51 protein-coding genes, 6 pseudogenes and 1 riboswitch are annotated in these 54455 nt (G+C 69.2%); of the genes and pseudogenes, 25 read left to right on the forward strand and 32 right to left on the reverse strand.

The annotated features are described in order from the left end of the window. Both AC2VOR_RS02750 and AC2VOR_RS02755 read left to right on the forward strand, forming a co-directional pair. The coding region (locus tag AC2VOR_RS02750; RefSeq protein WP_486963168.1) for a VOC family protein at positions 1-282 on the forward strand (282 nt) is incomplete at its 5' end. Between the two features lie 161 nt (positions 283-443). Next, positions 444-1083, forward strand: a pseudogene (locus AC2VOR_RS02755) (PE family protein); the annotation flags it as partial. Between the two features lie 39 nt (positions 1084-1122). On the opposite strand, the gene AC2VOR_RS02760 reads toward AC2VOR_RS02755, so the two are convergent. Both AC2VOR_RS02760 and AC2VOR_RS02765 read right to left on the reverse strand, forming a co-directional pair. Beyond that, a complete protein-coding gene (locus tag AC2VOR_RS02760; protein ID WP_369737138.1) occupies positions 1123-2592 on the reverse strand; it encodes a DUF4185 domain-containing protein in 1470 nt (489 codons plus the stop codon). A gap of 400 nt (positions 2593-2992) precedes the next feature. Further along, complete coding sequence (locus tag AC2VOR_RS02765; RefSeq protein ID WP_369737137.1) at positions 2993-3172, reverse strand: hypothetical protein; 180 nt, start codon at positions 3170-3172, stop codon at positions 2993-2995. 379 nt (positions 3173-3551) lie between these two features. Here AC2VOR_RS02765 and AC2VOR_RS02770 point away from each other — a divergent pair. Then, positions 3552-4033: pseudogene (locus AC2VOR_RS02770) on the forward strand (VOC family protein). Positions 4034-4036: 3 nt separating this feature from the next. Here the strand turns inward: AC2VOR_RS02770 and AC2VOR_RS02775 are convergent. The 5 genes from AC2VOR_RS02775 to AC2VOR_RS02795 all read right to left on the reverse strand — a co-directional run bounded on the left by AC2VOR_RS02775 (position 4037) and on the right by AC2VOR_RS02795 (position 9242). After that, entirely contained in the window at positions 4037-4462 is a 426-nt protein-coding gene (locus tag AC2VOR_RS02775) for a hypothetical protein (RefSeq protein WP_369737136.1), read from the reverse strand. Positions 4463-4534: 72 nt separating this feature from the next. Then, a complete protein-coding gene (locus tag AC2VOR_RS02780; protein ID WP_369737135.1) occupies positions 4535-5020 on the reverse strand; it encodes a type II toxin-antitoxin system Rv0910 family toxin in 486 nt (161 codons plus the stop codon). 3 nt (positions 5021-5023) lie between these two features. Then, on the reverse strand, positions 5024-5206 hold the full coding sequence (locus tag AC2VOR_RS02785) for an antitoxin (RefSeq protein ID WP_369737134.1): 183 nt from the start codon (positions 5204-5206) through the stop codon (positions 5024-5026). 44 nt (positions 5207-5250) lie between these two features. Beyond that, on the reverse strand, positions 5251-7653 hold the full coding sequence (locus AC2VOR_RS02790; protein WP_486963169.1) for a cation-translocating P-type ATPase: 2403 nt from the start codon (positions 7651-7653) through the stop codon (positions 5251-5253). Further along, positions 7650-9242, reverse strand: coding sequence for a serine hydrolase (locus AC2VOR_RS02795; RefSeq protein WP_486963170.1), 1593 nt, complete (start codon positions 9240-9242; stop codon positions 7650-7652). The genes AC2VOR_RS02790 and AC2VOR_RS02795 overlap by 4 nt, the downstream gene beginning before the upstream one ends. 65 nt (positions 9243-9307) lie before the next feature. Between AC2VOR_RS02795 and AC2VOR_RS02800 the strand changes: the two genes are divergently transcribed. Further along, positions 9308-10408, forward strand: a complete 1101-nt coding sequence (locus tag AC2VOR_RS02800) for a glycosyltransferase family 4 protein (protein ID WP_486963171.1) — start codon at positions 9308-9310, stop codon at positions 10406-10408. Positions 10409-10410: 2 nt separating this feature from the next. On the opposite strand, the gene AC2VOR_RS02805 is transcribed toward AC2VOR_RS02800, so the two are convergent. Together AC2VOR_RS02805 and AC2VOR_RS02810 are read right to left on the reverse strand one after the other, a co-directional pair. Next, a complete protein-coding gene (locus tag AC2VOR_RS02805; RefSeq protein ID WP_486963172.1) occupies positions 10411-11529 on the reverse strand; it encodes an MBL fold metallo-hydrolase in 1119 nt (372 codons plus the stop codon). A 5-nt stretch (positions 11530-11534) separates the two neighbouring features. Beyond that, positions 11535-12266 (reverse strand): enoyl-CoA hydratase, encoded by a 732-nt coding sequence (locus AC2VOR_RS02810; protein ID WP_369737129.1) that lies wholly within the window; start codon positions 12264-12266, stop codon positions 11535-11537. A 27-nt stretch (positions 12267-12293) separates the two neighbouring features. Between AC2VOR_RS02810 and AC2VOR_RS02815 the strand changes: the two genes are divergently transcribed. Continuing rightward, positions 12294-13766 carry a carboxyl transferase domain-containing protein gene (locus AC2VOR_RS02815; RefSeq protein ID WP_369737128.1) on the forward strand — a complete coding sequence of 491 codons (1473 nt, stop codon included), beginning with the start codon at positions 12294-12296 and terminating at the stop codon, positions 13764-13766. A 16-nt stretch (positions 13767-13782) separates the two neighbouring features. Here the strand turns inward: AC2VOR_RS02815 and AC2VOR_RS02820 are convergent, their stop codons facing one another. Together AC2VOR_RS02820 and AC2VOR_RS02825 are read right to left on the reverse strand one after the other, a co-directional pair. After that, positions 13783-15924, reverse strand: a complete 2142-nt coding sequence (locus AC2VOR_RS02820; protein ID WP_486963173.1) for an amylo-alpha-1,6-glucosidase — start codon at positions 15922-15924, stop codon at positions 13783-13785. Next, positions 15921-17102, reverse strand: coding sequence for a glycosyltransferase family 4 protein (locus AC2VOR_RS02825; RefSeq protein ID WP_369737126.1), 1182 nt, complete (start codon positions 17100-17102; stop codon positions 15921-15923). The genes AC2VOR_RS02820 and AC2VOR_RS02825 overlap by 4 nt, the downstream gene beginning before the upstream one ends. A gap of 149 nt (positions 17103-17251) precedes the next feature. Here AC2VOR_RS02825 and AC2VOR_RS02830 point away from each other — a divergent pair, with 149 nt between their 5' ends. The 3 genes from AC2VOR_RS02830 (at position 17252) to AC2VOR_RS02840 (ending at position 20626) form a co-directional block, all read left to right on the forward strand. Beyond that, the gene (locus AC2VOR_RS02830) at positions 17252-18496 is read left to right on the forward strand and encodes an MFS transporter (RefSeq protein WP_369737125.1); all 1245 of its coding nucleotides are present in this window, start codon (positions 17252-17254) and stop codon (positions 18494-18496) included. 61 nt (positions 18497-18557) lie between these two features. Further along, positions 18558-19268 (forward strand): two-component system response regulator PrrA, encoded by a 711-nt coding sequence (prrA, locus tag AC2VOR_RS02835; RefSeq protein WP_369737124.1) that lies wholly within the window; start codon positions 18558-18560, stop codon positions 19266-19268. Positions 19269-19285: 17 nt separating this feature from the next. Further along, positions 19286-20626, forward strand: coding sequence for a HAMP domain-containing sensor histidine kinase (locus tag AC2VOR_RS02840; RefSeq protein WP_369741448.1), 1341 nt, complete (start codon positions 19286-19288; stop codon positions 20624-20626). A 42-nt stretch (positions 20627-20668) separates the two neighbouring features. Here the strand turns inward: AC2VOR_RS02840 and arfC are convergent, their stop codons facing one another. The 3 genes from arfC to arfA are packed head-to-tail and all read right to left on the reverse strand — an operon-like array spanning position 20669 to position 23123. Further along, complete coding sequence (gene arfC, locus AC2VOR_RS02845) at positions 20669-21958, reverse strand: channel accessory protein ArfC, sunset domain variant (RefSeq protein WP_369737123.1); 1290 nt, start codon at positions 21956-21958, stop codon at positions 20669-20671. Beyond that, entirely contained in the window at positions 21955-22107 is a 153-nt protein-coding gene (arfB, locus tag AC2VOR_RS02850) for a channel accessory protein ArfB (RefSeq protein WP_369737122.1), read from the reverse strand. The genes arfC and arfB overlap by 4 nt, the downstream gene beginning before the upstream one ends. A 26-nt stretch (positions 22108-22133) precedes the next feature. Next, positions 22134-23123 (reverse strand): channel-forming protein ArfA/OmpATb, encoded by a 990-nt coding sequence (arfA, locus tag AC2VOR_RS02855; RefSeq protein WP_486963174.1) that lies wholly within the window; start codon positions 23121-23123, stop codon positions 22134-22136. A 170-nt stretch (positions 23124-23293) separates the two neighbouring features. Here arfA and AC2VOR_RS02860 point away from each other — a divergent pair, with 170 nt between their 5' ends. Together AC2VOR_RS02860 and AC2VOR_RS02865 are read left to right on the forward strand one after the other, a co-directional pair. Further along, positions 23294-23557 (forward strand): DUF2630 family protein, encoded by a 264-nt coding sequence (locus tag AC2VOR_RS02860; protein WP_369737120.1) that lies wholly within the window; start codon positions 23294-23296, stop codon positions 23555-23557. Positions 23558-23624: 67 nt separating this feature from the next. Further along, positions 23625-23814 (forward strand): annotated as a pseudogene (locus AC2VOR_RS02865) (NAD(P)/FAD-dependent oxidoreductase); the annotation flags it as partial. A gap of 69 nt (positions 23815-23883) precedes the next feature. Here AC2VOR_RS02865 and AC2VOR_RS02870 read toward each other — a convergent pair. Beyond that, positions 23884-25179: a citrate synthase gene (locus tag AC2VOR_RS02870; protein WP_486963175.1), complete on the reverse strand. Its 1296-nt coding sequence runs from the start codon at positions 25177-25179 to the stop codon at positions 23884-23886. Positions 25180-25317: 138 nt separating this feature from the next. Further along, complete coding sequence (pdxH, locus tag AC2VOR_RS02875; RefSeq protein ID WP_486963176.1) at positions 25318-25977, reverse strand: pyridoxamine 5'-phosphate oxidase; 660 nt, start codon at positions 25975-25977, stop codon at positions 25318-25320. Between the two features lie 80 nt (positions 25978-26057). On the opposite strand from pdxH, the gene AC2VOR_RS02880 reads away from it, so the two are divergent. After that, a complete protein-coding gene (locus AC2VOR_RS02880) occupies positions 26058-27179 on the forward strand; it encodes a citrate synthase 2 (RefSeq protein WP_369737117.1) in 1122 nt (373 codons plus the stop codon). Between the two features lie 106 nt (positions 27180-27285). Here the strand turns inward: AC2VOR_RS02880 and AC2VOR_RS02885 are convergent, their stop codons facing one another. Beyond that, positions 27286-28983: an FAD-dependent oxidoreductase gene (locus AC2VOR_RS02885; protein ID WP_369737116.1), complete on the reverse strand. Its 1698-nt coding sequence runs from the start codon at positions 28981-28983 to the stop codon at positions 27286-27288. A gap of 17 nt (positions 28984-29000) precedes the next feature. Continuing rightward, positions 29001-30026: an AurF N-oxygenase family protein gene (locus AC2VOR_RS02890; RefSeq protein ID WP_369737115.1), complete on the reverse strand. Its 1026-nt coding sequence runs from the start codon at positions 30024-30026 to the stop codon at positions 29001-29003. A gap of 199 nt (positions 30027-30225) precedes the next feature. On the opposite strand from AC2VOR_RS02890, the gene serC reads away from it, so the two are divergent. Next, a complete protein-coding gene (gene serC, locus AC2VOR_RS02895; RefSeq protein WP_486963177.1) occupies positions 30226-31344 on the forward strand; it encodes a phosphoserine transaminase in 1119 nt (372 codons plus the stop codon). 120 nt (positions 31345-31464) lie between these two features. Next, positions 31465-32265, forward strand: a complete 801-nt coding sequence (sepH, locus tag AC2VOR_RS02900; protein WP_369737113.1) for a septation protein SepH — start codon at positions 31465-31467, stop codon at positions 32263-32265. Here sepH and AC2VOR_RS02905 read toward each other — a convergent pair. The 3 genes and pseudogenes from AC2VOR_RS02905 to AC2VOR_RS02915 form a co-directional block, all read right to left on the reverse strand. Continuing rightward, positions 32262-32537, reverse strand: coding sequence for a DUF2537 domain-containing protein (locus tag AC2VOR_RS02905; RefSeq protein WP_369737112.1), 276 nt, complete (start codon positions 32535-32537; stop codon positions 32262-32264). The genes sepH and AC2VOR_RS02905 overlap by 4 nt on opposite strands. Then, positions 32534-33357: pseudogene (locus AC2VOR_RS02910) on the reverse strand (TrmH family RNA methyltransferase). Before AC2VOR_RS02910 ends, AC2VOR_RS02905 begins: the two are co-directional and overlap by 4 nt. Then, positions 33354-33785 carry an Rv0880 family HTH-type transcriptional regulator gene (locus tag AC2VOR_RS02915; RefSeq protein ID WP_369737111.1) on the reverse strand — a complete coding sequence of 144 codons (432 nt, stop codon included), beginning with the start codon at positions 33783-33785 and terminating at the stop codon, positions 33354-33356. Before AC2VOR_RS02915 ends, AC2VOR_RS02910 begins: the two are co-directional and overlap by 4 nt. Positions 33786-33966: 181 nt before the next feature. Here AC2VOR_RS02915 and AC2VOR_RS02920 point away from each other — a divergent pair, with 181 nt between their 5' ends. Both AC2VOR_RS02920 and AC2VOR_RS02925 read left to right on the forward strand, forming a co-directional pair. Further along, entirely contained in the window at positions 33967-34242 is a 276-nt protein-coding gene (locus AC2VOR_RS02920; RefSeq protein ID WP_369737110.1) for a DUF2530 domain-containing protein, read from the forward strand. Positions 34243-34276: 34 nt separating this feature from the next. Then, positions 34277-34732 carry an SRPBCC family protein gene (locus AC2VOR_RS02925; protein ID WP_369737109.1) on the forward strand — a complete coding sequence of 152 codons (456 nt, stop codon included), beginning with the start codon at positions 34277-34279 and terminating at the stop codon, positions 34730-34732. Between the two features lie 200 nt (positions 34733-34932). Here the strand turns inward: AC2VOR_RS02925 and AC2VOR_RS02930 are convergent. After that, positions 34933-35712: pseudogene (locus tag AC2VOR_RS02930) on the reverse strand (DUF3027 domain-containing protein); the annotation flags it as partial. Positions 35713-35791: 79 nt separating this feature from the next. Between AC2VOR_RS02930 and AC2VOR_RS02935 the strand changes: the two are divergent. The 3 genes from AC2VOR_RS02935 (at position 35792) to AC2VOR_RS02945 (ending at position 39049) form a co-directional block, all read left to right on the forward strand. Continuing rightward, positions 35792-37507 carry an MFS transporter gene (locus tag AC2VOR_RS02935; RefSeq protein WP_486963178.1) on the forward strand — a complete coding sequence of 572 codons (1716 nt, stop codon included), beginning with the start codon at positions 35792-35794 and terminating at the stop codon, positions 37505-37507. Further along, positions 37504-38004 carry a DUF2771 domain-containing protein gene (locus AC2VOR_RS02940; protein ID WP_369737107.1) on the forward strand — a complete coding sequence of 167 codons (501 nt, stop codon included), beginning with the start codon at positions 37504-37506 and terminating at the stop codon, positions 38002-38004. Before AC2VOR_RS02935 ends, AC2VOR_RS02940 begins: the two co-directional genes overlap by 4 nt. Positions 38005-38134: 130 nt before the next feature. Next, positions 38135-39049, forward strand: a complete 915-nt coding sequence (locus tag AC2VOR_RS02945) for a universal stress protein (RefSeq protein WP_369737106.1) — start codon at positions 38135-38137, stop codon at positions 39047-39049. On the opposite strand, the gene AC2VOR_RS02950 is transcribed toward AC2VOR_RS02945, so the two are convergent. The 3 genes and pseudogenes from AC2VOR_RS02950 to AC2VOR_RS02960 form a co-directional block, all read right to left on the reverse strand. Then, entirely contained in the window at positions 39050-40057 is a 1008-nt protein-coding gene (locus tag AC2VOR_RS02950; RefSeq protein ID WP_369737105.1) for a glutathione S-transferase family protein, read from the reverse strand. A gap of 17 nt (positions 40058-40074) precedes the next feature. Beyond that, positions 40075-41510 (reverse strand): annotated as a pseudogene (locus AC2VOR_RS02955) (acyl-CoA dehydrogenase family protein); the annotation flags it as partial. Positions 41511-41606: 96 nt separating this feature from the next. Next, positions 41607-42014 (reverse strand): cold-shock protein, encoded by a 408-nt coding sequence (locus AC2VOR_RS02960; RefSeq protein WP_369737104.1) that lies wholly within the window; start codon positions 42012-42014, stop codon positions 41607-41609. Positions 42015-42177: 163 nt separating this feature from the next. Between AC2VOR_RS02960 and AC2VOR_RS02965 the strand changes: the two genes are divergently transcribed. The 4 genes from AC2VOR_RS02965 to AC2VOR_RS02980 all read left to right on the forward strand — a co-directional run bounded on the left by AC2VOR_RS02965 (position 42178) and on the right by AC2VOR_RS02980 (position 45247). Next, positions 42178-42582 (forward strand): YccF domain-containing protein, encoded by a 405-nt coding sequence (locus AC2VOR_RS02965; protein ID WP_369737103.1) that lies wholly within the window; start codon positions 42178-42180, stop codon positions 42580-42582. Next, positions 42579-43661 carry a GTP 3',8-cyclase MoaA gene (moaA, locus tag AC2VOR_RS02970; RefSeq protein ID WP_369737102.1) on the forward strand — a complete coding sequence of 361 codons (1083 nt, stop codon included), beginning with the start codon at positions 42579-42581 and terminating at the stop codon, positions 43659-43661. Before AC2VOR_RS02965 ends, moaA begins: the two co-directional genes overlap by 4 nt. A 4-nt stretch (positions 43662-43665) precedes the next feature. Then, positions 43666-43944: a MoaD/ThiS family protein gene (locus AC2VOR_RS02975; RefSeq protein WP_369741447.1), complete on the forward strand. Its 279-nt coding sequence runs from the start codon at positions 43666-43668 to the stop codon at positions 43942-43944. A 209-nt stretch (positions 43945-44153) separates the two neighbouring features. Continuing rightward, positions 44154-44369: riboswitch (cyclic di-AMP (ydaO/yuaA leader) on the forward strand. An 11-nt stretch (positions 44370-44380) separates the two neighbouring features. Then, positions 44381-45247, forward strand: coding sequence for a transglycosylase family protein (locus tag AC2VOR_RS02980; protein ID WP_369737101.1), 867 nt, complete (start codon positions 44381-44383; stop codon positions 45245-45247). Positions 45248-45344: 97 nt separating this feature from the next. On the opposite strand, the gene AC2VOR_RS02985 is transcribed toward AC2VOR_RS02980, so the two are convergent. From AC2VOR_RS02985 to AC2VOR_RS03000, 4 genes are read right to left on the reverse strand one after another with little or no spacing between them, the layout of a single operon-like run. Next, positions 45345-45770: a molybdenum cofactor biosynthesis protein MoaE gene (locus tag AC2VOR_RS02985; protein ID WP_369737100.1), complete on the reverse strand. Its 426-nt coding sequence runs from the start codon at positions 45768-45770 to the stop codon at positions 45345-45347. Continuing rightward, complete coding sequence (locus AC2VOR_RS02990) at positions 45767-46249, reverse strand: MogA/MoaB family molybdenum cofactor biosynthesis protein (RefSeq protein ID WP_369737099.1); 483 nt, start codon at positions 46247-46249, stop codon at positions 45767-45769. The genes AC2VOR_RS02985 and AC2VOR_RS02990 overlap by 4 nt, the downstream gene beginning before the upstream one ends. After that, a complete protein-coding gene (gene moaC, locus AC2VOR_RS02995) occupies positions 46246-46746 on the reverse strand; it encodes a cyclic pyranopterin monophosphate synthase MoaC (protein ID WP_369737098.1) in 501 nt (166 codons plus the stop codon). The genes AC2VOR_RS02990 and moaC overlap by 4 nt, the downstream gene beginning before the upstream one ends. A gap of 8 nt (positions 46747-46754) precedes the next feature. Further along, a complete protein-coding gene (locus AC2VOR_RS03000) occupies positions 46755-46955 on the reverse strand; it encodes a hypothetical protein (protein ID WP_369737097.1) in 201 nt (66 codons plus the stop codon). A gap of 142 nt (positions 46956-47097) precedes the next feature. Between AC2VOR_RS03000 and AC2VOR_RS03005 the strand changes: the two genes are divergently transcribed. Both AC2VOR_RS03005 and AC2VOR_RS03010 read left to right on the forward strand, forming a co-directional pair. Further along, complete coding sequence (locus AC2VOR_RS03005; RefSeq protein ID WP_369737096.1) at positions 47098-49365, forward strand: helicase-associated domain-containing protein; 2268 nt, start codon at positions 47098-47100, stop codon at positions 49363-49365. Between the two features lie 37 nt (positions 49366-49402). Beyond that, positions 49403-51052 carry a DNA repair helicase XPB gene (locus AC2VOR_RS03010; protein WP_369737095.1) on the forward strand — a complete coding sequence of 550 codons (1650 nt, stop codon included), beginning with the start codon at positions 49403-49405 and terminating at the stop codon, positions 51050-51052. Positions 51053-51390: 338 nt separating this feature from the next. Here AC2VOR_RS03010 and AC2VOR_RS03015 read toward each other — a convergent pair whose 3' ends face one another. Together AC2VOR_RS03015 and AC2VOR_RS03020 are read right to left on the reverse strand one after the other, a co-directional pair. Further along, on the reverse strand, positions 51391-52536 hold the full coding sequence (locus AC2VOR_RS03015; RefSeq protein ID WP_486963179.1) for a thiolase family protein: 1146 nt from the start codon (positions 52534-52536) through the stop codon (positions 51391-51393). A 1-nt stretch (position 52537) separates the two neighbouring features. Further along, the gene (locus tag AC2VOR_RS03020; RefSeq protein WP_486963180.1) at positions 52538-52963 is read right to left on the reverse strand and encodes a Zn-ribbon domain-containing OB-fold protein; all 426 of its coding nucleotides are present in this window, start codon (positions 52961-52963) and stop codon (positions 52538-52540) included. A 176-nt stretch (positions 52964-53139) separates the two neighbouring features. Between AC2VOR_RS03020 and AC2VOR_RS03025 the strand changes: the two genes are divergently transcribed. Then, on the forward strand, positions 53140-53433 hold the full coding sequence (locus AC2VOR_RS03025) for a putative quinol monooxygenase (RefSeq protein ID WP_369737092.1): 294 nt from the start codon (positions 53140-53142) through the stop codon (positions 53431-53433). On the opposite strand, the gene AC2VOR_RS03030 is transcribed toward AC2VOR_RS03025, so the two are convergent. Continuing rightward, positions 53430-54419 (reverse strand): LLM class F420-dependent oxidoreductase, encoded by a 990-nt coding sequence (locus tag AC2VOR_RS03030; RefSeq protein WP_369737091.1) that lies wholly within the window; start codon positions 54417-54419, stop codon positions 53430-53432. The two genes, AC2VOR_RS03025 and AC2VOR_RS03030, sit on opposite strands and share 4 nt — an antisense overlap. Positions 54420-54455: the final 36 nt, after the last annotated feature.

The raw sequence follows: 54455 nt of genomic DNA on the forward strand, positions 1-54455 counted from the left end.
GAGACGCTGGGAATGCCGCTGAAGTTTCGCGACGGAACCCATTTCGCGGCCCTCGACGGCGGGCCGGTGACCCTCGCGCTGGCGACCGCGGTGGACCACCCCATTCACGGACAGGTCGTCGTCGGCATCAAAACCGCCGACGTCGACGCCGCGGCCAAGGCGGTGGAGGACAGTGGCGGCGGCATCGTGCGGGCCCCCTACGACGACGCACACGAACGCCGTGCCGTGGTCTACGACAACAAGGGCAACGGCCTGGTTTTCTACAAGCCGCTGGCCCGGTGAAAGACGCCGCGCCGCAACACCGTTGCGCCTGACAGCGAATACGCGGCGCACCGGTGAATTAATTTCGCGTTCACTGCCCGTACCCGTCGGGCGGCCGTCGCTGCCACGAAATTGACGCACAATGTCGCGTCAGGCCGACAACGTGGCGTCGAAGGGGCCGGATGTCGTTTGTGATCGCAGTGCCGGAAACGTTGGTGTGGGCGGCCGGCGACCTGACCGGGATCGGCTCGGCGATCAGCGGCGCCCAGGCGGCCGCGGCGACGCGGACCACCGCGGTGCTGCCCGCGGCCGCCGACGAGGTGTCGGCGGTCATCGCGGCGCGGTTCAGCACCCACGCGCTGACCTATCACGCGCTGAGTGGGCGGGCGGCGGCGTTCGACGACCAGTTCGTGCAGACCCTGACCGCCGGCGTCGACTCGTATGCGACCACCGAGGCCGCCAACGTCGAGCAGAGCCTGCTCGGTGCGATCAACGCGCCCACCGAGGCGCTGTTCGGCCAGCCGCTGATCGGCAACGGCGCCAATGGGGCGACCTTCAACGGCGTCGGGCAGCCGGGTGGTCCCGGCGGGATCCTGTACAGCAACGGCGCCAACGGCGGCGCCAGCACGGCCGCCGGGCTGGCCGGCAGCGCTGATCGGCGTCGGGGGCACCGGCGGGCTCGGCACCGGCGCTGCGCGCAGCGGTGGCGCCGGCGGCAGGGAGGGTGACAGCGGGCGGCTGTTCGGCGTCATCGGCTCCGGCGGCGGGGGTGGCGGCGGCGCCTTCAACGGGGGCGGTGGTGGCGGTGGCGCCGGTGGCGCCGATCCGGGTTGGTGGTGGCTGTAGCACGGAACGCCGCGGCTACGGCAGCACCGTGTGCATCAACATCACGTCGTAGGCCGACCACAGCGACAGGTTGAAGTACAAGTCCCTGCCCGACGACCAGGGATGGATCATCGGCGCGTAGATGCCACCGGGCATCTGGAACGACGACACGAGCGGCTGCTCGGGACTCCACGGCCCCTGTGGGGCGGGCGCCGTCCTCGCCACGATGTCGTTGCTGCCGCCGTTGGTGTAGAGCACCAGGTACTGCTTGAGGTAGTTGTTGTACTGGGCCGACATCTCCCCGACCGGGCCCGGGATCACCGGCGTCGCAGCCCCCGGATCGGCCGGGACCCAGGTATTGGAGTCTCCGTTCCAGTACTGGTATTTGCTCAGGTCGGGCAGGACGCCCGGCTGCACCCGCGCCAGGTATGCGTTCCCGCCGCGGCCGGACGGGGTGCCGAACGAATAGAGGTAGCCGTCGTTACCCTTCATGAACGCGCCCATCTGGAAGTTCTCGTTCCCCGGGACGAACCGGGCGCCGGGGATGGCGTCCGGTGAGGCGGTTCGGATGGTCCCGGGGTACACGCCCCAAGTCTGGCCATTGTCAAGCGATCTCGCGATCGCCGAATAGTTCGTCGACCACTCGCCGTCGCGGCCCCATTGCCGGATGGACATGTAGTTCATGAACTGGGTTCGCCCGACGGAGATGGCCGCGGTGGGAATGATCCCCGTCTCGTGGGGGGCCTTGTGGATGCTGTTGACGACCTGTTTGGAAAGGCCGCTCGTCCAGACCGGCGACCCGGAGTACCTGTTGTTGGGTACGCCGTCGGCGATGTGGATGCCCTGGGACAAATCGCGGTCCGAGCTGCGGAAGAGCGTGTTGTAGCGCCACTGCTGGCCGTGCACGCTGCAGTAGCCGAACGTGTCGCCGAAGGCCATGAGCACCTGGTGGTTAACGGGATCCCCGTTGTCCCAGGCGATCCCGAGGTCGGTCCCGGAGATGCCGAACCGCTTGAGGGTTTGGTTGGGGCTGTTGGTCCCGGTCACGAAGTCGACGAGGGACGTCGGGGCCCCCGCGATAGAGGGCACCTCCGCCTCCGGCGCCGGCGGCGGTTGCACGGGTGCGGCGTTGGGTGCCAGCTGGGTCGCATTCGGCGGCGGCGGGGCCGGGGGGTTGGGCGCGGGCGGGACGACGCCCGCCTGCGGCTGCAGTGGTGCGGCGTACCGCGTGTTCGGAGCGACGGGCTTGAGCAGGGACGAGATCAGCGGACCTAGCTTCGGCAGCGGCGCGCTGTCGTTGGTGTGCGCGGGGCGACGACCCGTCGGCGGTTGCACCACGGGCCCGGGCGCCGGCATGGTCGGCTGGGTGTTGGGCGGCGGAATGTTCGCTTCCGGCGCACTGCAAGGCGTGGCGGTCGCCGACGGGGCGGTACCTATCGCGACGGTGAGTCCAATAGCAGCCGCCGACGCCATCGAAAGCGCCAGGCTTCGAAGAATCGCCGACATCTAACACCTTTCCGCGGGCAGAACCTCGCATTGACGCCGCAGTGGGCAAATGTGACGATAGTGATTCATGGGACGTTTGTGACCAGCGAGTTGCCGATGGGTATGCATCCGTGACCGTGTCGAAACCCAGCCGCTCCGCGGTCGACGGCCGCGGAACCGCCGTAGTCAACGAGCCCGCCCGCCTTCCCATCCCGGAAGACCAGCGGCAAACGTGGGGGGCCTCATCGTTTCCCCGCCGATCGGGCCTTGCGCGGCACGCCAGCGGTGGTCCTCTTGCGGCACGGCAGCTTCGTATCACGGATCGACAGTCTCCGGAGACGCGGAACTGCCGCCTGATGAGCCGGCCGGCTCCCCTTCTCGCAAAAGGGGCACGGCCCATGAAAGCCCGACACTCGCGGCACTACACTCGGCAGGCGATCAGCGTGGGGATCGCCCTCGCCGGAATGGCCTGGGACGCGAATTGGCATTCGAACACCCTCGTCTCCGCCACCGGCACCGAGACGACCACGCCCACCCCGCTCACGACGTTGCCGCCGACGCCGACGCTTTCCGCTCCCCTGGCGCCGTCAGCGCCTCCCACTCCGCCGCTGCGTTTGGCTCGGCGGCGCTCGAAACACCGCTCGCACCGTTGTACTATGGTGCGCGACTACCGCGGCACCACGGATGATCGCCGAAATGCGCTGCCACACAAGCGGTCCGATGCCCCTTGGGCTTGCGTGTCGAATTCCGATGTTTGTCTCCTGGCGCCGGGGGAAATGCGTCAGAAGAGGTGAGCGCGTCGGCCGGCCTACGCCCTCACCCAGGTCCCGTCGGTTCAGCCCGAGAGCCGGCGGGGCCGCTCTTTGTCCGAGTGAAGGGGTGTTGCCGCGGTCTGATCTCACCCAGCCGGCGTGCACACTGGTTGCGGCGGGTCCGCGGCCGCGACGCGCGGCTGCGTGGCGCGCCGAATCGGAGGAGCCGTGGACGAGCAGACGCATCGCCGCGCAACGCACTGGCCCGCGCAGTTGGCGCCGATCGGCGCGATCCGCTTCGCCCGGCGCTCGCCGAACTTCCGCGCCATGGTGCGGTTCTACCGCGATCTCGTGGGCCTGCCGACCTTCGAGACGTTCGAAGCCAGCTACGGCAGCACCGGTGCGATCTTCGGCCTGCCCAGCTGGAATCTGACGCTCGAAATCGTCGAATCGGTCGAGCCCGTCACGGTGGATCCCCACGACCAGCTGTGCCTGTACTTCCCCGACCAGCACGCAGTGCAGGCGGCGACCGCGTGGCTGCGGGCCGCGACAGCCGAACCGGTGCCACAGCACCCGTACTGGGAAGCGACCGGGCGATCACCTATCGGGACCCGGACGGTCGCGAAGTCGTGTTCGCGCCGTTCGTGTTCGGCGTCAACGAGCTCGCGGGCAGCGCCGACTCGGGGCGGCACGAGTTCCCCCCACGCTGAGCCTCACCGCCCGCCCGACGCCGCAGCGACGACGGCCACGAGCGAGCACGCAGCCGCGCACAGCGCGGCGATCGCCCCGACGTAGAGCCCGTACTCGGCCGACACCGGCGGATTGACGTTGAGCTGGTAGTACCACGCCGTCAGCCCCACCAGCAGCAGCGAAATGATTAGGGCGGCAACCGAAGAGACCTTCACCGATAAACCGCGGCCCACCATCGCCCCGGCGACCAGCAGAGCCGAGGAGAGCAACACGATGAGCTGCCCGGCACCGAAGCCGGGGGGAAGGTGCAGACTGCCGTGCGCACCCCCGATGGCGTTGGCCCAGCCCCCGCCGTTGACCGCCGTCGTCAGCCACGGCATCCAGGCGCTGGCCGAGATGACCAGCGCGCACAGTGCCACCAGCCAACCAGGGCCCAGCCGCCGAGTCATGGGTTCCCACATTAGTAGGGGGCTCGGACAGCGTTCCGCCTCGCCACGCGGCACCCGGGGCCGGCGCAGCCGTCAGTGGCGGGGGCGGCCGTCTCCGTTCAGGCCTGGGCGGGACGAGGTGCCGGTTCCCGTGAACACGGTGAGGAAGTTCTGCAGCGATTCGTTGATGTCGCTGCGCAATGCCGCCGCGACGATCATGCCGATCGGTCCGAACAGGGCCGGGCCGCCGAGGTGGACGTCGAAGCTGACGACGGAGCCGTCGTCCTTGGGCGCGACCTTGGCCATCAGCTTGACCTTGACGCCGCCGACACCGTCACCGTTGAGGGTCATGCCCTCCGGCGGCTTGTAGCGCACGACCGTCCATTTGATCCGGTTGTACATCCCCTTGACCTCGACGATCGACTCGATGACGGTGCCCTTGTCGATCTCGTCGGGCAGGGTGCTGCGCCACACCCGATGGATGGTCAGCCATTCCCTGAACCGGGACAGGTCCGAGGCGTGCTGCCAGGCCGTCTCCGGGGGCAGGGGCACGTCGATGGATCCCGAGAGTTTCGCCATCGCTCAGCCCTGCTGATCGGCCGTGGAACCGGCCGCCTTCTTGGCCTCTTCGGCCACCTTGTGGATGGTGTCGGAGTAGTTGCCCTGCGTCTTGTCGTCGACGAACGCGCCGGCGGTGTCGATGGCCTTCTCGACAGTCTCCGCGTTCTGCGACAGCAGGGCCTTCGCCTTGTCCAGGAATCCCATGCGCCCTTCCTTCCCCGGGAAACCCTACTCAACCGCTGCAAACCCTACTTTGCCTGTTGCCCGGCCTGCCGCCACAGCCGCGGGGACTCGCCGAGCATCCTGGCCCGCATCCACCACAGCGCCTCGATGGCCGCGGCACCCAGCACACCGATCGCCAGCGCAACCGCGGTGACCGTCACATTGGAAGGATCCAGCAGGAACTTCTGCCGGGCCAGCGGGATGCTGAAGATCACCACATAGGCCAGCCCGGAGCCGGCCACGAGCGCCACCCGCCACCACTGGTACGGCCGTGCCACCACGGCCAGCACCCACAGCGCGGTGACCAGCAGCGTGATCAGCGCGGCGGTCGACGCCTGATCCTGCTGCCGGAACGTGGCGTGGCGGCCCTGGTAGGCGGCCAGGTAGGAGACGAATGTCGCGACGCCCACGATCAGTCCGGACGGCAGCGCCGACGTCAGCACCCGCCGCACGAAACCGGGTTGGGCGCGCTCGTTGTTGGGCGCCAGCGACAGGATGAACGAGGGGATCCCGATCGTGAACCACGCCGCGATGGTGACGTGGATCGGCTGGAATGGGTAGAGCAGCGGATCGGCGTTCAGGGGTTTGGCGAACAGGCATTCGGTACCGACCAGCAACGCCAGCAGCACCGAATACACCGTCTTGGTCAGGAACAGGTTGGCGACCCGCTCGATGTTGCCGATCACCCGCCTGCCCTCGCCGACGACATAGGGAAGCGTGGCGAACCTGTTGTCCAGCAACACGATTTGCGCGACCGCCCGCGACGCCGGGCTGCCCGCACCCATCGCGACACCGATATCCGCGTCCTTGAGGGCCAGCACGTCGTTGACGCCGTCACCGGTCATCGCCACGGTGTGGCCGCGCGATTGCAGCGCATGCACGATGGCGCGCTTCTGGTCGGGGCGCACCCGACCGAAGGTGGTGTGGGACTCCAGCGCGTCGGCCAGGGCCGCGTCCCCGCCCGGCAGCCGCCGCGTGTCCATCGTCTCCCCGTACAGCCCGAGCTGACCGGCCACCGCGGCCACCGACACCGCGTTGTCGCCGGACAGCACCTTGACGGAAACCCCTTGCTCAGCAAAGTATTCCAAGGTATCGCGAGCGTCGGGGCGCACCTTCTGCTCGAGCACCACCAGGGCGACCGCTCGCACGCGGCCCGGTGCGCCCGGGCGGTCGACGGCATCCTCGGCGGCACCCAACAGCAACACCCGCAGCCCCCGCGCCCCGAGACGCTCGGCCTGCTGCGCGGCCGCCGACGCGGGGTCGAGCAGCACGTCGGGCGCCCCGATCACCCAGTGGCCGTGGTCACGGAAGGACACGCCGCTCCACTTGGTCGCCGACTTGAACGGCGCACTCGCCGTGGCGATCCAGCCGGGTGGGCGGTCGTAGGATTCTGCGATCGCCTGCATGCTGGCATTCGGTCGCGAGTCGGCGGCCGCCAGCGCGGCCAGGACGTCGGCGACGGCTTCGGAGGTCGCGGCCAGTTCCTGGACCTCGCGGACCCGCATGCCGCTCTCGGTCAGCGTGCCCGTCTTGTCGGCGCAGACGACGTCGACGCGGGCCAGGCCCTCGATGGCCGGCAGTTCCTGTACCAGGCAACGACGTTGGCCCAGCCTGACGACGCCGACGGCGAACGCGATCGACGTCAGCAGCACCAGCCCCTCGGGCACCATCGGCACCAGCGCACCGACCGTGCGCAACACCGACTGCCGCCACCCGACGTGGGTGGTGAACAACTGGGTGTAGATGGTCAACAGGCCCGCCGGCACCAGCAGGTAGGTGATGAACTGCAGGATCCGGTTGATGCCCTTGCGCAGTTCGGAATTCACCAGGCTGAACTTGCTGGCCTCCTCGGCGAGCCTGGCGGCGTAGGATTCCGGCCCGACGTTCGTCGCCCGGTAGGCCCCGGTGCCGGCGACGACGAAGCTGCCCGACATCACCGCGTCGCCGGTGTCCTTGGCGATCGGATCGGCCTCCCCGGTCAGCAGCGATTCGTCGATCTCCAGGTTGTTCTCCTCGACGATCTCGCCGTCGACGACAACCTGGTCACCGGGTCCCAGCTCGATGACGTCGTCGCGCACGACCTGCTCGGGCGGCAACGCGCGCGTCCCGCAGGCCCTGCGCACCAACGGTTTCGCCTGCCCGATGATCGCCAGCTTGTCCAGCGTCTGCTTGGCGCGGATCTCCTGGACCATGCCGATGACGCTGTTGGCGACGATCAGCAGGCCGAACAGCCCGTTGATCAACGAGCCGGTCGCGAGCACGATCAGCAGCAACACCCCCAGGATCGCGTTGATCCGGGTGAAGACGTTGGCGCGGACGATCGCGGCGACGCTGCGGGTGGCGCGTCGCGGGGTGGTGTTGCCCTGGCCGTCGGCGACCCGCCGGGCCACCTCGGCGTCGGTCAGGCCGACGGCGCCGCCCGGTGTCATCGGGTGAAGGTTCCCAGCTTCTCGGAGTCGAAGTACTCCAAGTTCAGCGTGGTGGCCGGGGCCCCGGAGAATACCGCCTTGGAAATCGTTCCGGGCGGCGCGTTTTCGTCGGTCACCGGGAAGGTGAAGGTATCGCCGTCCCAGTGCGTCAAGGGGAACGTCCGGTTTTTGGGACCCATCTCCAGCTGCAGCGCACCGTCGTGTTCGGTCACGATCGCCGGGCCCCAGTAGTCGCTGGTGTACACGCCCAGGTACTCGCCGAGCGGCCTGGCCGGCGCGGGATGGGCGGGGGGCTGCTTGCCGACCAGCGAGCCCTCGGGGTTGTTCATCCAGCCCATCGCCTTCTGGTAGAGCCCGGCCCAGTCCTCGCGGATCTGGCCGTACTGCACCAGATCCAGGAATTCGGCGGTCAGCGTCTCCGGCACTCCGATGGGCGCGGCGTTGGTCAGCGCGACGATGGCCAGGTCCTCGGACGGCAAGACCACGAAGTTGGTGGCGGCGCCCATCGTGAAGGCGCCGGAATGGCTCAGCTCGGTGCGTCCCGACGAGCTCACCGTGACGTTGAACCCGTGGCCATAGAAACCGGGGCGCGCCTTCGAGTTTGGGGCCGGGATCGAGACGACCTGCGGGGTGATGGCGGGCAGCAGCGCTTCGGCCGAGGTGATCCGCCCGCCGTCGTAGGCACCGTTGGCCAACAGCATCGCCAGCCAGCGCGCCATGTCGTTGACCGAGGAGCTCGCGCCACCGGCGGCCGACTGGGGGTCGGGATCCCGCTGGTAGCGCGGCTCCCACTTGTCCCCTACCTTGACGTGGCCGACCGCGTGGTCGGACCGGGCCAGGAAGTCGGCGTAGCGCGAGCTCGTCGACGCCATGCCCAGCGGCCGGTAGAGCACCTCGCCGGAAAGGTCCTCCCACGGTTTGCCCGCCGCCGCGGCCACCGCCTCGGCCGCGGTTGTCACGCCGAAGTTGGTGTAGGAGTATGTGTTTCGAAATGGGGCCAGCGGCAGGTACTTCAGCCTCTCCAGCGTCTGGCGGCGGTCGTAGCCCAGGTCCTCGAGCTTGTCGCCGGCGTGGTCGGGCAGCCCGGAACGGTGCGAATAGAAGTCGGCTACGGTCACGTGGCTGGTGACGTAGGGGTCGGACAGCGAGAACCACGGCAGCACCGACGTCACCGGCGTGTCCCAGGCGATCACCTTGTCGGTCACCTCGTGCGCCACCACCGTCGCACCCACCGACTTGGACAACGATGCCAGCTGGAAGACGGTGTCGGCGTCGACCCAGTTATCCTGACGGTCACCCCTGCTCGCGTCCCTGACCCCGAAACCCTTGGCGTACAGCGTTTTCCCTCCGTGCACGATGGCGACCGCCATGCCCGGGATGCCGCTGGTCTTCATCAGGTCGGCGACTAGGCCGTCGACTCTGGATACGGCGTCGCCGATGCGGCCGGGCGGGATGTCAACTCCCGAGAACTCGTTGGGTGGGGTCTGCGACACCGCCGACGGCGGGTTCGACAGGTGTTGTGCGGTTTCGCATCCGGTGAACGCCATCGACAACATCACGACAGCGGCCGTTGCCGCGCGTTTCGCCATGGCGGAACTCTAGCGTGGTACGCCGGTTGGCGGACTGATCGCTCGGGCACCTAAAGTGCGGGCGCATGGACATCGTGTTCGTCGACGCCGCCGCCTCGGCTTACGATCCGGACACGCCGTTCGACCGGCCCTTGGGCGGCTCGCAGTCAGCGGCCTGCTACCTGAGCACCGAACTGGTGAAGCTGGGTCACCGGGTCACGCTGGCCAGTCGTGACGCCGAGGTCAAGCTGGTGCGCGGGGTCCACTGCCAACCGATCCCCGTCGTCGAGGACGGCGCGCTCCGAAACGCAGACTGCGTCGTGCACCTGGGCGGGGTGCATGCCAGGCTCGCCGAACTCATGGCGCTGTGCCGGCCGCAGGCCCGCCACGTCCTGTGGACCGGCCTGGCGCACGACCAGCCGTTCGTCGCCCCCTTGGCGCAGCCCGAGATCCGGGCGCTGTTCCATGGTTTCGCCATGGTCAGCGAGTGGCAGGCCGACCGTTTCCACCAGGCGTTCGGGCTCGATCCCGCACGCATCGGCATCCTGCGCAACGCCGTCGGCCCGGCCTTCGCCGAGTTGTTCGCCGACGGCCCGATCCTGCCGGCCAAATCGGGCCCGCCGACCCTGTGCTACACCAGCACGCCCTATCGGGGGCTGGACCGGCTGCTGGACGCGTTCGCCCTCGTCCGGACCGCGGTGCCGGACGCCCGCCTCGAGGTCTACAGCAGCATGGCCGTCTACAACGCCCTGATGGACCCGTTCCGCCCGCTCTACGACGCGGCCCGCGACGCACCCGGCGTCGCCTATCACGGCTCGGTCGCCCAGCCGGCACTGGCAAACGCGCTGCGCGGCGCCGCGATGCTGGCCTACCCCAACACCTTCGCCGAAACGTCCTGCATCGCCGTGATGGAAGCGATGGCGGCCGGGTGCACCGTCGTCACCAGCGATCTCGGCGCTTTGCCCGAGACGGGCGCCGGTTTCGTCGAACTGATGGAGCCGCTGGCCGATCCCCACGCCCACGCCGAGGCCTTCGCCGAGCGCGTCATCAGCTCACTGGCCGCGCGCGAGGCCGATCCCGACGGCACCGAGGCCCGCCTGCGGGCTCAGGTCACCTACACGGTCGCCGAGAACAACTGGACCCGGCGCGCCGAGCAGTGGGATACCTGGCTGTCCATGCTGGGCTGAGGTCAGAGCCGCCACCAGGCGTCGGCGCTCGTGCGACCGGCCGGGCCGACGCGTTCGCCGGGCACCGGGACCGCCACCTCGACGCCGGCGGCTTCGGCGGCCTCGAGCAGACGCTCGACCGGCTCCGCCCACGGATGCGGGGCGAGGCGGAAGGTGCCCCAATGAACGGGCACCAACAGGCCCGACCCGGCGGCCGTCATGTCGAGATGGGCCCGCACCGCTTCCTCGGGGTTCATGTGGATGTCCGGCCAGGCCCGGTTGTAGGCGCCGATGGGCAGCAGCGTCAGGTCGAACGGCCCGTGGTCGGCGCCGATCCGGGCGAAGCTTGCGGTGTAGCCGGTGTCGCCGCCGAAATAGGCGCGATGACGCGGCCCGACCATCGCCCACGACGCCCACAGCGTGGTGTTGCGGTCCAGGAAGCGTCCCGAGAAGTGCCGCGCCGGGGCGCAGACCAGGGTGAGTTCGTCGACCCGGGCGCTCTGGTGCCAGTCGAGTTCGACGACACGGTGCTCGGGTATGCCCCACGCGCGCAGGTGAGCGCCCACCCCCAGCGGCACGAAGAACGGGGCCCGTTGCGTGCGGGCCAGCGTCATGACCGTGTCGATGTCGAGGTGGTCGTAGTGGTCGTGACTGATGACCACGGCGTCGAGGGCGGGCAGCGCCTCCAGCTGCACGGGCGGCGGATGCAGCCGCTCCGGGCCGACCACGTCCGACGGTGAGCACCGCCGGCTCCACACCGGATCCGTCAGCACCCGGTAGCCGTCGATCTCCAGCAGCGCGGTGGAGTGACCGAACCAGCTCACGGCCAGCCGGCCGGGGTCGCTGTCGAAGATCCCGGGCGCACTCAGCGGGATCGAGGCCGGCGGGCGGCTTCTGGCGCGCCCGGCCACCAGCTCCCAGGCGATGAGCCTCAGCTCCTCGCGGTCCACGGTGAACATCGACACCGGGTCCAGGTTGACGAAGACGCCGTCGCGGTAGTGTGGCGAGCGCTCCGCCACCGCCCGGATCGACGCGGGGTCCGCGCCCAGCGCCATCGGCGCGCCGTGCAGCGCGCGAACCACCCAGCCCCCGGCGGCCACCGAGGCCGTGCCGGCGGCCAGCCGCAGCGCCCCCCGCACCATGGCCGTCAGGCGCCCGTGAAGTTGGGCGGCCGCTTCTCGATGCGGGCGACCTGGGCCTCGACGACGTCCTTGCTCGCCCACGCCTTGTCGAAAAGCTCCTTGTGGATCGGCAGCTGATCGTCCATGGCTCCGTCGTCGTTGAGCACCCGCTTGGCGTGCTGGATGGCCAGCGGGGCCAGGCCGGCGATCTCGTCGGCCCACGCCTGGGCGTCGGAGAGAGTACCGATGCGGTTGGCCATCCCGGTCTGCAGCGCCGTCTCGGCGGTCAGCTTCTCCGCGGTCAGCAGCATCGCGCTGGCCCGGCCGTGGCCGACCAGCGAGGCCAGTCGGCGGATGCTCCAATTGTCCAGGGCCAGACCGTACTTCGACGTCGGGAACTGGAAGAACGCCTCAGGTGCGACCACCCGCAGGTCACAGCGCATGGCCAGCTGCAGTCCCGCGCCGATGGCGGGGCCGTTGACGGCGCCGATCACCGGGATCAGGGTGGCGTCCATCAACCGGTGCAGTTCGATGAGCCGGTCAGGGTAGTCGGCCGCGAAGGCGTCACCGCTCAGGTCGGCGCCGGCGCAGAACGCGGTGCCCTGGCCGGTCAGCACGATCGCCCGGACCGTCCCGTCGCCGGCCTTCTGGAAAGTCTCCCGCAACTCCTCGACGAGCTGGGAGTTCAGGGCGTTGCGACGCTCGGGTCGTTGCAGCTCAATGGTCAAAACGGCCCCGGCCTGGGTGACACCGATCATGGAGGCCACCCTATATAGCCTCGTGTCGTGAGTCGTATCACGGCCGGTCAACTCCGGGACGCGGTGCTGGACGAGGGATCCTTTCTCAGCTGGGACGGTGCGCCGCCACCGTTGCCGCTCAGCGAGTCCTACGAGCGGGAACTGGCCGAGGCGCGGGCCGCCACCGGTCTGGACGAATCGGTGCTCACCGGCGAGGGCCGGATCTACGGGCGCCGGGTGGCGGTGATCGTCTGCGAGTTCGGCTTCCTGGGCGGCTCGATCGGGGTGGCCGCGGCCGAACGGATCACCGCCGCGGTCGAGCGGGCCACCGCCGAGCGGCTGCCGCTGCTGGCCTCGCCGAGTTCCGGCGGCACCCGTATGCAGGAGGGCACCGTCGCGTTCCTGCAGATGGTGAAAATCGCGGCCGCGGTGACGCTGCACAAGCGGGCGCACCTGCCCTACCTGGTCTACCTGCGCCACCCGACCACGGGCGGGGTGTTCGCTTCGTGGGGATCGCTGGGCCATGTCACGATCGCCGAGCCGGGCGCCCTGATCGGCTTTCTGGGTCCGCGCGTCTACGAGTTGCTGTACGACGAACCCTTCCCGGAAGGCGTGCAAACCGCGGAGAACCTGCAACGCTACGGAGTCCTCGACGGTGTCGTCGCCCTCGACGAGCTGCGCCGGACGCTGGACCGCGCGCTGACGGTCATCGCCGACCCCGCGGAACCGCTGCCGGATCCGCCACCGGCGCGACCGATCGCCGACGTGCCGGCGTGGGATTCGGTGATGGCTTCCCGGCGACCGGACCGGCCGGGCGTCAGGTTCCTGTTGCGGCACGGCGCGAGTGACGTGGTGCTGTTGTCGGGCACCGGTTACGGCGAGGCGGCGACCACCCTGCTGGCGCTGGCGCGATTCGCCGGCCAGCCCGCGGTGGTGCTGGGCCAACAACGGGTGACTGGCGGTCTGGTCGGGCCGGCCGCGTTGCGCGAGGCCCGGCGCGGCATGGCGCTGGCCGCCGAATTGCGCCTGCCCCTGGTGCTGGTGATCGACACGGCCGGGCCCGCGTTGTCGGCCGAGGCCGAGCAGGACGGGCTGGCCGCCCAGATCGCCCAGTGCCTGGCCGAGCTGGTGACGCTGGACACCCCGACGGTGTCGGTGCTGCTCGGGCAGGGCAGCGGCGGGCCGGCGCTGGCGATGGTCCCCGCCGACCGCGTGCTGGCCGCGCTGCACGGCTGGCTCGCGCCGTTGCCACCCGAGGGGGCCAGCGCGATCGTCTTCCGGGACACCGCACACGCGGCCGAGCTCGCCGCGATCCAGGGCATCCGCTCGGCCGAGTTGCTGGCCGCCGGGATCGTCGACGTCGTGGTGCCCGAGGAGCCCGACGCCGCCGACGAACCGGCCGAGTTCAGCCAGCGAATGTCGCAGGCCATCGCCGCCGAGCTGCACGCGTTGCGGAACGTGCCGGACGGCGAGAGGCTGGCCGCGCGGCTGCGACGCTACCGGCGCATCGGCTTGCCCTGAACTTTGCGGCGCCGTGTCATGTCGCAGAGGTCACAAGCCGCCAGTCCTCGCCCAGGCCGTCCGCCGTGACGGTCTCGCCCTCGGCCTCGATGTGAACCGTCGCGTTGCCGAGTCGCAAATTGGTCAGCGCGATCGTGCCCCACGTGGACGGCAGCTGAGGGGACACGGTGAGGACGCGATGTGGCACATGCGGTTCAAGCCCCAGAAACGACCGGAGGAGGAGCAACGGCGCCGCGCTGGCCCACGCTTGGGGTGAGCAGGAGGTGGGATAGGGCACCGGCGCAGCGAACTGTGAACGGTCAAACCCGCAGAACAGCTCGGGGAGGCGCCCCCCGAATGCTGTTGCCGCATCAAGGAGGCCGGTGGCGAGGCGTTCGGCCAGCGCTACTGCGCCTGGCACATGCCGGTAGCGCAGCAAACCGGCTACGACGATGGCCGTGTCATGCGGCCACACGGAGCCGTTGTGGTAGCTCATCGGGTTGTACGCGCCCATAGTGGTCGCCAGCGTGCGTAATCCGAACCCGGAGTCCATCTCGGGACCGGACAGCCGCTCGATGACGGCCGCAGCGTGCTCATCCGTGGCAATCCCAGTCCACAGACAATGACCGACATTGCTGGTCAATGCATCGACCGGACGCTTAGCACCGTCGAGCGCAACCGCATACCAGCCTTTATCCGGCAGCCAGAAGGCCTCGGCGAAGTCGGCCCTCAGTTTCTGGGCACGCTTCCGTAGCTGTGCCGCTTTGGCGGCGTCGCCGAACGCATCGACGAGCTCCGCTCCCGACATGAGGGCCGCATACAAGTAGGCCTGAACTTCGCACAACGCAACGGGAGGTTCGGCCAGGCGGCCGACGGCGTCGTTGACGCCATTGAAGCTGTCCTTCCAACCCTGGTTGATCAACCCCCGGTCGGTGGCGCGCTGGTACTCGATAAAACAGTCGCCATCACGGTCGCCATAGCGTTCCGCCCACGTCAATGCCGCGTCGGCGGCGGGTAGCAGCGACCGTACCGACGCTTCGTCGGCACCCCAACGCCATGATTCGGCAAGTAGCATCACGAACAGCGGGGTGGCATCGACCGCGCCGTAATAGACGTTGCCACCCAAAACGTCGGAGCTGGCCGGACCGCGCCGGATTTCATGCATGATCCGGCCTGGTTGTTCCTCCGTGACCAGGTCGACGTGCCGTCCTTGCAATGCTGCCAGTCGCTGTAGTGTGCCGATCGAAAGTCCCACGTCCAGCGGCAACGCCATCCAGGCGGTCAGCAAGCTGTCCCGACCGAACAACGTCATGAACCACGGCGCCCCGGCCGCGACGAACACCCGGTCGCGGCCGTCGTCGCCGCGGTTGTGCTCGTCGTGAATGAGCAAGGCGCCGAGGTCGCTTTCGGTTTGACGCAACACCTGCGCTAACGCCGGATTGTTCGTCTCGACCGTAGTCGCGGTGTCGTGCCACGCCTCGATCTTGCGCGCCGGGGCGGTCGACTCGACATCTTCGCCGCGGCGAAAACGAGTGCTGATCTTGTGTTCCGCCCATGTCGGCTGAACCACGATTTCCGTCCGCCAGCATTTTCCTGGGGGCACGACGGCACGCCAATTCAGCGACGCGGGCAACACCACCGCGCCACCGGTTGCGGTCACCGCCACGCCACGCACCCGATCGCCCCGCTCGCGCAACAAGAGTTCCCCGTCAGTGACCGTCATTTCCGCTGCACCCACCAGCGCCCGCCCCTCCTTGACGGCGAACAGGTCGGCGAAGTCGGCATCGACGTGCAGTTCGAGTGACACAACCGTCGTCTCCTTGTCGAGGTTGTGCAGCGAAATGGTCTCCCGCAGCCCATCGCCGACCAACCGCTCGCGCACCACGAGCAACGTGCTGTCCACCAATCCCGAACGTGGAGCCCGACGCGAAATAAACTGCGCAGCGAATGCTTCCGTCGATTCGACGGATAAAGACTCGGCGACCTGACCGTCCACGCGCAACTCCCACCGTGATAACACCCGCGCATCCCGGAAAAACAACCCGTGCGAACCGCCTACCAGGACGTCGCCGTGGCGGTCGGATAGGCAGAACGTTCCGCCTTCGAGCAGTGTCACCGTGTCGCTGCCGAGACCGATCGCGGCTGGAGCTCCGGTGTTGAACGCCGCCGGCCCCGTCATGCGCTCACTTTCCGTCTGGCATCGGCTACCGGGAGCTCAAGGGTTTCTACCGACCGCCAGCCCGGCACACGACGAGCTGATGCCTGGTGTCGCAGCACCTTTCGGTAAATCCGCTCGTAGGCAGCGCCGAACTGCGTGACTTCGAAGTTCTTAGCAACGTGATGCCGGCAAGCGAGCGAATCGATCGACCGCGCCCGTTCGATCGCAGCGGGCAGATCATCGACCACATCACACACCACGCCCGTCACACCGTCCACGACCACCTCTGGGACGGCCCCTCCACGCAACGCGACGACGGGCGTGCCGCACGCCATTGCTTCGATCATCACGATCCCGAACGGCTCTTCCCATTGGATGGGGAACAGCAGACAACGGGCCCCGGCCAACAGCTTCCGCTTGCTCACACCGTCAGCCTCACCGAACACGTGGTCGTCCGCGGTGAGCAGCGGCCGTACGCAGTCCTCGAAGTACTGCTTTTCCGCCGGCTCGTTGCACTTGCCGGCCAACACCAAGGGAAGACCTGCCGCGTGCGCCGCCTCCAGAGCCAAGTGCGCACCCTTGTAAGGAGCGTACCTGCCGAGGAAGAGAGCGTAGTCGGCTTTTTCGGTCTCGAACGGCCAATCGTCCAACCTCAGCGCGTTGTGCACTCGGCCGATCCAGTTCAGGTCCGGGGCCAGGGCTCGCTGCCTGTCGCTGATCGCCACCAGCCCGACATCGCCGCTGAGCTCCCGGTAGTAAGGATGCAGATCGTCGTCGATGGGACCGTGCACCGTCACTACCGTCGGCACCCCGAGCGCGTGGTAGACCGGTGCGTTGATCGGGCCGGCGAAGGTGTGGTCGTGCACGATGTCGACACCCTGGGCAGCGACGATCCGGGTGATGGCACTGCGCACCTTCAGAGCGTGCATCACCTCCGGATACGGCTCGCCCAGCCGGTCGTGCATGGTGCGATCCCACAACGGGATGAAGTGCGCTGTCGTGCCGGGTTCTCCGGCGCCGAGCAAGGTGACCTGGTGCCCGCGATCTACGAGCGTGTCGGCCAGGTCCGCTACGACGGCCTCGACACCGCCGTAGCCGTGCGGCGGAACGTCGAAATAGGGCGGAGCGACGAGGACGATCCGCAGGGGACGGCCGGAGTCCGAGACTTCGGACGGAAAGACGAAATCGGCACCGCGCATTGAAGTTTCCTCCTTGTCACTTGATCACACGCGTTAGCAATCTCATCCGATGAGTGCTAATTATGGCCCCTCCGCACACGACGTGCCATCGGCCCGTCAACACCACCGGTAGGTGGGCGCAACGGCTGGCAGTCCGCGACAATCAAGGGATGCCGTACACCCTTGTCCCGGCTCCGAAGACCAGTGCCCGGGCTCGTCGCGCCCTGGAAGCGGTGAATTTCAGCATGGCCGACATGGAGGCCGGCATGGGCCCTTTCCTGGGTGTTCTGCTGGCCGGCCGTGGGTGGGCCACTGGCGCCATCGGTGCAGTGATCACCATCGGTGCGATTGTCGGAATGGCCGCCGTCGCACCCGCAGGGGCGTTGGTAGACGCCACGCGGCACAAGCGAGCATGCGTCATCCTGGCCGGTTCAGCCGCCGTTGCAGCTGCGGCGGTGATCCTGACGGCGCACAATTTCTGGGTTATCGCCGCCGCCCAGGCCACCATGTGCGTCTCGGGTGCCACAATCGCCCCCGCACTGATCGGCATCACGCTGGGCGTCGTGGGCCAGGACGGTTTTGCGAAGCAATTCGGTCGCAACCAGGCCTACAACCATGCGGGCAACATGGCGGGAGCGGGCATCGGCGGCCTACTCGGTTTGGCGTTCGGATACGTTGGCGTTTTCGGGCTGGCTGCGATGTTCGCCGTGGCGACGATCGCGGCGGTACTGGCCATTCCTCCCGGCCACATCGAACACCACATTGCCCGCGGGGAGGCGCGCAGCGACGACGAAACTCCGGTAAAGGCTATGCGGGTCCTCGCGGGGTCGCGCCCTCTGTTGGTGTTGGCCGCCGCGTTGGTGCTGTTCCATCTGGCAAATGCCGCCATGCTGCCGCTATACGGGCTTGCCGTGGTCGCCAAGCAGGCCAACCCGTTCACCACCGTGGCGAGCACGGTCGTCGTCGCCCAGGCGGTGATGGTTCCGGCCGCGCTTATCTCGACGCGGATCGCCCAGACGCGTGGCTACTGGCCGGCCATCTTGATCGCATTCGCCGCCCTACCAGTTCGAGGCCTGCTCGCCGCGAACGTCATAACGACCTGGGGGGTGGTCCCGGTGCAAATACTGGACGGTATCGGTGCAGGCATGCTGTCGGTGGCGGTGCCCGGACTGGTGGCCCGCATTCTCGACGGCACCGGCCACATCAATGCCGGTCAGGGTGTCATCATGGCAGCGCAGGGCCTCGGCGGCGCGCTCAGTCCACTGCTAGGCGGCGTCGCGGCCCAACACCTCGGGTTCCCGTTCGCATTCGCCATGCTCGGCGGATTGTCCGTGGGATCAGTGATCATCTGGCTGGGATTCGCCGCGACCCTGCGCTCGATCGACCGCCGCATGGTCGCCGGACAGTCGGTGTAGTCGGGCGAAGCGGCGACCCGGCCCGTCGGCCTCCCCGCGCCAGGGCCAGCGATCCGGCAAAATGGTCGGCATGGACACTGGTGCGACCTCGCCTCGGGTTTTGGTCGTCGACGACGACTCCGACGTGCTTGCCTCGTTGGAACGCGGTCTGCGCCTGTCCGGCTTCGAGGTGTCGACGGCGGTCGACGGCGCCGAGGCCTTGCGCAGCGCCACCGAGACGCGCCCCGACGCGATCGTGCTCGACATCAACATGCCCGTCCTGGACGGGGTCAGCGTGGTGACCGCGCTGCGCGCCATGGACAACGACGTGCCGGTCTGCGTGCTGTCCGCCCGCAGCTCCGTCGACGACCGGGTGGCGGGCCTGGAAGCCGGCGCCGACGACTACCTGGTCAAACCGTTCGTGCTGGCCGAGCTGGTGGCGCGGGTCAAGGCGCTGCTGCGACGTCGCGGCGCGACCGCGACGTCGTCGTCGGAAACCATCACCGTGGGTCCGCTGGAAGTCGACATCCCCGGCCGGCGGGCCCGGGTCAACGGCGTCGACGTCGACCTGACCAAGCGGGAGTTCGACCTGTTGGCGGTGCTGGCCGAGCACAAGACCGCGGTGCTGTCGCGCGCCCAGCTGCTGGAGCTGGTGTGGGGTTACGACTTCGCCGCCGACACCAACGTCGTCGACGTGTTCATCGGGTATCTGCGCCGCAAGCTGGAGGCCAACGGCGGCCCCCGCCTGCTGCACACCGTTCGCGGGGTCGGGTTCGTGCTGCGTATGCAGTGACCGAATCGAAGCGGGTCATGCGTGTTTTGTCGCGGATCTTCGCCCGTACGCCGTCGCTGCGAACGCGGGTCGTCGTCGCGACGGTCATCGGCGCGGCGATTCCGGTGCTCATCGTCGGCACGGTCGTCTGGGTCGGGATCACCAACGACCGCAAGGAACGACTGGACCGCCGGCTCGACGAGGCCGCGGGCTTTGCGATCCCGTTCCTGCCGCGCGGCCTGGACGAGATACCGCGTACGCCCAACGACCAGGACGCCATCATCACGGTTCGGCGCGGTGACCTGGTCAAGTCGAATTCGGGCGTCACGTTGCCGAAGCTCAACGTCGACTACGCCGACGACTATGTGCACGGCGTGCGGTACCGGGTGCGCACGGTGGAGATCCCGGGCCCGCAGCCGACCTCGGTGGCCGTGGGCGCGACGTATGACACCACCATCGCCGAGACCAATAACCTGCACCGCAGGGTGCTGCTGATCTGCGGTTTCGCGATCGGGGCGGCGGCGGTGTTCGCCTGGCTGCTGGCGGCCTTCGCGGTGCGCCCGTTCAAACAGCTCGCCCAGCAGACCCGCTCGATCGACGCGGGCGACGAGGCGCCACAGGTGGAGGTGCGCGGAGCCAGTGAGGCGGTGGAGATCGCCGAAGCGATGCGGGGCATGCTGCAGCGAATCTGGAGGGAGCAGAACCGCACCAAGGAGGCGCTCGCCTCGGCCCGCGATTTCGCGGCCGTCTCTTCGCACGAACTGCGCACTCCCCTGACCGCGATGCGCACCAATCTCGAGGTGTTGTCCACCCTCGACCTGGCCGAAGACCAACGCACGGAGGTGATCAACGACGTCGTGCGCACCCAGTCGCGCATCGAGGCCACGCTGAGCGCGCTGGAGCGCTTGGCACAGGGCGAACTGTCGACGTCTGATGACCACGTGCCGGTGGACATCACCGAGTTGCTCGACCGGGCCGCCCATGACGCCACCCGGGTCTACCCCGACCTCGATGTCTCACTGGTGCCGTCGCCCACCTGCATCATCGTGGGGCTGCCGGCGGGGTTGCGTCTCGCCGTGGACAACGCGATCGCCAACGCCGTCAAGCACGGCGGCGCCACCCGGGTCCAGCTGTCGGCGGTCAGCTCTCGGGCCGGAGTGGAGATCACCGTCGACGACAACGGCAGCGGAGTGCCCGAGGAGGAGCGCCGGGTGGTGTTCGAGCGGTTCTCCCGCGGGTCCACGGCCTCGCATTCGGGGTCGGGCCTGGGGCTGGCGTTGGTGGCCCAGCAGGCCAAGCTGCACCGCGGCATCGCATCGCTGGAGGACAGCCCGCTGGGCGGCGCCCGGCTGGTGCTGCGGCTGCCCGGTCCCTGCTGATCAGGCCCACGCCATCACGCGAAAGCCCGCCGACTCCGCGGGTCACTTCCTCCGGGAGCTGTTACGCCAGGGCGTGAAGGCGGCCCGCACAGCCGCCTGCTCGTCCTTGAACCAGACTTGGGCGACCGTGAGGTAATAGGCAGGGTCGTCGGGAGTGTAGAAGAGCCGGGTATCCGAGCGCCCCTTCACCAACCAGCCCGACGGTCCGCCACCCTCGGGGGTGGCGCGGGCGGAGCCGGGACCGTACGGCGCATACGGCAGCGTGGGCCGCTTTGGCGGCGCCGCTTTGGCAGGCCGCGGCCTTTTGCCGGGTGGGGCCTTCTTCACCGGCGGGGCCTTCGCGGGTGGGGCCTTCTTCGCGGGCGGGGGCTTGCGCACCGGCGCCGTCGCGGCGGGCGGGGGCTTGCGCACCGACGGGACCGGCGGGCCGCCTGGGGCCTCGTTCACCGGCTGGACCGGCGTGCCGGGCCGCGTCGTCCAGGGTGACTCATCGGTCACCGGGAACTCCGTGGTCACCGGCTCCTCGGCGACCGAGTGCCCCACAGGCGGCGACTCTCCGGGCACCGGTGCCTCCTCAGCCACCGGGGCCGCTTCAGTAACCGGGGCCTCTTCAGCACGGGGGGGCTCCGCGACAACCGGCACCTCCTTAGCCACCCGGGTCTCTTCGGCACGCGGGGCCTCTTCGGTAAGCCGGGCCTCGTCGACAACCGAGGCCTCCTCAGCCACCGGGGCCTCCTCAGCCACCGGGGCCTCCTCTGCCACGGGAGTCGCTTCAGCACGCGGGGCCTCTTCACCACTCGGGGCCTCCTCAGGGGCCTCCACGGTCACCGACTCCGCGACAACCGGGGCCTCCACGACAACGGGGGCCTTCCTTGCCAACAGGTCCTCGATACCGGAGGCCCTCCGGGCCACCGGCCGCTCAGCCGCCGGCATCGGCTCCTCGGCAACCGCGAGTTCTTCCGCCGACGCCGGCTCCTCGGCAACCGGGCTTTCCCTCGACAACAAATCCTCGACAGCCGCGGGGCTGGCCGGCACAGGTTCCTCGACGGCCGGGGCCTCCCCCTCTTCCTCGGCCGGGGCCTCCGTCGCCACCCATTCGTCGGGAACCGCAACCGTCGTGGTCAACAAGTCGACAGCGTGAGCCCCCTGCGCGCTAGGCCACTCAAGAGTGCTGGGCGGCGGACCGGGTGGCTCCCCGATGCCCGCCATTGCGGCCTCCAGTGACTTCTCCAACAGCGAAGAGCCCTTGGCCGGGCGCAGTATCAGCGCGGACGTCAACACCAATCCCATGACGAAGGACAAGCCGACCAGCCACCAGTGCACGTGACTCATCGCCGCACTCCGGTCTCCTCGCCGGTCAGACCGGCAAAAACTTTCCTGGCGGCGCTGCGCTTGACCAGTCTCGTCGCGATCACCCAGGCGAGGGCCGAGCCCGCCACAAAAGCCAGCAGGTACCACAACCACTGGATGATGAAATCCATGCTGCTTCTCCTTAGCTGACCATTATTCAGCTGACCACTATTTCGACGCGGCGATTCTTGGCGCGGGCCCCGGCCGTGTCGTTGGGAACCACCGGGTTGACCGATCCCAGACCCTTGACCACCAACTGGCCGCTGGGGACGCCACGGCCAGCCAGGAAGTCAGCGACCTTTTGCGCTCGTTGGCTGCTCAGCGCAATGTTAATGGCCTCGGTGCCGTTGTCGTCGCTGTAACCGTTGATCGTCGCTCGGGCCGAGGGACATGCCTTCAGCTGCTCCGCCACCTGGCTGAGGCTTTGCTCGTCGGCCGGGGTCAAGCTGAACCCGTCTGCACCGAAGGCGATCTGCCCACCCGTCACCGCGTTGATGGCCGAGGGTAGATCCGGACACGCCGCGGGGGGCGGTGGAGGCGAGCCGGGTTCTCCGGGGGACGCCGTCCCCGTGACCACGAGACTGTCGACCACGTTCACACCCGACCACGTGGTCGCGGCGTCACGCTCCACCGCTATCTTCTCGTCCTGCGATCCGGTGGTACCCGCCAAGATGATCGTGTTCCCATTGACCGTCAGATTGAAATCGAGAATCGACGCGCTGTCTTTGAAAAGCACTCCGGCATTTGAAAAGTCGAGTGAATCGACTTTGGGGTCGATAATAATTTGGTCGATGATGTTGGTACCCGGGCCCAGGGCCTTCTTGAGCGCCGCGATCAAAGCCGACTTGTCGGAATCATCCGGGAAATTACCGCTGAGCGCGACGTCGTTGCCGTTACGGACAATGGAAAGCGGCGCCAGGGACAACTTCGGGGCTTCGGCTTTGTTCGGCGGTGTCAAGGTCGGGAGCGCACCGGTCGGTCCCGTGGTGGCGGCCGGGCGGTCCAACGCGCCGTAGCCGATGACCGCTATCAGCAATGGAATAACGACGAGGGCAATTAGCCAGGGCAGGCCGAGTGACCGCCGGAAAGACAACGGAATGACCAACAACGCGATCAGCCAGGGACGACCCAGCGACCGCCGGAACATTTCCGGACTTCGCCCCGGGTCTGTTGTCTCGGGCGGTCGACTCAAACCCGTCCCTAAACTCACTTCCGCCCCCTAGCTCAATTTCCATCCCCGTGCCCGTCGGTTCTTCGGGCGATATGCAGCCTACCTAGTCCGGAGCGGCGCGACTTTAGGTCGGGCACACTGGAGCGATGGGCAACGGCAGTAAACCGACCGACACCGAAACGCTGGGGCGCATCCGCGAACTGGTCGCCGAGGAGAAAGCGCTGCGGTCGCAGGTGCAGCACGGCGACGTCAGCGCGTCCGAGGAACACGAGCGCCTGCGCCGGCTGGAAGTCGAGCTCGACCAGTGCTGGGACCTGCTGCGGCAGCGCCGGGCGCTGCGCGACAGCGGTGGCGATCCCCGCGAGGCGGAGGTACGTCCGCCCGACGAGGTCGAGGGCTACCTGAGCTGACGCAACGCACGGCGGATGTCGGCGTCGGCGTGGTGAGCGGCGGCCACAACGGGCTGGTCGCGGCCAGGGAGCCGAAATCGTCACCGGCGCCGACGTCCTACGCCGTCGACCCGGACGGGCGGGCGCGTTACCGCGTCGGGGGCCAAGACCACGTGGTCCGTGGGCGGTTCCTCCTGGCCGGCGTCACCCCCGCGGTCCTCGACGGGTTACTCGGCGGACCATGGTGTGCGGGTCGGGCGCCCGCCGCGGTGGTGCGATGTCGGGCATCGGCGGTCACAACCGCCGCGACGGCGGTCCTGTCGTCCCTGTGACGCGAACGCGCCGGTCTAGCGCGCGTCGATGCTCACGTAGTCGCGCTCGGTGTAGCCGGTGTAGATCTGGCGCGGACGGCCGATCTTGCTGTCGCCCTCGTCGTGCATCTCACGCCAGTGCGCGATCCAGCCGGGCAGCCGGCCCAACGCGAACAACACCGTGAACATCCGGGTCGGGAACCCGAGGGCCCGGTAGATCAGGCCGGTGTAGAAGTCGACGTTGGGGTAGAGCTTGCGCTCGATGAAGTAGTCGTCGGTCAGCGCCGTTTCTTCGAGTTCCTTCGCGATGCCCAGCAGGTCGTCGTCCCCGCCGATCTTGGAAAGGATCTTGTCGGCCTGCTCCTTGACGATGCGCGCCCGGGGGTCGTAGTTCTTGTAGACGCGGTGGCCGAAGCCCATGAGCTTTACGCCGGCCTCGCGGTTCTTGACCTTCCGGACGAATTCCCCGACACCGTCGCCGCTCTCGCGAATCTGCTCGAGCATCTCGAGCACCGCCTGGTTGGCGCCGCCGTGCAGCGGACCCCACAGCGCGTTGATCCCGCCGGAGATCGAGGTGAAAAGGTTGGCCCGGGACGAGCCGACCAGTCGGACCGTCGACGTCGAGCAGTTCTGCTCGTGGTCGGCGTGCAGAATGAACAGCATGTCCAGCGCCCGTACGATTTCGGGATCGGCCACGTAGGGCTCGGCCGGCAACCCGAACGTCATCCGCAGGAAGTTCTCCACCAGGGTCAGCGAGTTGTCCGGGTAGAGGAACGGCTGCCCGATCGACTTCTTGTAGGCATACGCGGCGATGGTCGGCAGCTTGGCCAGCAGGCGGGTGGTCGACAGCTCCACCTGCTCGGTGTCCATCGGGTCCAGCGCGTCCGGATAGTACGAGCTCAACGCGTTGACGACGCTGGACAGCACCGGCATCGGGTGGGCGTTGGGCGGGAAGCCGTCGAAGAACCGCTTGAGATCCTCGTGCAGCATGGTGTGGCGCTGAATCCGGTTGGTGAACTCGGCCAGCTGTTGCTTGTCCGGCAGCTCGCCGTAGATCAGCAGGTAGCTGACCTCGATGAACGTCGACTTCTCCGCCAGCTGCTCGATCGGGATGCCCCGGTACCGCAGGATGCCGGCCTCGCCGTCGATGTAGGTGATGGAACTCTTGGTGGACGCGGTGTTGACGAAGCCGTTGTCGAAGGTGGTGTACCCCGTCTTGGCCAAGAGGGATCCGAGCGCAATACCGTCGTTTCCTTCGGTGGCGCGGACGACCTCCAGGTCGATTTCGCCCCCCGGATAACGGAGTGTCGCGCTGTCGTCGGTGTCGGCCACGAGAACCCCTTTGCACTCTGGCTGATCTGATATGGCTGCCCCGCACGCGGGTGCGTACTGCTGAAGGTAGTCGTTATCGCGACGGCGCGCCTGCCCGGGGTCCGGTTCGCTGGTCGTGCGGCCTTTCGTCCGGCGCCGTCAGGGCTGCAGACGCTCCACACGGCCGCCGCTGACCCGAATCCGGTTGTGCAGCCGATTTTCCCGCCCCTGCCAGAACTCCACCACCTCAGGCGCGATGAGATACCCGCCCCAGTTGGGGGGCACCGGCACGCTCTCGGTGGCGGCGAAACGCGCGGTCACCTCGGCCAGCTGGTCGAGCAGCGCCCGCCGCGACGCGATGGGCCGCGACTGCTGCGAGGCCCACGCTCCCAGTTGCGAGCCGCGCGGGCGCCTGGCCCAGTAGTCCGCGGTGGCCTGAGGCTCGACCCGGCTGACCGGCCCGCGGATATGGACCTGCCGGCCCAGCCGGAACCAGGGGAAGGTGGCCGACGCGAAGGGCGTCGACGCCAGCTCGGCACCCTTGGCCGAGTCGTAGTTGGTGAAAAATGTGATTCCGGTCTCGTCGGCGCTCTTGCACAACACCGTTCGGCTTACGGGCCTGCCGTCCGCGACCGTGGCCAACACCATGGCGTTGGGCTCAGCCAGCCCCGCGCGCTCGGCGTCGTCAATCCACCTGCGGAACAACGCAAGCCAGCCGTCCGCCAGCCAGTCGATGTCCAGGTCGGGGCTGCCGTCCTTCTCCACCGACCCATATTCCACCCGCATCTGCGAAAGATGCCGGTCGTCCGGCCCTACCATCGGCCCCACGCTACCGGGCGTGACGCTTTAGCTACCGGCCGGTAGCAGCGCCGCGGGCACGGGGTGCGAGAATTTTCCCCATGACTGTGGTCCCAGAAGACTTCGTGCCCGGCCTCGAAGGCGTCGTCGCCTTCACCACCGAAATCGCCGAGCCGGACAAGGATGGCGGCGCGCTGCGCTACCGCGGCGTCGACATCGAAGACCTGGTGAGCCAAAAGGTCACGTTCGGCGACGTGTGGGCCCTGCTGGTCGACGGCAGGTTCGGACACGGGCTGCCGCCCGCCGAGCCCTTCCCGCTGCCGATCCACACCGGCGACGTGCGCGTCGACGTGCAGGCGGGCCTGGCGATGCTGGCACCCATCTGGGGCTACAAGCCGCTGCTCGACACCGACGACGCCACCGCCCGCGAGCAGCTGGCCCGGGCGTCGGTGATGGCGCTGTCCTACGTCGCGCAGTCCGCCCGCGGCATCTACCAGCCGGCGGTTCCCCAGCGGGTCATCGACGAATGCCCCACCGTCACAGCGCGTTTCATGACGCGCTGGCAGGGCGAGCCCGACCCCAGGCACGTCGAGGCCATCGACGCCTACTGGGTGTCGGCGGCGGAGCACGGCATGAACGCCTCGACGTTCACCGCGCGGGTGATCGCCTCGACGGGAGCCGATGTGGCCGCGGCGTTGTCCGGCGCGATCGGCGCGATGAGCGGGCCGCTGCACGGCGGCGCGCCGGCGCGGGTGCTGCCGATGATCGAGGAGGTCGAGCGCACCGGCGACGCCCGCGGCCTGGTCAAGGGGATCCTGGACCGCGGGGAGAAGCTGATGGGATTCGGGCACCGCGTCTACCGGGCCGAGGACCCGCGGGCGCGGGTCCTGCGCGCGGCCGCCGAGCGGCTGGGCGCCCCGCGCCACGAGGTCGCCGTCGCGCTCGAGCAGGCCGCGCTGGCCGAGCTGCGCGAACGCCGCCCGGACCGGGCCATCGAAACCAACGTGGAGTTCTGGGCCGCGGTGATCCTGGACTTCGCGCGGGTGCCGGCCAACATGATGCCGGCGATGTTCACCTGTGGACGCACCGCTGGATGGTGCGCCCACATCCTGGAGCAGAAGCACCTGGGCAAGCTGGTCCGCCCGTCGGCCATCTACGTCGGTCCGGGCCCGCGCAGCCCGGAGGCGGTCGAGGGCTGGGACCGGGTGCGCACCAGCGCCTGAGCGCGCCACGGCGGACGCGCGAGCGCGCGCAAACTGACGGCTGTCACGGCGTGTCGGCGTACCGACACGCACGCTCGCGGGGAGCGGGAGCGCGAGCGCGCGGCCGCTAACCCCGGTCCAGCAGGCGGTCGAGCAGCTTCTGCCGCCGCGGGGGCGGGGCGGTTGACGCGGCCGCGAGCATGTCGGCGACTTCGGTGAACTTGTTGCGCGGCCGTCCGTCGCGCCTGCCGCGGGCGACCTCGGCGGAGTCGATCGCACGCCACCCGGCGGAGCCGACGACGTCGGGCCGGCGGGCCCGCACCAGCTCCTCCAATGCCTCGGGCCGGGCCACCGGGGCGGCCAACTCGCCGGCGTTGAAATCGGCGACCAGGGCCTGCACCGTCTGGAAGGAGCAGGACTTGTTGGTACCGATGAAACCGGTGGGCCCCCGCTTGATCCAGCCTGCGACATAGGTGCCCGGCATCGGCCGGCCGGAGCCGGGGTCCACCACCCGTCCATCCTCGTTGGGGACCGCACCGGCTGACTCGTCGAACGGAAGGTCGCGAATCATCTTGCCGCGATAGCCGATCGACGTCAGCACGAGACCCGCGTCGAGCCGGCGCAACTCCCGGGTGCCGGTGACCGAGAACTCCACGCCGGTGGCGCGGTGCTCACCGAGCACGCGCTCGGGTGTGAGCTGGTACGCCAACCGGATTCGCGGGCGCCCGGCAGCCGGGGGCGGCGCCGACCCGTCGCCGAGCTTGCTCAGGATCTCCAGCTTGGTCCTGGTCAACGAGTCCGACGCCGTCACGAGATCCCGCGCGACCAATTCGTGGTTACCGGCGTCCAACACGACCTCGGAGCAGCCCGTGAGCCCGATCAACTCGGGCAACGTGAACGCCGAGTGGGCGGGTCCACGCCGCGCGGCGATCACCACTTCGCGCACCGCGGAGCGTCGGAATGCGTCCAGCGCGCGGTCGGAGACGTCGGTGCGGGCCAGGTCGTCCGGGTCCGCGGTGAGCACCCGGGCCACATCGAGGGCGACGTTGCCGTTGCCGATGATCACCACGCGCTCGTGACTGAGATCGACCGCAAGCCCGGCGAAGTCGGGATGGCCGTTGATCCACGCGACCACCTGGGTGGCAGTGCCGGTGCCCGCGAGGCCCATCCCGTCGATATCGAGCCGACGGTCCTCGGGTGCACCGACGGCGTAGAGCACGGCGTGATGGTGCGCCGACAGATCGGCATGGCTCAGGTGTTCGCCGACCTCGACGTTGAGGTAGAACCGGAAGTGGCGATGGCCGGCGACCCGGTCGAACAGCTTTGTGACCTGTTTGGTGCTCTGATGATCGGGGGCGACCCCGGCACGCACCAGCCCGTACGGCGTGGGCAGCTTCTCGAACACGTTGACCCGCACGCCAGGCTGGGTGAGCAGTTCGTCGGCGGCATACATCGCCGCCGGGCCGGACCCCACGATCGCCACGGTCAGCGGCCGGCGACGGGCGCGCACCTCGGCCGCGGGAATCACGGGCGCCAGCTTCGAGGTGGGCGGCAACTTCTCCCCCGCGGGCCGCTTCGGGTAGAACGACGCGTTGATCTCGACGAACGGCAGCTGCCTGGCTTCCAGCCGGTTGTCGGGCACGATCGCGCCCACCGGGCAGGCGCTCACGCAGGCACCGCAGTCCACGCAAGCCACCGGGTCGATGTACAACATCTCCGAGGCGGCAAAGCCCGGCTCATCCGGTGTCGGGTGAATGCAGTTCACCGGACACGCGTAAACGCAGGACCCGTCGTTGCAGCACGACTGGGTGATCACATGCGGCATGTGGCAACCGGGACGTGCTAGGCGGCCGGGGCCACGGCAAGGTGCCGGCGTTGCGGCTCGCTGCGGTAGCGCGACGGCTTGCCGTCGATCTTGCAGATCCGCCACATCAGCCGCGCCAGACGGCTCTCCATCAGGCCGGTGTCACACGCCAGCATCCGCACGTCGGCGAACATGTCGCTCAGCCACTTTCGCGACTCGGGCGAGGCGAAGAAGAGTTCCTTCTTGACCTCGCGGGGGATGTCGAACTCGTCCCAGAACGCCTTCGGCGGCACCACGATGGCCTGGCACAGCACGCGCATCGTCAGCGGGTAGAACAGCGAGATCCAGAACCGTTGCCTGCGGGTCAGCTCCGGCAACCGCTTGCGCAGGAACTCGTGGGCGAAGGAGATGTGCCGCGCCTCCTCGGCCACGTGGATGGCCATCACCCGTTCCATGATCGGGTGCAACGACTTGCCTTCGCGCAGCACGTTCTTCTGCGTGTGGTCGATGGGCTCCTCACCGGCGAGCACCCCGATGAAGAACGCCGCCGGCAGCGGGCCGGCCACCAACGGCACCAGCGGCGAGAGCCAGCGCAGCATCCGCGGCATCCCGGGGACGTCGGCGCCGACGCGGTTGACCATCTCCTGGAACATCATCGTGTGGTTGCACTCTTCGACGGATTCGTGCAGGCAGTAGCGGTATTCCGGAGACCCGTTGGGCAGCCAGAACGTGTAGTTCATCAGGCCGCGGATCAGGATGGATTCGAAGTGCAGTCCCACCTTGGCCACGTTGGCCTGGCGCCACATGCCGATCTTGATCTGGCGCTCTTCGGACTGCGCCCGGTACCAGGGGTGGCGCCCCAGCGGGTCGGTCGCCGGCAGGATCCACCGCGGGTCGTCGTCGGTGACCGCGAACTCCGGCGAGTCCCAGTCGATGTCGGTGTACGGGTTGAAGTTTCGCCGCACCGACCCCTCGGACAGTGTGGCGAGCATGTCGACGTACTCGGCGTCGTCGCGCACCTCCATGTTGCGGCGCCAACGCCGGACCATTCGCGTCCTGTCCATCCCGAGCCTCCCCAAGCGAGGTTTACATTCGGACGTGCAATGTCTAGACGGTACCGCAGGTACTGGATATGTTCCAGACCCCCTTGGACCACTGTGACCTGACCACTGGTCACCGGATCGGTGCGGTCTGGGTCACAGTCGACGGGCGCGACGGGACCGCCGCTTCTGGGTGCCGGCCCGGCTCACTACGCTGGTGAGCATGGCTGACGAGCTCGAGATTCCCGCTGACCTCAAACCCCGCGACGGCCGCTTCGGATGCGGTCCGTCAAAGGTCCGACCCGAACAGCTGAACGCGCTGAGCACCACCGCGGCCGGCCTGTTCGGTACGTCGCACCGGCAAGCGCCCGTCAAGAACCTGGTGGGAAGGGTGCGCTCGGGCGTGGCGGAGCTGTTCTCGCTGCCGGACGGCTATGAGGTCATCCTGGGCAACGGCGGCGCCACGGCGTTCTGGGATGCCGCGGCCTTCGGGTTGATCGACAAGCGTTCGCTGCACCTGACCTACGGGGAGTTCAGCGCGAAGTTCGCCTCCGCCGTCACCAAGAACCCGTTCGTCGGCGATCCGGTCGTCATCAAGGCGGATCCCGGCAGCGCCCCCGAACCGCAGTCCGACCCGTCCGTCGACGTGATCGCCTGGGCGCACAACGAGACGTCGACCGGGGTCGCCGTGCCGATCCGCCGCCCGTCGGGCTCCGGTGAGGCGCTCATCGTCATCGACGCCACCTCCGGGGCTGGGGGCCTCCCGGTCGACATCACCGAGACCGATGCGTACTACTTCTCGCCGCAGAAGAACTTCGCCAGCGACGGCGGCCTGTGGCTGGCCGTCATGAGCCCTGCCGCGCTGGCCCGCGTCGAGGCCATCGCCGGCTCGGGCCGCTGGGTGCCCGATTTCTTGTCGCTGCCGACGGCGATCGACAACAGCCTGAAGAACCAGACCTACAACACCCCGGCCATCGGCACGCTGGTGCTGATGGCGGAGCAGCTCGACTGGATGCTGGGCAACGGCGGCCTGGACTGGGCGGTCAAGCGCACGGCCGACTCGTCGCAGCGGCTGTACTCCTGGGCCGAAGAGCGGCCCTACACCACGCCGTTCGTCGCCGATCCCGCCCTGCGTTCGCAGGTGGTGGGCACGATCGACTTCGCCGACGACGTCGACGCCGCCGCCGTCGCGAAGGTGCTGCGGGCCAACGGCATCGTCGACACCGAGCCCTACCGCAAGCTCGGCCGCAACCAGTTGCGCGTCGCGATGTTCCCCGCGGTCGATCCCGATGACGTCAGCGCCCTCACCCAGTGCGTCGACTGGGTCGTCGAGCGGCTTTAACTTCGGCGTCATCAGCTCGCAACCGGCCAGCGTGTCAGGCCCGGTTACGGGCGTCAGCTGGACTAGAGTGCGCACGTGACGGGTCCTTTGCCATGCACCTGGACCCTGCGAGGAGAAGCCATGCGGGAACTCAAGTTGGTTGGGCTCGATGCCGACGGCAAATACCTCATCTGCGAAGGCGGCGACCCCGCGAACCAGTTCAAGCTGGCGGTCGATGACCGGTTGCGGGCCGCCCTGCGGGACGGCCCCACAGCCTCGGAGCAACCGCAGCTCGACATCGAGATCACGAACATGCTGAGTCCCAGGGAAATTCAGTCGAAGATCCGCGCCGGCGCGTCCGTCGAGCAGGTGGCCACTGCGTCGGGCTCCGACATCTCGCGGGTTCGCCGGTTCGCACACCCGGTGCTGCTGGAACGCGCCCGCGCGGCCGAGCTGGCGACGGCCGCACATCCGGTGCTCGCCGACGGCCCCGCGGTGCTGACGCTGCTGGAAACCGTGAGCACGGCCCTGGTGACGCGTGGCCTCGACCCGCACCAGATCGGCTGGGACGCCTGGCGCAACGAAGACAACCGGTGGACGGTTCAGCTGGCCTGGAAGGTGGGCCGCTCCGACAACCTCGCACACTTCTGCTTCATGCCCGGCGCCCACGGCGGAACGGTCACCGCGGTCGACGACGCGGCCAGCGAGCTGATCGACCCGAACTTCGAACGCCCGCTGCGGCCGCTCGCGCGGGTGGCCCACCTCGACCTCGAGGAGACCGCCGAACCGGAGACCGCGCCGGAGGCCGCTGCGCCCGCCGCTCCTGCGCCGCCCGAGCAACCCGCGCCCACCCGGCGCGGCAAGGCGAGCAAGACGGCCAAGCCGGCCATTCCGGCCTGGGAAGACGTGCTGCTCGGGGTGCGCTCGAGCGGGCAGCGCTAGCTGTTCCCGGACACCGTCAGGGCCAGCAGCGCCAGCCACCCGCCGACCACACCGACCCCTGCGCCCAGCACCAGCCAGCGCAGCACCGGCGTCCGCCGCCACCCCCACAAGCTGGGCGCCAGCCCGCCGGCCGCCACCGCGTTGAGGCCGACCGCCAACAACGGATGCACCCGGATCAACCCGAGGCTCAGCACCACTATCGCGGCGCCGGTCACCGCGGCGACGAACCCCGCGACCGCCAATCCCGTGGCCCACGGCACCGACTCGTTCACGAACGCAGCCTAGAGCGTTCGTAGAACGCCACGGCGGCCGCAGTCGCCACGTTGAGCGAGTCGGTGCCCCGCGACATGGGGATTTGCACCCGCATATCGCTCAACCGCAGCGTGGTGGCCGTCAGTCCCGGGCCTTCGGCGCCCACGACGATCGCGACCCGTTCGTCGCGCAACTCCGCCATCGCCTCCGGCAGCGCACAAGCGTCGCCGCGCGGGGTCATCCCAGCAGCCGGAACCCGCGTTCTCGCAACGTCACCAGGTCGGCGGGCCAGTCGGTGGCCCGCGCGTAGGGCACCAGCAACGCATGCCCCATGGACACCCGGACGGCGCGACGGTACAGCGGGTCGGCGCAGCCGCTGCCGAACACCACCGCGTCCACGCCCAGCCCCGCGGCGTTGCGGAACATCGAGCCCAGGTTCTCGTGATCGTTGACCCCCTCGAGCACCGCAAGGGTGTGGGCCCCCGCGGCGATCTGGTCCACCCCGTGTTCGGGCACCCTCCTGGCGGCCGCCAGCACGCCCCGGTTGAGATGAAAACCAACCACCTGCGCCATGACCTCGGCGGAGGTTCGATAAAACGGCGCCGCGACGCCGGTGAGGTCGTCCGCGAGTTCGGCCAGCCGCCGATCGGTGCCCAGCAGGGCGTGCGGGGTGAACCGGGAGGCGAGCATGCGCTGGACGACCAAGACGCCCTCGGCGATCACCAGCCCCTTGCCGCTGGGCAGGTCGGGACGACGATCGACGCTGTTAAGGTCGCGGAAGTCGTCGAGACGGGGATCGTCGGGATCGTCGACGTCGTGAACGTCCGGGCCGTCGCTCACGGGCTTTCGTCGACGAGGGCCAGCATCAGGTCAGCGGCGGCGCGCAGGGTCTCGCGTTGCCGGCTGTCCAGCGTCGAGAGCCGCTTGGCCAGCCACTCCTGCCGGGCGCGCCGCGTCGCCTTGACCAACTCGGCGCCGGACGCGGACACCGAGACCAGCACCTGCCGGCCGTCGACGGGGTGCGGGACGCGGTCCACCAGGCCCATCTCGGCGAGCGATGCGATCACCCTTGTCATCGACGGCGGCCGGACCCCCTCGCGGATCGCCAGCGTGCCCGGGGTCATCGCGCCCTCGCCGAGCAGCGTCGCCAGCGCCGACAGCTGCGACAACGACACCGGCGAGGGAGGGCTGCGAAACCTCAGCTGGCGGGACAGCCGCATCACGGCCAGCGACAAGTCGCTGGCCAGTCGTGCATCGCTGTCAGGCATGGCGCGAGGGTACACGCAACCAGGAGAATTCGGCGTGACTACCTGGCTAACGACCGGCGCGGACCCTTGTCGGCGCGCGGCGGCAAATGCGGCTCCGAACCGGCTGCTGCCGGCGCGTTTCCCGGCGACCCGGCTCACCCCTTGGGGCGTCCCGAGGCCCGGCAAAGCTATGTTGAGGGCTATGTCCGTCGAGTCGGGCCGGAGCCGCACACCACCACCGCTGCCGCCAGCGTTGCTCGAGGTATGGCCGGTCATCGCGGTGGGCGCCGCGGGATGGCTGGCCGCCGCGGTGGCCGCCTTCCTCGTCCCGACGCTGCAGAGTTGGCGCCCGGTGGCGGTGGCCGGACTGGCCGTGGGGTTGCTCGGTACGGGCATCTTCGTCTGGCAGCTGGCCGCGGCCCGTCGCGGTGACCGCGGTGCGCAGGCCGGCCTCGAGACGTATCTCCACCGGAGATAAAGTCACCCAGGACACTTGAGATTCGGGGGAATCTATGGCCGCCGAGCTACTGCAGGCCGAAATCGAGATCGCGGCACCGGCGTCGAAAGTCTGGGAGCTGATCTCCGATTTGCGGCGCATGCGCCAGTGGAGCCCACAGTGCCGGTGGATGAAGGCGTTCGGCCCGCTGCACGCCGGTGTTCGCACCCTCAACCTCAACCGTCGCGGCTGGTTGTTCTGGTTCACCACATGCACCGTCATCGAGGTCGTCCCCGAAAAGCGGCTCGCCTTCAAGGTCGACGTCAACCGCACCATCTGGAGCTACGAGCTCGAGCCGCATGACCGGGGCACGCGGCTGATCGAGAGTCGGCACGCCGAAAACGGTGTGACGGCATTTTCGAACCTCACGGCGAACGCGTTTTTCGGCGGAACCACCAAATTCGAGCGCGAATTGCTCGCGGGCATCGATATCTCGCTGGCGAAGATCAAAGCCGCCGCCGAGAACGGTTAGTCCGGCGGCTCCAGCGGCTCGGGCTGGGGCTCCGGAGGCGCCGGTGGGGACTCCGGGGTATCGGGCAGCTCCGGCTCGAGCTCGGGGCGGGGTTCGGCGGGAGCAGTTTCGGACTCCGGGGCCTCGGACTCCGTGACCTCGGGCTCCGGGGACGCGGGCTCCGTGACCTCGGGCTCCTTGACCTCGGGCTCCGTGACCGGCGCCGGCGCCTGCATGACGTCGAGCACGCCGTCGTCGAATGCCTCGTACCGCGGTGAGCCGCTACCCGCCGGAGCCGGTGTGTCCGAATGGGCGCCGCACCCGTATTGCTTGTCCACGACATGGCCGTCGGCGGACAGCTCGTTGCCGCACACCCCGAACATCGCGCCCAGCGATCCCGCCAACGGCAGGAAAAAACCGCAGTCGCGGCAGACGCGTTTGGTGGACCGCGCCATCGGGGACTCGGGACCGTAGTCTCCGGTGTGCCACCTCTCGGCGGCCTCGGACCGGCCCACGACGCCCAGCACCCAGCGTCGACCCAGCCCGACCTCCGCGGCGGTCTCGTCGACCTGAGGGTCACCGCTGGCGGTGTAGCCCGGAACCAGACGCGGGTCGTCGGCAGCCGGTGCCAGCAAATCTCCCGGGCTCAAGTCCCCCGGCCGCACACGGCGCTCCCAGGGCACCCATTCCGGCGCCAGCAACGCGGTCGGACCGGGAATCAGCACGACCTCGCTGATGGTGGCGTGCCCGGCACCGGGATAAGCGGCGACGACGGCGGCCCACTGCCAGCCCTGGTACCCGGGCAGGTGCGCCAGGAACCGGTGGGTTGCGGCCGTGGAATCCTCGTAGCTCACGCCGAGGTAGTCACCGACCGCGTCCGGGCCACTGAACTCCTCCACGGCCGCCCTGGCCTGGTCGGCCGCACCCGCGAGCAACTCCGCCAGCCCCTCGTGCCAGTCGGCCACGGTCGCTGCGGCAGTCTCCTCGATGGGTCCGGTCACGCTTACCTCTCTTTGCATCGCGCCTCCAATACTAGGGGTGCGAGCCACACCCGGTGACCTACGGACGCGGGAAGCGGCCATGAGAGAGAATTGCGTGGTGTCTGGACGGCGGCGTGACGATCCGGGCCGCGCGGCCCCCAACCCGGGCCGCCGGACCCATTCGGACCTCCGGAGGGCGGCCAACCCGCATCCCGGCCTGGCCAACTACCCGCCTGACGGCTCCGACCAGCGGCGCGCGCGCCGTCCACCGCCGATGCCTAGCGCCAACCGCTACCTGCCGCCCCTGGGCGAACGACCCGAACCGGACCGCGGTAGCAGCGCGCCGCGCGGTCCCGTCGCGGGCGAACGCATCACCGTCACCCGCGCCGCGGCGCAGCGCAGCCGGGAGATGGGTTCCCGGATGTACTCGATGGTGCAACGCGCCGCCACGGCCGACGGCGCGGACAAGTCCGGGCTGACGGCGCTGACCTGGCCGGTGGTGGCGAATTTCGCGGTGGACGCCGCGATGGCCGTGGCCCTGGCCAACACGCTTTTCTTCGCCGCGGCCACCGGGGAGAGCAAGGGCCGTGTCGCCCTGTATCTGCTGATCACCATCGCCCCGTTCGCGGTGATCGCGCCGCTGATCGGTCCGGCGCTGGACCGGTTGCAGCACGGCCGCCGCGTGGCGCTGGCGACCTCGTTCGCGCTGCGCACGGGGTTGGCGGCGCTGTTGATCATGAACTACGACGGCCCGTCCGGCAGCTATCCCTCGTGGGTGCTCTATCCCTGCGCGCTGGCCATGATGGTGCTGTCGAAGTCGTTCAGCGTGCTGCGCAGCGCCGTCACGCCCAGGGTGATGCCGCCGACCATCGACCTGGTGCGGGTCAACTCCCGGCTGACCGTGTTCGGCCTGCTGGGCGGTACCATCGCCGGCGGCGCGATCGCGGCGGGTGTCGAGTTCGTCTGCACCCACCTGTTCAAGCTGCCGGGCGCGTTGTTCGTCGTCGTCGCCGTCACGGTCGTCGGCGCCATGCTGTCGATGCGGATTCCGCGCTGGGTCGAGGTGACCGCCGGTGAAGTCCCCGCGACGTTGAGCTACCGCCGGGACAGCGGCCCGCTGCGCCGCAGCTGGCCCGAAGAGGTCAAAAAGGTCAGCGGAACACTACGACAACCACTGGGCCGCAACATCATCACTTCGCTGTGGGGCAATTGCACCGTGAAGGTCATGGTGGGCTTTTTGTTCTTGTACCCGGCGTTCGTGGCCAAGGCGCACCAGGCGAACGGCTGGGTGCAACTGGGCATGCTGGGCATGATCGGGGCCGCGGCGGGCATCGGCAACTTCGCCGGCAACTTCGCCAGCGCCCGCCTGCAACTGGGCAGGCCCGCGGTGCTGGTGGTGCGCTGCGCGGTGGCGGTGTGCACCGTCGCGCTGGCGGCGGCGGTGGCGGGCAACCTGATGGTGGCGGTGATCGCCACCCTGGTCACGTCGGGCTCGAGCGCGATCGCCAAGGCCTCGCTGGATGCGTCGTTGCAGAACGATCTGCCGGAGGAGTCGCGGGCGTCGGGGTTCGGGCGCTCGGAGTCGACGCTGCAGCTGGCCTGGGTGCTGGGCGGGGCGCTGGGCGTCCTGGTGTACACGGAATGGTGGATCGGCTTCACCGCGGTCACCGCCCTGCTCATCCTCGGGCTGGCGCAGACCCTGGTGAGCTTCCGCGGCGACTCGCTGATTCCCGGGCTCGGGGGCAATCGCCCGGTTATGGTCGAGCAGGAAGGCAGGCGGCGCGGCACGGGCAGGCCGGCGGCGGTGCCGGAGTGAGACCGCGGCGCAAGCGCGGGGTGAGGTTGCTGGCCCTGACCCTGGTGACGTTGCTGGCCGTGGGCGGCGGGGTCGCGACCTGGCTGTTGGTGCGCCACCCCGGTCCGCAGCGGCCGCAGATCAGCGCGTACTCGCACGGACACCTGGCCCGGGTCGGGCCGTACATGTACTGCAACGTGCTCGACCTCAACGACTGCCAGAACCCGCAGACCCAGGGCGAACTGCCGGTCGACGCCCGCTACCCGGTGCAGCTCTCGGTGCCCGAGGCCATCGCCCGGGCGCCCTGGCGGCTCCTGCAGGTCTACGAGGACCCGGCCAACACGACGGCCACCCTGTTCCGTCCGCACACCCGGATGGCGGTCACCATCCCCTCGGTCGACCGCCAACGCGGCCGGCTCACCGGGATAGTCGTGCAGTTGCTGACGCTGGCGCTGGACCGCTCCGGCGAGTTGCGCGACGTCCCGCACGCGGAATGGTCCGTGCGGCTTACCTTCTGAGCGAGCATCCCAGGGTCGGATTGTCGGGCCTCAAGTCACCAATGCTTGGGACGAACGGCTCCTGACTGCGCGGTGGCGCGCTTCTAGGGTCGAGAGGCCGAAGCGAACTCTCCAGCGATGGGACAGCGATATGGTCAGCGACATAGCGGATCCGGGAATCGTCGTCGGGGTCGACGGATCGCCCGACGGGAATGCGGCCATGCAGTGGGCGGTCCACGAGGCGACGATGCGCAACGTGGCGCTGACCCTGGTCCACGCCGCCGCGCGGTTGCCTGCCGGTTCGCCGGTGCTCGAGTGGTCGGGTGAGTCCCTCCCGGCAGAAGTCGTCCAGCAGCTCGATGCGAACGCTCGTCAGGTGCTCGCCGACGCGGCCAAGCTCGTCGACGACATGACCCGGGAGCGCCGCCTGCGGGTCAACAGCGAGCTGTCCGCCGCGGGACCGGTCGCCAGCCTCGTCGAGTTGTCCGACAAAGCGGACATGGTCGTGGTGGGCAGAAGCGGCCAAGGCGCGCTGCAGCGAGCGCTGCTGGGGTCCGTCAGCACGGGACTGGTTCATCATGCCCACTGCCCGGTGGCGGTGATCCACAGCGACTTTTCGCCGCCACCGCAGGGCTGCGTCCTGGTCGGCATCGACGGGTCCACGGCGTCGGAGCTGGCCACCGCGATCGCTTTCGACGAAGCTTCTTGGCGGGGTGTGGATTTGGTGGCGCTACACGCCTGGACCGACGCCGAGGTCCCCGACCTCCCGAGCCGGGAGTGGGCCGGAACGACCAGGACGTCCTGGACGAGACTGCGCTCGGCGGCCGAGGAGACGTTGGCCGAGCGCCTGGTCGGCTGGCGGGAGCGCTATCCCGACGTCACCGTCCAGCGGGTGGTCGTCACCAACCGGCCCGCGCAGCATCTGATCGAGCGCTCGGCGTCCGCGCAGCTGGTGGTCGTCGGCAGCCACGGGCGCGGTGGCTTCGCGGGGATGCTGCTCGGATCGGTGGGCACCGCCGTCGTGCAGGCGGTGCGCGCGCCGGTGATCGTCGCCCGGCAGGGCTAGCTACCGCGCCGCCGGCTGCTGGGCGACGCGCTCGCCGTCGAGGGGCGGGCCGGGCGGCGTTCCCTTCCCGAAGGGGTTGCCGCCCAATGCTTCCCGACCATGCGGGGTCAGCCAGTTTTCCAGGTCGGGGCCCTTGGGCACGATACGGGTCGGGTTGATGTCGGCATGCACGACGTAGTAGTGCTTCTTGATCTGGTCGAAGTCCACGGTGTCGCCGAAGCCCGGCGTCTGGAACAGATCACGCGCGTAGGCCCACAGCACGGGCATCTCGCTGAGCTTGCGGCGATTGCATTTGAAATGCCCGTGGTAGACCGGGTCGAAGCGCACCAGGGTGGTGAACAGCCGCACGTCGGCCTCGGTGATGGTGTCACCCACCAGGTAGCGCTGCCCGGCCAGGCGGTCGCTCACCCAGTCCAGGGCGGTGAACAGCCGGTCGTAGGCCGCGTCGTAGGCCTGCTGTGAACCGGCGAAGCCGCAGCGGTACACGCCGTTGTTGATCTCGGTGTAAACCCTCTTGTTCACCTCGTCGATCTCGGCCCGCAGCGGCTCGGGGTACAGGTCCGGTGCCCCGTCGCGATGGTGGGCGGTCCACTGCGTCGAGAAATCCAGCGTCATCTGCGCGAAGTCATTGGTGACCACAGCCCCGGTCGGAATGTCGACGATCGCGGGGACGGTGATGCCTTTGGGGTAGTCGGGGAATCGCTTGAAGTAGGCGTTCTGCAGTCGCGGGATCATCAGCACGGGGTCGACACCGCCGGGGTCGAGGTCGAACGTCCAACTGCGCTTGTCGTGGGTCGGCCCGCAAAAGCCAATGGAGAGAACGTCTTCCAAACCCAGCAGGCGGCGCACGATGATGGCGCGGTTGGCCCACGGGCAGGCCCGGGCGACGACGAGCCGATACCGGCCGGGCTCGACCGGGTACCCGTCGCGTCCGTCGGCGGTGATCCGCGTGGTGATGTAGTCGGTGTCACGGGTGAATTCGCCCGCCGGTGCGACGTAGGAGGCCATGACGGCAATTCTGCCCCGCCGAGGAGCCGGTCCGCGGCTAGGTACTCAGAAAGCGCCGGGCCTGCCGCCGACATCGCGAACAGCTCGGCGCCGATGTCGACGATGCGGCCCAAAAAGCCCTGCTTCTGCTCGAGCTTGGCCTGCCACCGCGCCATCCCGTAGAAGGTGTTGCGGGCCAGCTTTCGGGCGGAGCGTTCGATGAACCGGAGATGACCCGCCAACGCACCGGACTCGCTGTAGGCCGAAGGCCGTTGGCCTTCGCCGAAAACCAGCTGCGGCAACCACTTTGCGTAGAACCCGCTGGCGCCGACCGCCGCGGCCGCCTTCTTCTTCAGATCGGCGTCGGGCTTCGCGAGGTCTCCGGCCGCGCTCAGGTGCGCGTCGACCGCCTCCCGGGCGATCAGCAACCGCGTGATCTCGCTGAATCCCTCGAAGATGCGGTTGATCCGCAGATCGCCAGCATCTGCTCGGCCGGAACGGCGCGCTCCCCGGCGTGGCCAGGGATTCGGCGGTCTCATAGCGCTCGGCGGACCACTCGCGGGCGATCTTCAGCGACCACTTCGACGCCCCCGCCGCGGTCGCCGGGATCGACAGCCGGCCGGCGTTGAGCGTGGTCAACGCGATCTTGAGGCCGTCGCCTTCGCGGCCGATCAGGTTTTCGCGCGGCACCCGCACGCGGTGGAACCGGGTCACGCCGTTTTCGATGCCGCGCAGTCCCATGAACTTGTTGCGCCGCTCCACGGTGATTCCGGGGGAATCGGCCTCGACGACAAAGGGGCTGACCCCGCCGCGGCTGTGGGCACCCGGGCCATCACCGGCAGTTCGGCGACCAGACCGTTGGTGGTCCACAGCTTCACGCCGTCGAGTTCGTAGGCGTCGCCGCCGTCGACCGGTGTGGCCGTGGAACCCAGCCGCGCCGGGTCGGAGCCCACGTCGGGTTCGGTCAGCAGGAACGCCGATATCGCGCCGGCGGCGCAGCGCGGCAGGAACTTGCGCTTCTGCTCCGGGTGCCGGCGAGCTTGAGCGGCTCGGGCACACCGCTCGATTGGTGGGCCGACAGCAGCGCGCCCAGGCTGGGGTTGACCGTCGAAACCATCATCAGCGCCCGGTTGTAAGCCACCTGCGACATCTCCAGGCCGCCGTACTCGGCCGGTATCGTCATGCCGAAGCAGCCCCATTCGGCCAGCCCCTTGACGTATTCGTCCGGGATCCGCGCCTCACGCTCGATGACGCTGCCATCGACGGTGCGAAGGAACTGCCGCAACTTGTCGAGGAACGCACGCGCCCGGGCCTCTTCGGCGTCGCTGGGTTTGGGGAACGGGTGGATCAGGTCCAGCGGAAACCGGCCAAGGAACAACTCTTTGGCGAAGGATGGCTTATCCCAACCGCTTTCGCGCGACTCCTCGGCAACGGCTCTGGCCTGCTCCTCGGTGACTTGTGCTTGTTGTGGGATTTGCAGGCTACTCGCTGATCGCGAGGAGCATACCCAGCACGGGCCGTTTCTCACATCGCCGCGCCCGACGAATGCGATGACCCGCCGACGTCGCGGTCAGGCGTCGAGCTCGCGGGCCACGGCCTTGACCACCTCGGAAACTCGTCGGGCCGTCTTGCGGTCCGGGTAGCGCCCCTTGCGCAACTCGGGCTGCACGGTGCTCTCCAGCAACGTGATCATGTCCTCGACCATGCCGTGCAACTCGTCCGGGCTGTGCTTGTGCTCGGCGGGCACCTCGCGGCGGGGCTTGGTGAGGCTGGGCGGCGGTTCAATCAGCTTGAGGCTCAACGCCTGCGGTCCGCGCCGACCCGAAGCGATGCCGAACTCCACCCGCTGCCCGGATTTGAGCCCCTCGACACCCTCGGGCAGCGCCGACGCGCGGACGTAGACGTCCTCGCCGTCCTCCTGCGACAGGAAGCCGAACCCCTTTTCGGAGTCGTACCACTTAACCTTGCCGGTCGGCACTGGTCTCACCTGCTTGTCTGACGGGCCACTAGTTGAACGACACAAGAAGCGTCCCGCCTGCGCGAGACGCAATGTCGAGTGATGATCCTACTCGGATCGTTGTCCGACGAGCACCCCCCGGGCCGAGCGTTACTCGCTAGGCTGGCACTACTGCGGAGGTGAGATGCGCACGATCCTGAACGTTGTCTGGCTGGTATTCGGCGGCCTGTGGATGGCCGCCGGCTACCTCGTGGCGGCGCTCGTCTGCTTTCTGCTGATCGTCACGATCCCGTTCGGGTTCGCGTCGCTGCGCATCGCCTCTTATACGTTGTGGCCGTTCGGCCGGACCCTCGTCGACAAGCCGACCGCCGGAACCGGCGCGCTGCTGGGGAACATCATCTGGGTGCTGCTGTTCGGGGTGTGGCTGGCCATCGGGCATCTGGTGAGCGCCGTGGCGATGGCGCTCACGGTCATCGGCCTGCCGCTGGCGCTGGCAAACCTCAAGCTGATCCCCGTCTCGCTGATGCCGCTGGGCAAGCAGATCATTTCCTCCGACTCGCCGCACGAACTCGCACGGGTGCGCGCATGACGCTGACCGCCCTCGGCCTGCCTGTGGTGCCCGGCCACACGGACCGTCGGTCCGCGGCGGGGCAGGCCCCCACCGGTGGCCCGCTGGCGGACGCCTACGGCCGGGTCGCCACCGATCTGCGGGTGTCGCTGACCGACCGGTGCAACCTGCGGTGCCGTTACTGCATGCCGGCCGACGGGCTGGACTGGCTGCCCGGAGAGCAACTCCTGCGACCCGACGAGCTGAGCCGGCTGATGCATATCGCCGTGACGCGGCTGGGCGTCACCAGTGTGCGCTTCACCGGCGGCGAGCCGCTGCTGTCCCGCCACCTCGAGGAGATGGTCGAAGCCGCCGCCGCCCTGCGGCCACGCCCGGAGATCTCCCTGACCACCAACGGGGTGGGACTGGCCCCGCGCGCCGCCGCGCTGGCCAGAGCCGGCCTGGACCGGGTCAACGTGTCGTTGGACACCGTGGACCGGACCCGCTTTGCGACCATCACTCGCCGGGACCGGCTGGCCGACGTGCTGGACGGCCTGACCGCCGCCAAGGAGGCGGGGCTGGCGCCGGTGAAGGTGAACGCCGTGCTCGATCCCGCCTCGGGCCGGGAGGACGTCGTCGAACTGTTGCGGTTCTGCCTGGCGCACGGCTACCAGTTGCGGGTCATCGAACAGATGCCGCTGGACGCCGGGCACCAATGGCGGCGCGGGGCGGCCCTGAGCGCCGACGACGTGCTGGACGCGCTGCGGCCGCACTTCCGGCTGCGGCCCGACCCGACGCCGCGCGGGTCCGCCCCGGCCGAGCTGTGGCTGGTCGACACCGGGCCCGGCACGCCGGCCGGCAAGGTCGGGGTGATCGCGTCGGTTTCGCACGCTTTCTGCGCGTCCTGCGATCGCACCCGGCTCACCGCCGACGGACAGGTCCGCAGCTGCCTGTTCTCCACCGAGGAGACTGACCTTCGGGGCCTGCTGCGCGGCGGCGCGGCCGACGAGGCGATCGAGGCGGCCTGGCGCGACGCGATGTGGGGCAAGCCCGCCGGGCACGGCATCAACGACCCCGGCTTCATCCAGCCCGACCGCCCGATGAGCGCGATCGGTGGCTAGCGCCATGGGCGAAGCCCCCGCCGATCCGGGCGGGATGCAGGTGACGGTCCGCTACTTCGCCGCCGCGCGCGCAGCCGCCGGAGCCGATTCCGAGACCGTGGTGCTGCCCGCGGGCACCACGCTCGCCGAGCTCGTCGACCGGCTGGCCGTGCGCGGAACTCGCCTGGCCACGGTGTTGCGCCGCTGCTCCTACCTGCGCGACGGGATCGCCGTGCGAGACGATGCCGCGGCGTTGTGCCCGGGCGACACGGTCGACGTCCTCCCGCCTTTTGCTGGCGGCTGAGGTCTGTGACATATCTCACGTAACGGAACGATAACGAGCCGGACACGGCACGATCTCGGGTGCAATGACCTGCGGAAACCCATAGCGCTGCTGGGCTTTTCGAAGGTGTCCGCAGCGGAAACGCCGGGTTTCGCCAAACGTGACGCCGCCTACCGAAACCGCTAGCGTCTCCCGGAGGTTCGCCAAGCAAGCCGAATGGCGTCCCTCCCCTCCCTATCGCGCCGAGCTCCATCCAGTAGGCGGGGGGCAGACCACACGTGGATGGAGGCGGGGGACCCACCGGGTCCGCCGTGACCGAACCGGGGTCGCTCCGCGACTCCTTGGGGTGAAGCCGGCGTCGTCTCGATGCAGAGTTCGACGCGGCCGGGTGGCCTCTCCAACCCGAACCCGACAGCTGACCTCGCAGGCGCTAGACGAGAGGATTTACCCGGCGCGTATGAGTGGACGTCACCGCAAGCCCACTACGTCAAACATCAATGTCGCCAAGATCGCCTTCACCGGGGCGGTGCTTGGCGGCGGCAGCATCGCCCTCGCCGGCCAGGCGGCCGCCGCCACCGACGGCGAATGGGACCAGGTAGCCCGTTGCGAGTCCGGCGGTAACTGGTCGATCAACACCGGCAACGGCTACCAAGGCGGCCTGCAGTTCAGCCAGGGCACCTGGGCCGCCCACGGCGGCGGCGAGTACGCCCCGGCGGCTCAGATGGCCACCCGGGAACAGCAGATCGCCGTCGCCGAGCGAGTCCTGGCGACCCAGGGGCGGGGTGCCTGGCCCGCATGCGGACGCGGGCTGTCGAACGCGACCCCGCGCGAGGTGCTCGCTCCGGCGGGCATGGACGCGCCGCCGGAGGACGCGCCGCCACCCGACGCTCCCCCGCCCGCGGACGGCCCCGAGCCCGACGCTCCCCCGCCGCCCCCTCCCGCCCCGGCGGAGCCCCCGCCGCCCGCGGTGGAACTGGCCTCGGAGCATCAGCTGGCGCCCCCCGAAGACCTGCCGCCGGCACCACCCGAAGACCTACCGCCGGCACCACCCGAGGACCTCGCGCCCCCGGCCGACCTACCGCCGGCACCACCCGAGGACGCGCCGGTCGTCGACGCCGGCTTGCCGGACCCCGCACCGGCCGACGTGTCATCGCCGGCCGACGTGCCCCCGCCGCCGCCCGGCGATGACGACGGCTCGCCGGTGGAACCACAGCAGGCCTCCGAGGTCGGCTACACCAAGCAGTTGTGGGAAGCCATCCGAGGACTGGACATCCACGGCAACGACGCGCTGGACGCCCTGGCTCAGCCGTCCGCCGTCATCTGAGGCCCGACGGAGTAAGACTGCTCGACGCTGCCCCGCCGGCCGCGCGCTCGCGGGCAGCGGCGGCATCGCGGACCGCGACGGACCGGTGTCCGCGCCGTCAGGCCGAACCCACCCATTCGTCGGTGCCGTCGTCGAAGAACTGGTGTTTCCACACCGGCAGCCGCTCCTTGATGGTGTCGACCAACAGGGCGCACGTCGCAAATGCCTCTTGCCGGTGGTCGGCGGCCACCGCGGCCACCAGCGCCGCGTCACCGATGTGCAGCGCACCGATGCGGTGCGTGGCCGCGACGGCGCGCACGCCGGTCGACCGCTCCGCGACCTCGGTGACGACATCGGTCATGATCTGCGCGGCCAACGGATGGGACGAATACTCCAGCCGCACCACGCGGCGCCCGCCGTCGTGGTCGCGGATCATGCCGACGAACCCGACGACGGCCCCGGCCGACCGGTGCCGCACCAGATCTTCGTGTTCGGGCAGAAAGATCGGCCGGTCGGTCAGCCCGGCCCGGACGACCAGCGTCATCGCCGGTGGTCTTCGCCGGCGATCTGATCCAGCCCGTGATCGAGCACGTCGGCGAGCACCGCGAGGCCGTCCCGGACTCCGCCCGGCGAGCCCGGCAGGTTGACGACGAGGGTCCGCCCGACGACCCCGCACACGCCCCGCGACAGCACCGACGTCGGCACGCCGGGCAGCCCGGAGCGGCGGATGGCGTCGGCCAGCCCGGGAATCATGTAGTCCAGCACCGCCACGGTCTGGTCCGGGGTGCTGTCGGTGGGCGAGATGCCGGTGCCGCCGGAGGTGAGGATGACGTCGACGTCGTCGGCGACCGCTTTGCGCAGCGCCTCACCGACCGCTGACCCGTCGGGCACCACCTGGGGCGTGACGGGTGCGAATCCGCGCTGCTCGAGCCAGTCGGCGATGACGGGCCCGCACCGGTCGGCGTACTCTCCGGTCGACGCGCGGGTGGAGGCGATGATGACTCGTGCGGATCGGTCGCTCATGCCCGCGCCCAGTTCCCGCTCTTGCCGCCCTCTTTGGAGAGCACCCGGATGTCGTCGATGCGAGCGGCCGGGTCAACCGCCTTGATCATGTCGTAGAGCGTAAGCCCGGCCACGCTGACAGCGGTCAGCGCTTCCATTTCCACGCCGGTGCGGTCGGTACTGCGCACCGTCGCGGTGATTTCGATGACCGACTCGCCGACGGTGAACTCGACGTCGACCCCGGTGAGCACGAGCTGATGGCACAACGGGATCAGGTCGCTGGTGCGCTTTGCCGCGAGAATGCCCGCGATCCGTGCGGTGGCCAATGCGTCGCCCTTGGGCAGCCCGCCGGTCGAGATCAGCCCCACCACGTGGGCCGAGGTGCGCAAAATTCCCGCCGCCACGGCGGTGCGCTTGGTGGCGTCTTTAGCGGTGACGTCGACCATGCGCACCGCCCCCTGCTCGTCCAGGTGCGACAGCGGGCCTGGGCGGGTCGCGGCCTCGGACGCCTCTGCCACCTCGCGACCTAGCGGTTGATTTCGGTAACCGGGTGCACGTAGGGGAGGTCGTCGGAGGGCAGCGGGAACGACAGCTCACCGAAGGGCGACAACGCGCCCGTGCGGTCGCTGACGAGTTCGCTCACCGCGTGGTCGTCCGGCCCCGTCGCAGGCCAGCCGTTGTCGACGTACTTGGTTTTGCGGGCTTTACCCTCAGCAATGTCAGCCACGAAGTCCATTCTGACATTGCGCGCCCGCCCGCGCGGCGCAAGGTCGGCCAGTCCGCACGCTCGGGTGTCCCGGGCGCGCGGCGGCCTGCCCGTCTCCTCGCTGCGGACGCGGGGCCTGGGGGCTGCTTTACGCTGGTCGGCAATGACCGACAACACCCCGGACATCCCGCTGGGGTCCTGGCTGGCCGACTTGCCCGACGAGCGGCTGATCCGGCTGCTGCAACTGCGGCCCGACCTGGCCCAGCCCCCACCCGGCAGCATCGCGGCGCTGGCGGCGCGCGCGCAGGCCCGCCAGTCGGTCAAGGCCGCCACCGACGACCTCGACTTCCTGCGACTGGCGGTGCTCGACGCCCTGCTGGTGCTGCACGCCGATTCGGCGCCGGTGCCGAGCGCGAAGCTGTTGGCGCTGATCGGCGACCGCGCCCCGGAGACCGACGTCCTCGCCGCGCTGGACGCCCTCAGAGAGCGGGCCCTGGCCTGGGGCGAGGCCGCGGTCCGGGTGGCCGCCGACGCGGGGACCGCCCTGCCGTGGCACCCGGGCCAGGTCATCCTCGAGGACACCTCGCGCTCGGGTGAGCAGATCGCCGACCTCGTCGACGGCCTCACCCCGCCACAGCGCGAGGTGCTGGACAAACTGCTCGAGGGTTCCCCGATCGGCCGCACCCGCGACGCCGCCCCGGGCGCCCCGGCGGACCGGCCGGTACCGCAGCTGCTGGCGCTGGGCCTGCTGCGACGCGTCGACGCCGAGACGGTGATCCTGCCCCGCCACGTCGGGCAGGTGCTGCGCGGCGAACAGCCGGGCCCGATGCAGCTGACGGCGCCCGACCCGGTGGTATCGACCACCACACCCGACGACGTCGACGCCGCGGCCGCCGGGGCCGTCATCGACCTGTTGCGGGAAGTCGACGTGGTGATCGAGACCCTGAGCACCGCGCCGGTTCCCGAGCTGCGCAGCGGCGGGCTGGGGGTGCGCGACCTCAAGCGGCTGGCCAAGACGACCGGCATCGAGGAGCCACGGCTCGGGTTGATCCTTGAGATCACGGCCGCGGCCGGCCTGATCGCCAGCGGCACGCCCGATCCGGAGCCGGCTGAAGGCCCCAACGCCGACGGGCCGTTCTGGGCGCCGACGCCGGCCACCGACCGGTTCGCCGCGATGTCCCCCGCCGAGCGTTGGCATCTGCTGGCCGAAGCCTGGCTCGACCTGCCGGGCCGTCCGGCGCTGATCGGCACCCGCGGCCCGGACGCCAAACTTTATGGCGCCCTTTCGGACTCGCTGTACTCGACGGCGGCGCCGCTGGATCGGCAACTGCTGCTGGGCATGCTCTCGGAGTTGCCCGCCGGCGCCTGCGTCGACGCGGCCGAGGCGTCGGCCGCGCTGGTGTGGCGGCGCCCACGGTGGGCCCGACGGCTGCAGCCGGGACCCGTCGGCGATCTGCTGGGCGAGAGCCACGCGCTGGGACTGGTGGGCCGCGGGGCGATCAGCACGCCCGGCCGCGCGCTGCTGGACGAGGACGCCGACCCCCGTTTCGCGATCGATGCGATGGCGCACGCCCTGCCCGAGCCGATCGACCACTTCCTGGTGCAGACCGATCTGACCGTCGTGGTGCCCGGCCCCCTGCAGCGCGACCTCGCCGACGAACTGGCCACCGTCGCCACCGTCGAATCGGCCGGCGCGGCGATGGTGTACCGCATCAGCGAGCAGTCGATCCGCCACGCGCTCGATGTCGGCAGGACCCGCGACTGGATGCAGAATTTTTTCACGCAGCACTCCAAAACCCCGGTACCGCAAGGGCTGACGTACCTGATCGACGACGTCGCGCGCCGGCATGGCCAGCTGCGGATCGGGATGGCCGCGTCGTTCGTGCGCTGCGAGGACCCGGCGCTGCTGGCCCAGGCGCTGGCGGCGCCCGCCGTCGAAGGGGTCCAGTTGCGCGCCCTGGCGCCGACGGTGGCGGTGTCGCCGGTGCCGATCGCCGACGTGCTCGCCGCGTTGCGGACCGCCGGCTTCGCCCCGGCCGCCGAGGATTCCTCCGGCTCCATCGTCGACGTCCGGCCGCGCGGGGCCCGGGTGGCCACACCGCAGCGGCGCCGGCCGTACCGCCCCGCGCCGCGACCGAGCGCCGAGACGCTGAACGCCGTCGTCTCGGTGCTGCGCAAGGTGACCGCCGCGCCGTTCGGGAACATTCGCGTCGACCCGGCCGTTGCGATGTCGCTGCTGCAGCGCGCGGCAAAGGATCAGGAGACGCTGGTGATCGGTTACCTCGACGCCGCGGGCGTGGCCACCCAGCGGGTGGTGTCGCCGATTACCATCCGGGGCGGTCAGCTGGTGGCGTTCGACTCGGGCTCCGGGCGGCTGCGTGACTTCGCCGTTCACCGCATCACGTCGGTGGTGTCGGCCCACGGCCGATAATGGATCACGTGACAAAACAGAGGGAGGAGCGGCTGTCGTGACTGACGGGCCTTTGATCGTGCAGTCCGACAAGACAGTGCTGCTCGAAGTGGACCACGAGCAGGCCGGCGCGGCGCGCGCCGCCATCGCGCCGTTCGCCGAACTCGAGCGCGCGCCCGAACACGTGCACACCTACCGGATCACGCCGCTGGCGCTGTGGAACGCGCGCGCCGCCGGGCACGACGCCGAGCAGGTGGTCGACGCGCTGGTGTCGCACTCGCGGTACGCGGTGCCGCAGCCGCTACTCGTCGACATCGTCGACACCATGGCCCGCTACGGCCGCCTGCAGCTGGTCAAGCACCCGGCGCACGGCCTGACTCTGGTGAGCCTGGACCGCGCGGTGCTCGAGGAGGTGCTGCGCAACAAGAAGATCGCGCCGATGCTGGGCGCGCGCATCGACGACGACACCGTCGTCGTGCATCCCAGCGAGCGCGGCCGCGTCAAGCAGATGCTGCTCAAGATCGGTTGGCCCGCAGAGGATCTCGCCGGTTACGTCGACGGCGAGGCGCATCCGATCAGCCTGCGGCAGGACGGCTGGCAGCTGCGCGACTATCAGCAGCTGGCCGCGGACTCGTTCTGGGACGGCGGCTCGGGTGTGGTGGTGCTGCCGTGCGGCGCGGGCAAGACCCTGGTCGGGGCGGCGGCGATGGCCAAAGCCAGTGCCACGACGCTGATCCTGGTGACCAATGTCGTCGCCGCCCGGCAATGGAAACGCGAACTGGTTGCCCGCACCTCGTTGACCGAGGACGAGATCGGCGAATACTCGGGCGAGCGCAAGGAGATCCGGCCGGTCACCATCTCGACCTATCAGATTGTCACCCGGCGCACCAAGGGCGAGTATCGCCATCTGGAGCTTTTCGACAGCCGGGATTGGGGGCTGATCGTCTACGACGAGGTGCACTTGCTGCCGGCGCCGGTGTTCCGGATGACCGCCGACCTGCAGTCCAGGCGGCGGCTGGGCTTGACCGCCACCCTGGTCCGCGAGGACGGCCGCGAGGGCGACGTGTTCTCCCTGATCGGGCCCAAACGCTATGACGCGCCGTGGAAGGACATCGAGGCGCAGGGCTGGATCGCGCCGGCGGAGTGCGTCGAGGTCCGGGTGACGATGACCGAGAGCGAGCGGATGGCATACGCGACCGCCGAACCCGAGGAGCGCTACAAGCTGTGTTCGACCGCCCACACCAAGATCGCGGTGGTCAAGTCGATTTTGGCGAAACACCCCGGCGAGCAGACCCTGGTGATCGGTGCCTATCTGGACCAGCTCGACGAACTCGGCACCGAGCTGGACGCGCCGGTGATCCAGGGATCCACCAGGACCAAGGAGCGCGAAGCGCTGTTCGACGCCTTCCGGCGCGGTGAGGTGTCCACACTGGTGGTGTCCAAGGTCGCCAACTTCTCCATCGACCTGCCGGAAGCCTCGGTGGCGGTGCAGGTTTCAGGGACGTTCGGATCCCGCCAAGAGGAGGCGCAGCGGTTGGGCCGGCTGCTGCGGCCGAAGTCCGACGGCGGGGGCGCCGTCTTCTATTCGGTGGTGGCGCGCGACAGCCTGGACGCCGAGTACGCCGCGCACCGGCAGCGTTTCCTCGCCGAGCAGGGCTACGGCTACATCATCCGCGACGCCGACGACCTACTTGGCCCGGCGATTTAGATGGTAGCGAGCTTGTCCGCCTTACTTTTTCGACCATGGCAGCCCCTCTTCAGTCTCGCCGGTGAAGAGCGCCGCTCGAGCGGCCTACCGGGAGATTCTGCATCCTAGTGCAACTATTGCATAGCGCAATGGTGTAGCCCTTCGAGTTGCATCACCGAAGATGCTGTGCGCTAGGGCCACAGGCCAACTCTGATACCCGAGTACGCCGCGTAGGCCGACCCCGACGATCGCCGAGGCTCTCCTCCAAGCCATGTGACTCTCGCCAAATCTGATATTGCCCGTGGTATCAAATCTGAGAATCAGGCACGGCCCTGACGTGGACAGCGGCGATCTCGCGTTTACAGCGACAGGATCGTGGCCGACGCGGTGCCCGGTGCGCCGTAGACCTGGGCCAGCCCGACGCGCGGGTCGCCCGGCACCTGACGCTCGCCGGCCTCGCCGCGCAGCTGACGCACCAGCTCATGCATCTGCCGCAGCCCCGACGCGCCGATCGGCTCGCCGTTGGCGATCAGTCCCCCGTCGGTGTTGACCGGGATCGAGCCGTGGATCTCGGTGGCGCCGTCGGCCACCAGCTTCTCCTGTTCGCCGTCGGTGCACAGGCCCGTCTCGGCCATGTGGATGACCTCGGCGCCGGCGTCGGTGTCCTGCAGTTGGGCGACGTCGACGTCCTCGGGCCCGATGCCCGCGGCCTCGTAGGCGGCCCGGGCCGCGTAGACGGTCGGCGCGGCATCGCCGTCCAGCGGTGCCGAGGTGGCGTGCACCTCGTAGGCGCCGTAGCGGCGCGTGCGGATCTCGCACGCGCGCACATACACCGGCTTGTCGGTGAACCTGTGCGCGATGTCGGCGCGGCACATGATGACCGCGGCGGCGCCCTCGTCGGGCGCACAGAACATGTACTGGGTCAACGGGTAGTTGAGCACCGCCGAGTTGAGAATCTCCTCCTCGGGGATCGGCTTGCGGCGGAACGCGTTGGGGTTCAGCGCGCCGTTGCGGAAGTTCTTGGCGGCCACCCTGGCTAGCGTGGCCTGGGAGATGTTGTGGTCGTGCAGGTACTTGTTGGCCTTCATGCCGAAGAACTTGGTGGTGACGAACTGCCCGTTCTGGGCGTACCACTGCGGCAGCGCCAGCTTGGCCGGGTCGTCGGTGAACGCCCCGCGCGGGTGTTTGTCCATGCCGATGGCGATGCCGATGTCGTACTTGCCCAACCGGATGGTGTCCGCCGTCTGCTGGATGGCGCTGGCCGCGGTCGCGCAGGCGTTGAACACGTTGGTGAACGTGATGCCGGTCAGCCCGACCAGTCGGGTGACCGCGTCGGGGTTGGACACCTCGTAACTGCCACCGAACCCGAACTGGATGTCCTTCCAATCCATGCCGGCGTCGGTGAGCGCGGATTGGATCGCCTCGGCGCCCATCTGCATCGCGGTCGTGTCGAACCTGCCGAACGGGTGCAGGCCCACGCCCACGATGGCTACGTCATTGCTCATTTCAGGCCCCCTCTGCCATCGGCCGGAACGCGAACGTCATCACTTCGGCGCCCTCCTCGTCGGTGGTCAGCGGCACCATGGTCAACTCGACCTCCTGACCGAACCGGATCTTGGCCGGGTCGTTCTCGGTCAGCCGGCCCTCGACCCGGATCACGTCATCGAGCTGGACCAGTCCCACGCCGAACGGCACGAAGTCCTTGCCGGACGGACCGGCGTAGGGCGCCCCGGGCGGGAACCCCTGCGTCGTCCAGGCCACCAGGGTGCCGCGGCGCGGCAGCAGCACCTCGCTCATCACCCCGGCGCTGCAGCGCGGGCACCACTGCTGCACGGGAAACGTTGTGGCGCCGCAACTGCCGCACCTGCTGCCGATCAGCTGCGGGTTCTCGGCGGGCCAGGTGGAGATGTCGGGGGCGAGTGCTCGTTGCATCGAGAGTCCTCCAGCGGTCATCCGCGCGCGAGAATGCGCTCACGCAAAGGTACAACAGCATTAGACGAAAGCGGAAATTACGTTCTCGCCGATACAGCGGTCGCGTGCCGGGCCACCGGGCGACGCGTCGAATCGCATGCGACGATTTCGAGAGCCGCCACAGCGAGGGAGACGACATGCCGGTCACCGTGATACTGGAACTGAAGTTCAGGCCCGACGCGGTTCCCGCGGCGCGCGACGTGATGGGCCGTGCGCTGCAGGACACCCGGGCGTTTGCGGGAAACCTCGGCACCGACGTGCTCGTCGACGAGGACGACGAGGCCCACTGGCTCGTCTACGAGATCTGGGCGACGGTCGAGGACGACGAGGCCTACCGCGCGTTTCGCGCCGGCGAGGGAAAGCTGACCGAGCTGCCTCCGCTGCTGGCCGCGCCTCCGGTCAAGACGCGTTACCGCACCAGCGATATCTAGCTCAACGCGTGGATCACTTCGCGTTCGAACAACTCGATACCGGAGCGGTCGTAGGCCGCCTCGGGGAAATAGCAGATCACATACTCGCACCCGAGGTCGCGAATCCGGGTGATCCGCTCGATCACCTGTTCCGGTGTGCCCGTCGCCGAATCCGGACCGCTGGTGCCCGCGATCATCGCGTCGGCGGCGGCCTCGGGGAGGTGACGCACCAGGCGGTCGCGGACGCGTCGCATCCGGTCGGCGACGTCGGCGTCGGACGCGCCGACCACGGCGTTGATGTTGACCGAACGCACGATTGCACCGAAGTCGGTGCCCACCTCGCGGCAGTGCCCGGCCAGCACCTCCGACTTGTGGGCGAACGCCTCGGGCTCCGGCGTGAAGTTGGTGTAGCGGGCGTACTGCGCGGCGATGCGCAACGTCACCTTCTCACCCCCGCCGGCGATCCACAGCGGTAACCCGTTGTCCTGCAAAGGCTTCGGTGCGACGATCGCACCGTCGACCTGGTAGTGCCGGCCCTGGAAGCTGACTTTGCCGTCGCGCCAGGCCGAACGCATGATCTGGACGCCCTCGTCCAGCCGGCCCAGCCGCACCCCGGCCGACGGGAACCCGTAGCCGTAAGCCCGCCACTCGTGTTCGTACCAGCCGCCGCCGATGCCCATCTGGATCCGGCCGCCGGAGATGATGTCGGCCGTGGCGGCCACCTTGGCCAGATACACCGGGTTGCGGTAGCTCATCGCCGTGCACATCTGCCCCAGCTTGATCCGCGACGTGGTGGCCGCGTAGGCCGCCATCAGCGACCACGCCTCATGGGTGGCCTCGTCCGTCGGCATCGGGACGGTGTGGAAGTGGTCGTAGACCCACAGCGAGTCCCATGCGCCGCCGTCGGCGTAGGCGGCCAGATCGCGCATCACCGGCCAGTGTTCGTCGGGTGCGATGTCGACCAGATCCATCCGCCAGCCTTGCGGGATGAAAAGCCCAAAGCGCATGGCGCCGACTCTAGCCTGGACCGAGTAGGCTGCGCG

Source organism: Mycobacterium sp. TH-M103 (assembly GCF_057473785.1).

Excerpts from the sequence above, each read along its gene's own strand:
- arfC (WP_369737123.1), bottom strand. The coding sequence starts at position 21,958 with ATGAGTCACGTGCACTGGTGGCTGGTCGGCTTGTCCTTCGTCATGGGA.
- arfB (WP_369737122.1), bottom strand. The coding sequence starts at position 22,107 with ATGGATTTCATCATCCAGTGGTTGTGGTACCTGCTGGCTTTTGTGGCG.
- arfA (WP_486963174.1), bottom strand. The coding sequence starts at position 23,123 with ATGTTCCGGCGGTCGCTGGGTCGTCCCTGGCTGATCGCGTTGTTGGTC.
- AC2VOR_RS02950 (WP_369737105.1), bottom strand. The coding sequence starts at position 40,057 with ATGGCCTCCTACGTCGCACCGGCGGGCGAATTCACCCGTGACACCGAC.
- AC2VOR_RS02800 (WP_486963171.1), top strand. The coding sequence starts at position 9,308 with ATGGACATCGTGTTCGTCGACGCCGCCGCCTCGGCTTACGATCCGGAC.
- AC2VOR_RS03015 (WP_486963179.1), bottom strand. The coding sequence starts at position 52,536 with ATGAGCAATGACGTAGCCATCGTGGGCGTGGGCCTGCACCCGTTCGGC.
- AC2VOR_RS02790 (WP_486963169.1), bottom strand. The coding sequence starts at position 7,653 with ATGACACCGGGCGGCGCCGTCGGCCTGACCGACGCCGAGGTGGCCCGG.
- AC2VOR_RS02780 (WP_369737135.1), bottom strand. The coding sequence starts at position 5,020 with ATGGCGAAACTCTCGGGATCCATCGACGTGCCCCTGCCCCCGGAGACG.
- AC2VOR_RS02990 (WP_369737099.1), bottom strand. The coding sequence starts at position 46,249 with ATGAGCGACCGATCCGCACGAGTCATCATCGCCTCCACCCGCGCGTCG.
- AC2VOR_RS02945 (WP_369737106.1), top strand. The coding sequence starts at position 38,135 with ATGGTCAGCGACATAGCGGATCCGGGAATCGTCGTCGGGGTCGACGGA.
- AC2VOR_RS02915 (WP_369737111.1), bottom strand. The coding sequence starts at position 33,785 with ATGCCTGACAGCGATGCACGACTGGCCAGCGACTTGTCGCTGGCCGTG.
- prrA (WP_369737124.1), top strand. The coding sequence starts at position 18,558 with ATGGTCGGCATGGACACTGGTGCGACCTCGCCTCGGGTTTTGGTCGTC.
- AC2VOR_RS02785 (WP_369737134.1), bottom strand. The coding sequence starts at position 5,206 with ATGGGATTCCTGGACAAGGCGAAGGCCCTGCTGTCGCAGAACGCGGAG.
- AC2VOR_RS02760 (WP_369737138.1), bottom strand. The coding sequence starts at position 2,592 with ATGTCGGCGATTCTTCGAAGCCTGGCGCTTTCGATGGCGTCGGCGGCT.
- AC2VOR_RS02885 (WP_369737116.1), bottom strand. The coding sequence starts at position 28,983 with ATGCCGCATGTGATCACCCAGTCGTGCTGCAACGACGGGTCCTGCGTT.
- AC2VOR_RS02965 (WP_369737103.1), top strand. The coding sequence starts at position 42,178 with ATGCGCACGATCCTGAACGTTGTCTGGCTGGTATTCGGCGGCCTGTGG.
- AC2VOR_RS02825 (WP_369737126.1), bottom strand. The coding sequence starts at position 17,102 with ATGCGCGGTGCCGATTTCGTCTTTCCGTCCGAAGTCTCGGACTCCGGC.
- AC2VOR_RS02795 (WP_486963170.1), bottom strand. The coding sequence starts at position 9,242 with ATGGCGAAACGCGCGGCAACGGCCGCTGTCGTGATGTTGTCGATGGCG.
- serC (WP_486963177.1), top strand. The coding sequence starts at position 30,226 with ATGGCTGACGAGCTCGAGATTCCCGCTGACCTCAAACCCCGCGACGGC.
- AC2VOR_RS03020 (WP_486963180.1), bottom strand. The coding sequence starts at position 52,963 with ATGCAACGAGCACTCGCCCCCGACATCTCCACCTGGCCCGCCGAGAAC.
- AC2VOR_RS03005 (WP_369737096.1), top strand. The coding sequence starts at position 47,098 with ATGACCGACAACACCCCGGACATCCCGCTGGGGTCCTGGCTGGCCGAC.
- pdxH (WP_486963176.1), bottom strand. The coding sequence starts at position 25,977 with ATGGTAGGGCCGGACGACCGGCATCTTTCGCAGATGCGGGTGGAATAT.
- AC2VOR_RS02840 (WP_369741448.1), top strand. The coding sequence starts at position 19,286 with ATGCGTGTTTTGTCGCGGATCTTCGCCCGTACGCCGTCGCTGCGAACG.
- AC2VOR_RS02920 (WP_369737110.1), top strand. The coding sequence starts at position 33,967 with ATGTCCGTCGAGTCGGGCCGGAGCCGCACACCACCACCGCTGCCGCCA.
- moaA (WP_369737102.1), top strand. The coding sequence starts at position 42,579 with ATGACGCTGACCGCCCTCGGCCTGCCTGTGGTGCCCGGCCACACGGAC.
- AC2VOR_RS02805 (WP_486963172.1), bottom strand. The coding sequence starts at position 11,529 with ATGGTGCGGGGGGCGCTGCGGCTGGCCGCCGGCACGGCCTCGGTGGCC.
- AC2VOR_RS02830 (WP_369737125.1), top strand. The coding sequence starts at position 17,252 with ATGCCGTACACCCTTGTCCCGGCTCCGAAGACCAGTGCCCGGGCTCGT.
- AC2VOR_RS02985 (WP_369737100.1), bottom strand. The coding sequence starts at position 45,770 with ATGACGCTGGTCGTCCGGGCCGGGCTGACCGACCGGCCGATCTTTCTG.
- AC2VOR_RS02980 (WP_369737101.1), top strand. The coding sequence starts at position 44,381 with ATGAGTGGACGTCACCGCAAGCCCACTACGTCAAACATCAATGTCGCC.
- AC2VOR_RS03030 (WP_369737091.1), bottom strand. The coding sequence starts at position 54,419 with ATGCGCTTTGGGCTTTTCATCCCGCAAGGCTGGCGGATGGATCTGGTC.
- sepH (WP_369737113.1), top strand. The coding sequence starts at position 31,465 with ATGCGGGAACTCAAGTTGGTTGGGCTCGATGCCGACGGCAAATACCTC.
- AC2VOR_RS02810 (WP_369737129.1), bottom strand. The coding sequence starts at position 12,266 with ATGATCGGTGTCACCCAGGCCGGGGCCGTTTTGACCATTGAGCTGCAA.
- AC2VOR_RS02890 (WP_369737115.1), bottom strand. The coding sequence starts at position 30,026 with ATGGACAGGACGCGAATGGTCCGGCGTTGGCGCCGCAACATGGAGGTG.
- AC2VOR_RS02820 (WP_486963173.1), bottom strand. The coding sequence starts at position 15,924 with ATGACGGGGCCGGCGGCGTTCAACACCGGAGCTCCAGCCGCGATCGGT.
- AC2VOR_RS02860 (WP_369737120.1), top strand. The coding sequence starts at position 23,294 with ATGGGCAACGGCAGTAAACCGACCGACACCGAAACGCTGGGGCGCATC.
- AC2VOR_RS02775 (WP_369737136.1), bottom strand. The coding sequence starts at position 4,462 with ATGACTCGGCGGCTGGGCCCTGGTTGGCTGGTGGCACTGTGCGCGCTG.
- AC2VOR_RS02975 (WP_369741447.1), top strand. The coding sequence starts at position 43,666 with ATGGGCGAAGCCCCCGCCGATCCGGGCGGGATGCAGGTGACGGTCCGC.
- AC2VOR_RS02935 (WP_486963178.1), top strand. The coding sequence starts at position 35,792 with ATGAGAGAGAATTGCGTGGTGTCTGGACGGCGGCGTGACGATCCGGGC.
- AC2VOR_RS02880 (WP_369737117.1), top strand. The coding sequence starts at position 26,058 with ATGACTGTGGTCCCAGAAGACTTCGTGCCCGGCCTCGAAGGCGTCGTC.
- AC2VOR_RS03025 (WP_369737092.1), top strand. The coding sequence starts at position 53,140 with ATGCCGGTCACCGTGATACTGGAACTGAAGTTCAGGCCCGACGCGGTT.
- AC2VOR_RS02925 (WP_369737109.1), top strand. The coding sequence starts at position 34,277 with ATGGCCGCCGAGCTACTGCAGGCCGAAATCGAGATCGCGGCACCGGCG.